The 56,863-nt window shown below is 76.5% G+C and carries 51 protein-coding genes and 2 pseudogenes; 22 read left to right on the top strand and 31 right to left on the bottom strand.

Going from position 1 to position 56,863, the window contains the following annotated elements; all coding sequences use genetic code 11:
- Positions 1-38 precede the first annotated feature (38 nt).
- Entirely contained in the window at positions 39-947 is a 909-nt protein-coding gene (locus tag Q0848_RS16630; protein WP_299039534.1) for an SDR family oxidoreductase, read from the top strand.
- Positions 948-1,025: 78 nt separating this feature from the next.
- Here the strand turns inward: Q0848_RS16630 and Q0848_RS16625 are convergent, their stop codons facing one another.
- A complete protein-coding gene (locus Q0848_RS16625) occupies positions 1,026-4,196 on the bottom strand; it encodes a fibronectin type III domain-containing protein (RefSeq protein WP_299039532.1) in 3,171 nt (1,056 codons plus the stop codon).
- Between the two features lie 195 nt (positions 4,197-4,391).
- Positions 4,392-5,213 carry an HAD family hydrolase gene (locus tag Q0848_RS16620; RefSeq protein ID WP_299039530.1) on the bottom strand — a complete coding sequence of 274 codons (822 nt, stop codon included), beginning with the start codon at positions 5,211-5,213 and terminating at the stop codon, positions 4,392-4,394.
- 239 nt (positions 5,214-5,452) lie between these two features.
- Here Q0848_RS16620 and Q0848_RS16615 point away from each other — a divergent pair, with 239 nt between their 5' ends.
- Complete coding sequence (locus Q0848_RS16615) at positions 5,453-6,049, top strand: biotin transporter BioY (RefSeq protein ID WP_299039528.1); 597 nt, start codon at positions 5,453-5,455, stop codon at positions 6,047-6,049.
- A 286-nt stretch (positions 6,050-6,335) separates the two neighbouring features.
- Here the strand turns inward: Q0848_RS16615 and Q0848_RS16610 are convergent, their stop codons facing one another.
- The 4 genes and pseudogenes from Q0848_RS16610 to Q0848_RS16590 all read right to left on the bottom strand — a co-directional run bounded on the left by Q0848_RS16610 (position 6,336) and on the right by Q0848_RS16590 (position 10,781).
- Entirely contained in the window at positions 6,336-6,593 is a 258-nt protein-coding gene (locus Q0848_RS16610) for an HPr family phosphocarrier protein (protein WP_299039527.1), read from the bottom strand.
- Positions 6,594-6,697: 104 nt separating this feature from the next.
- A pseudogene (locus tag Q0848_RS16600) lies at positions 6,698-8,851 on the bottom strand (fructose-specific PTS transporter subunit EIIC).
- A 68-nt stretch (positions 8,852-8,919) separates the two neighbouring features.
- Complete coding sequence (locus Q0848_RS16595) at positions 8,920-9,942, bottom strand: 1-phosphofructokinase family hexose kinase (protein ID WP_299039521.1); 1,023 nt, start codon at positions 9,940-9,942, stop codon at positions 8,920-8,922.
- A complete protein-coding gene (locus Q0848_RS16590; protein WP_299039519.1) occupies positions 9,939-10,781 on the bottom strand; it encodes a DeoR/GlpR family DNA-binding transcription regulator in 843 nt (280 codons plus the stop codon). Before Q0848_RS16590 ends, Q0848_RS16595 begins: the two co-directional genes overlap by 4 nt.
- A 286-nt stretch (positions 10,782-11,067) precedes the next feature.
- Here Q0848_RS16590 and Q0848_RS16585 point away from each other — a divergent pair, with 286 nt between their 5' ends.
- Positions 11,068-12,888, top strand: a complete 1,821-nt coding sequence (locus tag Q0848_RS16585) for a putative PEP-binding protein (RefSeq protein ID WP_299039517.1) — start codon at positions 11,068-11,070, stop codon at positions 12,886-12,888.
- Between the two features lie 27 nt (positions 12,889-12,915).
- On the opposite strand, the gene Q0848_RS16580 is transcribed toward Q0848_RS16585, so the two are convergent.
- Positions 12,916-13,905 carry an endonuclease/exonuclease/phosphatase family protein gene (locus Q0848_RS16580; protein ID WP_299039515.1) on the bottom strand — a complete coding sequence of 330 codons (990 nt, stop codon included), beginning with the start codon at positions 13,903-13,905 and terminating at the stop codon, positions 12,916-12,918.
- A gap of 300 nt (positions 13,906-14,205) precedes the next feature.
- Positions 14,206-15,549 (bottom strand): PP2C family protein-serine/threonine phosphatase, encoded by a 1,344-nt coding sequence (locus tag Q0848_RS16575; protein WP_299039513.1) that lies wholly within the window; start codon positions 15,547-15,549, stop codon positions 14,206-14,208.
- A gap of 245 nt (positions 15,550-15,794) precedes the next feature.
- Here Q0848_RS16575 and Q0848_RS16570 point away from each other — a divergent pair, with 245 nt between their 5' ends.
- The gene (locus Q0848_RS16570) at positions 15,795-16,196 is read left to right on the top strand and encodes a VOC family protein (RefSeq protein ID WP_299039510.1); all 402 of its coding nucleotides are present in this window, start codon (positions 15,795-15,797) and stop codon (positions 16,194-16,196) included.
- Between the two features lie 73 nt (positions 16,197-16,269).
- A complete protein-coding gene (locus Q0848_RS16565) occupies positions 16,270-17,400 on the top strand; it encodes a sigma-70 family RNA polymerase sigma factor (protein ID WP_299039508.1) in 1,131 nt (376 codons plus the stop codon).
- Positions 17,401-17,424: 24 nt separating this feature from the next.
- Here the strand turns inward: Q0848_RS16565 and Q0848_RS16560 are convergent, their stop codons facing one another.
- Complete coding sequence (locus Q0848_RS16560) at positions 17,425-18,588, bottom strand: hypothetical protein (protein WP_299039506.1); 1,164 nt, start codon at positions 18,586-18,588, stop codon at positions 17,425-17,427.
- Positions 18,589-18,759: 171 nt separating this feature from the next.
- On the opposite strand from Q0848_RS16560, the gene Q0848_RS16555 reads away from it, so the two are divergent.
- Both Q0848_RS16555 and Q0848_RS16550 read left to right on the top strand, forming a co-directional pair.
- Positions 18,760-19,599 (top strand): hypothetical protein, encoded by an 840-nt coding sequence (locus Q0848_RS16555; protein ID WP_299039504.1) that lies wholly within the window; start codon positions 18,760-18,762, stop codon positions 19,597-19,599.
- A gap of 79 nt (positions 19,600-19,678) precedes the next feature.
- On the top strand, positions 19,679-19,969 hold the full coding sequence (locus Q0848_RS16550) for a hypothetical protein (RefSeq protein ID WP_299039502.1): 291 nt from the start codon (positions 19,679-19,681) through the stop codon (positions 19,967-19,969).
- Between the two features lie 67 nt (positions 19,970-20,036).
- On the opposite strand, the gene Q0848_RS16545 is transcribed toward Q0848_RS16550, so the two are convergent.
- Both Q0848_RS16545 and serS read right to left on the bottom strand, forming a co-directional pair.
- On the bottom strand, positions 20,037-20,543 hold the full coding sequence (locus Q0848_RS16545) for a hypothetical protein (RefSeq protein WP_299039500.1): 507 nt from the start codon (positions 20,541-20,543) through the stop codon (positions 20,037-20,039).
- 204 nt (positions 20,544-20,747) lie between these two features.
- Complete coding sequence (gene serS, locus Q0848_RS16540; protein WP_299039498.1) at positions 20,748-22,022, bottom strand: serine--tRNA ligase; 1,275 nt, start codon at positions 22,020-22,022, stop codon at positions 20,748-20,750.
- A gap of 117 nt (positions 22,023-22,139) precedes the next feature.
- Here serS and Q0848_RS16535 point away from each other — a divergent pair, with 117 nt between their 5' ends.
- Positions 22,140-23,318, top strand: coding sequence for a diacylglycerol kinase family protein (locus tag Q0848_RS16535; protein ID WP_299039496.1), 1,179 nt, complete (start codon positions 22,140-22,142; stop codon positions 23,316-23,318).
- Positions 23,319-23,363: 45 nt separating this feature from the next.
- Here Q0848_RS16535 and Q0848_RS16530 read toward each other — a convergent pair whose 3' ends face one another.
- The 4 genes from Q0848_RS16530 to aztD all read right to left on the bottom strand — a co-directional run bounded on the left by Q0848_RS16530 (position 23,364) and on the right by aztD (position 27,582).
- Positions 23,364-23,759 (bottom strand): ATP-binding protein, encoded by a 396-nt coding sequence (locus tag Q0848_RS16530; RefSeq protein ID WP_299039494.1) that lies wholly within the window; start codon positions 23,757-23,759, stop codon positions 23,364-23,366.
- A gap of 106 nt (positions 23,760-23,865) precedes the next feature.
- Positions 23,866-25,218 carry a lycopene cyclase family protein gene (locus Q0848_RS16525; protein WP_299039492.1) on the bottom strand — a complete coding sequence of 451 codons (1,353 nt, stop codon included), beginning with the start codon at positions 25,216-25,218 and terminating at the stop codon, positions 23,866-23,868.
- 37 nt (positions 25,219-25,255) lie between these two features.
- Positions 25,256-26,155 (bottom strand): metal ABC transporter substrate-binding protein, encoded by a 900-nt coding sequence (locus Q0848_RS16520; RefSeq protein WP_299039490.1) that lies wholly within the window; start codon positions 26,153-26,155, stop codon positions 25,256-25,258.
- Positions 26,152-27,582, bottom strand: coding sequence for a zinc metallochaperone AztD (gene aztD / locus Q0848_RS16515; protein ID WP_299039488.1), 1,431 nt, complete (start codon positions 27,580-27,582; stop codon positions 26,152-26,154). Before aztD ends, Q0848_RS16520 begins: the two co-directional genes overlap by 4 nt.
- 49 nt (positions 27,583-27,631) lie before the next feature.
- Here aztD and Q0848_RS16510 point away from each other — a divergent pair, with 49 nt between their 5' ends.
- From Q0848_RS16510 to Q0848_RS16500, 3 genes are all read left to right on the top strand, one after another.
- Positions 27,632-28,027, top strand: coding sequence for a hypothetical protein (locus tag Q0848_RS16510; RefSeq protein WP_299039486.1), 396 nt, complete (start codon positions 27,632-27,634; stop codon positions 28,025-28,027).
- A gap of 130 nt (positions 28,028-28,157) precedes the next feature.
- Entirely contained in the window at positions 28,158-28,943 is a 786-nt protein-coding gene (locus Q0848_RS16505; RefSeq protein WP_366146653.1) for a DUF2071 domain-containing protein, read from the top strand.
- Positions 28,930-30,348, top strand: coding sequence for an MFS transporter (locus Q0848_RS16500; RefSeq protein ID WP_299039482.1), 1,419 nt, complete (start codon positions 28,930-28,932; stop codon positions 30,346-30,348). Before Q0848_RS16505 ends, Q0848_RS16500 begins: the two co-directional genes overlap by 14 nt.
- Before the next feature lie 33 nt (positions 30,349-30,381).
- On the opposite strand, the gene Q0848_RS16495 is transcribed toward Q0848_RS16500, so the two are convergent.
- Entirely contained in the window at positions 30,382-31,305 is a 924-nt protein-coding gene (locus Q0848_RS16495; RefSeq protein WP_299039480.1) for a LysR family transcriptional regulator, read from the bottom strand.
- Positions 31,306-31,376: 71 nt separating this feature from the next.
- Here Q0848_RS16495 and Q0848_RS16490 point away from each other — a divergent pair, with 71 nt between their 5' ends.
- The gene (locus Q0848_RS16490; protein ID WP_299039478.1) at positions 31,377-31,850 is read left to right on the top strand and encodes a hypothetical protein; all 474 of its coding nucleotides are present in this window, start codon (positions 31,377-31,379) and stop codon (positions 31,848-31,850) included.
- 16 nt (positions 31,851-31,866) lie between these two features.
- On the opposite strand, the gene ald is transcribed toward Q0848_RS16490, so the two are convergent.
- Complete coding sequence (gene ald / locus Q0848_RS16485; protein WP_299039476.1) at positions 31,867-32,979, bottom strand: alanine dehydrogenase; 1,113 nt, start codon at positions 32,977-32,979, stop codon at positions 31,867-31,869.
- 185 nt (positions 32,980-33,164) lie between these two features.
- Positions 33,165-34,196, bottom strand: coding sequence for a LacI family DNA-binding transcriptional regulator (locus Q0848_RS16480; protein WP_299039474.1), 1,032 nt, complete (start codon positions 34,194-34,196; stop codon positions 33,165-33,167).
- Between the two features lie 205 nt (positions 34,197-34,401).
- Between Q0848_RS16480 and Q0848_RS16475 the strand changes: the two genes are divergently transcribed.
- From Q0848_RS16475 to Q0848_RS16445, 8 genes and pseudogenes are all read left to right on the top strand, one after another.
- The gene (locus tag Q0848_RS16475) at positions 34,402-35,664 is read left to right on the top strand and encodes an extracellular solute-binding protein (RefSeq protein WP_299039472.1); all 1,263 of its coding nucleotides are present in this window, start codon (positions 34,402-34,404) and stop codon (positions 35,662-35,664) included.
- An 89-nt stretch (positions 35,665-35,753) separates the two neighbouring features.
- Positions 35,754-36,623, top strand: a complete 870-nt coding sequence (locus Q0848_RS16470) for a sugar ABC transporter permease (RefSeq protein ID WP_366146652.1) — start codon at positions 35,754-35,756, stop codon at positions 36,621-36,623.
- Positions 36,623-37,543, top strand: coding sequence for a carbohydrate ABC transporter permease (locus Q0848_RS16465; protein ID WP_299039469.1), 921 nt, complete (start codon positions 36,623-36,625; stop codon positions 37,541-37,543). The genes Q0848_RS16470 and Q0848_RS16465 overlap by 1 nt, the downstream gene beginning before the upstream one ends.
- A gap of 67 nt (positions 37,544-37,610) precedes the next feature.
- Positions 37,611-39,176: an alpha-N-arabinofuranosidase gene (locus tag Q0848_RS16460; RefSeq protein ID WP_299039468.1), complete on the top strand. Its 1,566-nt coding sequence runs from the start codon at positions 37,611-37,613 to the stop codon at positions 39,174-39,176.
- Between the two features lie 133 nt (positions 39,177-39,309).
- Entirely contained in the window at positions 39,310-40,350 is a 1,041-nt protein-coding gene (locus Q0848_RS16455; RefSeq protein WP_299039467.1) for a LacI family DNA-binding transcriptional regulator, read from the top strand.
- Between the two features lie 145 nt (positions 40,351-40,495).
- The gene (locus tag Q0848_RS16450) at positions 40,496-41,686 is read left to right on the top strand and encodes an ATP-binding protein (protein WP_299039466.1); all 1,191 of its coding nucleotides are present in this window, start codon (positions 40,496-40,498) and stop codon (positions 41,684-41,686) included.
- Between the two features lie 236 nt (positions 41,687-41,922).
- A pseudogene (locus Q0848_RS19095) lies at positions 41,923-42,248 on the top strand (hypothetical protein); the annotation flags it as partial.
- A gap of 62 nt (positions 42,249-42,310) precedes the next feature.
- Positions 42,311-43,921, top strand: a complete 1,611-nt coding sequence (locus Q0848_RS16445; protein WP_299039465.1) for a xylulokinase — start codon at positions 42,311-42,313, stop codon at positions 43,919-43,921.
- A 79-nt stretch (positions 43,922-44,000) separates the two neighbouring features.
- Here the strand turns inward: Q0848_RS16445 and Q0848_RS16440 are convergent, their stop codons facing one another.
- From Q0848_RS16440 to Q0848_RS16425, 4 genes are all read right to left on the bottom strand, one after another.
- A complete protein-coding gene (locus Q0848_RS16440) occupies positions 44,001-44,675 on the bottom strand; it encodes a superoxide dismutase family protein (RefSeq protein ID WP_299039463.1) in 675 nt (224 codons plus the stop codon).
- 226 nt (positions 44,676-44,901) lie between these two features.
- Positions 44,902-45,075, bottom strand: a complete 174-nt coding sequence (locus Q0848_RS16435) for a CsbD family protein (RefSeq protein WP_299039462.1) — start codon at positions 45,073-45,075, stop codon at positions 44,902-44,904.
- Between the two features lie 509 nt (positions 45,076-45,584).
- Positions 45,585-47,093 carry an L-arabinose isomerase gene (araA, locus tag Q0848_RS16430; RefSeq protein ID WP_299039461.1) on the bottom strand — a complete coding sequence of 503 codons (1,509 nt, stop codon included), beginning with the start codon at positions 47,091-47,093 and terminating at the stop codon, positions 45,585-45,587.
- A complete protein-coding gene (locus tag Q0848_RS16425; protein WP_299039460.1) occupies positions 47,090-47,812 on the bottom strand; it encodes an L-ribulose-5-phosphate 4-epimerase in 723 nt (240 codons plus the stop codon). The genes araA and Q0848_RS16425 overlap by 4 nt, the downstream gene beginning before the upstream one ends.
- 151 nt (positions 47,813-47,963) lie before the next feature.
- Between Q0848_RS16425 and Q0848_RS16420 the strand changes: the two genes are divergently transcribed.
- Positions 47,964-48,245 carry a hypothetical protein gene (locus Q0848_RS16420; RefSeq protein WP_299039459.1) on the top strand — a complete coding sequence of 94 codons (282 nt, stop codon included), beginning with the start codon at positions 47,964-47,966 and terminating at the stop codon, positions 48,243-48,245.
- A gap of 27 nt (positions 48,246-48,272) precedes the next feature.
- Here Q0848_RS16420 and Q0848_RS16415 read toward each other — a convergent pair whose 3' ends face one another.
- Positions 48,273-49,703 carry a GntP family permease gene (locus Q0848_RS16415; protein WP_299039458.1) on the bottom strand — a complete coding sequence of 477 codons (1,431 nt, stop codon included), beginning with the start codon at positions 49,701-49,703 and terminating at the stop codon, positions 48,273-48,275.
- Positions 49,704-49,899: 196 nt separating this feature from the next.
- Here Q0848_RS16415 and Q0848_RS16410 point away from each other — a divergent pair, with 196 nt between their 5' ends.
- Positions 49,900-50,412, top strand: a complete 513-nt coding sequence (locus tag Q0848_RS16410) for a hypothetical protein (protein ID WP_299039457.1) — start codon at positions 49,900-49,902, stop codon at positions 50,410-50,412.
- Between the two features lie 78 nt (positions 50,413-50,490).
- Here Q0848_RS16410 and Q0848_RS16405 read toward each other — a convergent pair whose 3' ends face one another.
- From Q0848_RS16405 to Q0848_RS16370, 8 genes are all read right to left on the bottom strand, one after another.
- The gene (locus Q0848_RS16405) at positions 50,491-50,691 is read right to left on the bottom strand and encodes a hypothetical protein (protein WP_299039456.1); all 201 of its coding nucleotides are present in this window, start codon (positions 50,689-50,691) and stop codon (positions 50,491-50,493) included.
- Between the two features lie 86 nt (positions 50,692-50,777).
- Positions 50,778-51,167 carry a DUF2382 domain-containing protein gene (locus tag Q0848_RS16400; RefSeq protein ID WP_299039572.1) on the bottom strand — a complete coding sequence of 130 codons (390 nt, stop codon included), beginning with the start codon at positions 51,165-51,167 and terminating at the stop codon, positions 50,778-50,780.
- Positions 51,168-51,220: 53 nt separating this feature from the next.
- Positions 51,221-52,051 carry a PRC and DUF2382 domain-containing protein gene (locus Q0848_RS16395; RefSeq protein ID WP_366146651.1) on the bottom strand — a complete coding sequence of 277 codons (831 nt, stop codon included), beginning with the start codon at positions 52,049-52,051 and terminating at the stop codon, positions 51,221-51,223.
- Between the two features lie 246 nt (positions 52,052-52,297).
- Positions 52,298-52,987 (bottom strand): NTP transferase domain-containing protein, encoded by a 690-nt coding sequence (locus Q0848_RS16390; RefSeq protein WP_299039453.1) that lies wholly within the window; start codon positions 52,985-52,987, stop codon positions 52,298-52,300.
- 191 nt (positions 52,988-53,178) lie between these two features.
- The gene (locus tag Q0848_RS16385) at positions 53,179-53,985 is read right to left on the bottom strand and encodes an anti-sigma factor (protein WP_299039451.1); all 807 of its coding nucleotides are present in this window, start codon (positions 53,983-53,985) and stop codon (positions 53,179-53,181) included.
- Complete coding sequence (locus Q0848_RS16380) at positions 53,975-54,751, bottom strand: RNA polymerase sigma factor (protein ID WP_299039449.1); 777 nt, start codon at positions 54,749-54,751, stop codon at positions 53,975-53,977. Before Q0848_RS16380 ends, Q0848_RS16385 begins: the two co-directional genes overlap by 11 nt.
- 105 nt (positions 54,752-54,856) lie before the next feature.
- Complete coding sequence (locus Q0848_RS16375) at positions 54,857-55,564, bottom strand: class F sortase (RefSeq protein ID WP_299039447.1); 708 nt, start codon at positions 55,562-55,564, stop codon at positions 54,857-54,859.
- Positions 55,565-55,816: 252 nt separating this feature from the next.
- A complete protein-coding gene (locus Q0848_RS16370; RefSeq protein ID WP_299039445.1) occupies positions 55,817-56,668 on the bottom strand; it encodes a DUF4397 domain-containing protein in 852 nt (283 codons plus the stop codon).
- Positions 56,669-56,863: the final 195 nt, after the last annotated feature.

The following is a 56,863-nucleotide window of genomic DNA, read 5'->3' as shown; positions in this document are numbered from 1 at the left end:
CGGTCGCCGGGCGGCGCCCGCGCCCCCAGGGTGGAGGCATGGCACAGGACACCCAGACCACCCAGAACACGTTCCGGGACCCGACCACGGCCTACCCGCAGCCCGAGCAGCCGCAGCAGGACCAGAGCGCGCCCGGGCTCGCGACGGAGATGACCCCGAAGCCCGACCACGGCGAGGACACCTACGTCGGCTACGGCCGCCTCACCGACCGCGTCGCCGTCGTGACCGGCGCCGACTCCGGCATCGGCCGCGCCGCCGCCATCGCCTACGCCCGCGAGGGCGCCGACGTCGTGCTCGCCTACCTCCCCGCCGAGGAGGCGGACGCGCAGGAGGTCGTGGGGCTCGTCGAGGCCGCCGGCCGCCGCGCCGTCGCCGTGCCGGGCGACCTGTCGCACGAGCAGGCCAACATCGACCTCGTCGAGCGCGCGATGTCCGAGCTCGGGCGCATCGACGTCCTCACCGTCGTCGCCGGCAAGCAGACGGCCGTCGACGACATCGCCGACCTGACCACCGAGCAGTTCGACGAGACGTTCCGCACGAACGTCCACGCGCTGTTCTGGGTCACCAAGGCCGCCGTCCCCCACATGGAGCCGGGCAGCAGCATCATCACGACGACCTCGGTGCAGGCCTACCAGCCCTCGCCGAACCTGCTCGACTACGCCTCGACGAAGTCGGCCATCAACGCCTACACGAAGGCGCTCGCCGGCCAGCTGGCGCCCAAGGGCATCCGCGTCAACGCCGTGGCGCCGGGCCCGTTCTGGACCCCGCTGCAGGTCTCCGGCGGTCAGCCGCCGGAGGCGCGCCCGGAGTTCGGCGCGCAGACGCCGCTCGCCCGCGCGGGCCAGCCGGCCGAGCTCGCGGCCGCGTACGTGCACCTCGCGTGCCCGGAGTCGAGCTACACGACCGGCTCGACGTACTCCAGCACCGGTGGCATGCCCACCCCCTGATCTCCCCCGCTCGACGCACGAGGACGCCGGCACCCGCTCGGGGGCCGGCGTCCTCGTGCGTCCGGGGTCGGCCCGGTCTCAGGGGAGGACGGACCCCGCCTGACCGCGGGCGAGGTCGCGGCCGTAGACGTCGAGCGCGGAGTTGGCGTCGCCGTCCACGAGGGGCAGGACGGTGCCGACGAGCACGCGGTCGGCGTCGAGCACGAGGACGCGCCCGTACTCGGCCGGGGTGATCGAGCCCGGCGCTGACGGCGCGACCGACCCGTCCGCCCGCGCGGTGACGAGGTCCAGGGCCCCGGTGCCCAGGTCGCGCCGGTAGTGGTCGGTGCGCCGGTTGTCGTCGTGGGCCAGCAGCGGCGCGGCCGTCGCCACGAAGCCGTAGCGCCCCGTCGCGTCGAGCCCGAGCTGGTGCTCCCACGCGGCCGTCTGCCCCGTGCCGAGGGGCTCGAGGTCCCCCGTCACCAGGTCCTTGCGGTAGGCGAGACCGGTGGACCAGGAGGTGCTCGGCGCGGACGGCTTGGCGGCGCTGCTGAAGGCGACGTAGCGGCCGTCGTCGCTCACCGCGACGTCTCCGGTGTCGCGGAAGACGCCCACCTCCACCGGCGTCGAGCCGGTCCCCGGCATCGTCGAGGCGACGACGAGCGCGCCCGTGAGCAGGTCCTTGCGCACGAGGACGACCGGGCGGCCCGAGGCCTGGGCGGGGAAGACGGCGTACCGCCCGTCCGGGGTCGCCTCGAGCGCGGGCCCGGTGGCCCGCAGCGACGTCTCCCCGCCCGTGGACGACGTCGAGACGCGCCGCACCGCCCCGGTGACGAGGTCCTTGGCGAAGACGTCGGCGACGCCGTTGCGGTCCCCCGGGACGAGGTCGGCGCGGGCGGACAGGAAGAAGACGGTCCCGCCGTCGGCGGTCGTCGCGAGGCCGGGGCTGCGGGCGGAGACGGAGGCGCCGGTCGGGAGCACCGCCCCGGCGGTGCTCGCGGACACGGCCCCGGAGGCGGGGACGCTCACCAGCGCCGCCTCCCCCGTGGTCAGGTCGAGGCGGTAGACGTCGAGCAGGCTGTTCGTGTCGGCCGGCACCAGCCGCGCCGTCGTCGACAGGGCCAGGTAGCGCCCGTCCTCGCTGAGGGCGACGGCGCTGGCGTTGGTGCTGTCGGTCGACGTCGAGCGCCAGCCCGCGGGCAGCGGGGCGACCCGGCGGCTGGTGCCCGCGACCCGGTCGACCAGGTGCAGCTCCGGGGCGCTGTTGGTGTCCGAGTCCTCGAGGCGGGCGGCGGTGCTCACGACGACCCACCGGCCGTCGCGCGTCGCCGCCAGGCCCGCGCCGGTGGCCGTGCCCGAGCCCTCGACCGGGGGCACGAGCGGCGCGAACGGCGGGAAGAGCGGCAGCGGGAGGAGCGGGACGACGCGGACGGCGGCGCTGACCGCGGAGAGACCGCCCCCGGCGTCCACGGCGACGACCACGACCACCACCTCGACGCCGGGGGCCAGGCCCTCGAGCACGACGGAGGTGCTGCCCCGGGGCACGACCGCGGCGACGACGCCGTCGACGAGGACGTGGTGCTCCACGACGTCGTCCTCGGCCGCGTCCGCCCAGGACACCTCGGCGCTGCCGACGCCCGGGACGGCGCTCACCCCGGTCGGCGCGGCGGGCAGGAGGTCGAGGGGGACGGCGAGCACCGGCGCGTGCCCCGCCGAGACGTTGCCGGCGGCGTCGACGGCGAGGACGACGACCTGGTGCGAGCGGCCCCCCTGGAGCCCCTCCAGCAGCAGCTCCGGCGGAGCGCCCACCGCCACCTGGCCCACGACGACCCCCTCGAGCAGGACCCGGTAGACCGCGATGTCCAGGTCCGCGCCCGGCGACCAGGTGACGCGCAGCGCCCGGTCGAGCTCCGCCACGGCGGTGCCCGAGACGGGAGCGGGCGGCGTGCGGTCCCTCAGCGAGACGACGACGGGCGCGCTGGGCGCCGACCGGTTGCCCGCGAGGTCCACCGCGACGACGCGGTAGGCCTCCTGGTGGTCCCTTGCCAGACCGGTCAGCTGGACCGAGGTCGCCGGGGCGGCGACGCGCGCGACGACCGCGCCGCTCGCGTCCAGGAGCTCGTAGGCCGCCAGGTCGTCAGCGGCGACGGGGTCCCAGGACAGGACGGCGGAGCGGTTGCCCGGGACGGCGACCAGCCCCGTCGGGGTGCTGGGAGCGGTGAGGTCGACCGGCACCACCTCGACCGGCGGCGAGGAGGCGGCGGAGACGTTGCCGTGGCCGTCGACCGCGACGAGCGAGAAGCCGTAGGGGCGCCCGATCACCAGGCCGGTGGCGGTCCACGACGTCGTCCCGGCGGGCAGCTCGGCGACCACCGCGCCGTCCTGCAGCACGCGGACGCTCGCGAGGTCGGGGTCGACGCCCGGGTCCCAGGTGAGGGCCGCGCTCGCGTCGCCCGCGACGGCCCGCAGACCGGTGGGCACGGCCGGAGCCGTGAGGTCGGTCGGCGTCGCCGTCACCGGCGGGGAGGAGGCTTGCGAGGGGTTGCCGCGGGCGTCGACGGCGACCAGCGCGTAGGAGTACGTGCGGTCGTTGACGAGCCCGGTGTCCGTCCAGCTCGTCGTGGCGGCCGGCAGCGACGTCACCTGGGCGCCGTCGCGCAGCACGCGCACGGCCGTGCGGTCGGTGTCCGAGGCGGCGTGCCACGACAGCGCCGCCGTGGCGTCGCCGGGCACCGCCACGAGCCCGGTGGGGACCGGCGGCGGCGTCATGTCGCGCGGGGTGCCCAGGACCGCCGCCGACTGCCGCGACTCGTTGTCGACGGTGTCCCGCGCGCTGACGGTGATCGAGTAGGTCTGGTCGTTGACGAGCCCGGTGAGGGTGGTGGTGGTCGTGCCCTTCAGCACCGTCGCGACGAGCGTCCCGTCGCGGTAGACGCGGTAGTCCTTGAGGTCGTTGTCGCCCACCGCATTCCACCGGACGGCGAGGGAGCCCTCGAGGGCGGTGACGGTCAGCCCCGTGGGCACCGCCGGGGGGAACTGGTCGAGGATCGGGCGCAGCACCGGCTCGGTCCGCCCGAGCGAGACGGGGGCGTCGGCGGCGGTCAGCGCCGACCCGCCCCCGAGCACGGCGGGCACGAGCGCCCCGAGGGCCGTGAGCACCGCGACGAAGGCCGCGGCGACGAGGGGGCGCACGGCGGCGCCGGCTGCGCGGGGCGGGAGGGCTGCGGCTCCCGGGCGCCCGGGGACCGAGGGAGACGAGGAGCTGCTCACCGGGGGGTGATCGGCGCGGCGCACCGTTGCCCCGAGCACCTCGCCGACCGTCACCCGCCCGGCGCAGGACCGAGCGGGGGTCGTCGCGGTCCGCGCCGTCGGAGCTGAGCCTCTGCACGGGCGGCGGGATGCATCCCGCCGCCCGTGCAGGGACTCAGGCCCGGCCCCGGCTCCGCGGGCGGCCCGCGCGGCGTCTCAGCGCGGCAGCGTCGCGAGCACCGCGGCGGCGCCGTCGTCGAGCACCGTGCCGGTGACCTCGTCGGCGGCCTCGCGCACCTCGGCCGGCGCCTGGCCCATGGCCACCCCGCGGGCGGCCCAGCGGAGCATCTCGAGGTCGTTGCGCCCGTCGCCCATGGCGAGGGTGCGCGCCGGGTCCACGCCCAGGCGCTGGCGCACGACCTCGAGGGCGCTGGCCTTGCTGACCCCCTCGGGCGCCAGGTCGAGCCAGGCCGTCCAGCCCACCGAGTAGTTGACGCCCTTCATCCCGAGCCGGGAGGTGATCTCGAGGAAGTCCTGCGGCGTGTGCTCGGGGCTGCGGACGACGACGCGGCTGGCGGGCCCCGCGAGCAGCTCGTCGAAGGCGACGTGCGTGATCCGGCCGGTCAGCTCGTCCTCCGGGAACTTCCCCGCGACCTTGAAGCCGACGCCGACGTCCTCGACGGCGAACGCCGCGGTCGGCAGGTCCTGCACGAGCAGCCGCAGCACCGGGGCGGGGTCGAACGTCACGACGTCGCTGACCTGGTGGCCGTCCGGCAGCGCGGGGTCGACCTGCACCGTCACGGCGCCGTTGCTGCAGACCATCGGGGAGACGTAGGGCTTGGCGTCCGCGTCCTCCGAGGGGGCCAGGCCGAGCCACCCGAGCACCGGGTAGGCGCTGTCGAGGGAGCGACCGGTGGCCACGACCACGTGGTGGCCGGCGGCGACGACGTCGCGCACGGCCTCGCGGACGACGGGTGACATGACCTCGTCGTGGTCGATGAGCGTGCCGTCCACGTCGAGAGCCACGAGCCAGCGCATGCCCGTGACACTACGTGCGCCCCTCCCCGCGCGCGGGTGCCGTCCGGGTGACGGCCGGGCGACGTGACGGCGTCGCGCCCGCAGCAGCCGGGCCGGACGCCGTCGTCGCGACGACGAAGCGGCGAGCCCGGACGACCGCACCGGGCCGCGACGGAGAGCCGCCGCCGGCGCCTCTGCCAGGATCGGCGGCGACCCGTCCCCCGCCGGCCGAGCGAGCCGGCCTCCCGCAGGAGCCGCCCGTGTCCTCCGCCGCCCTCCCCGCACCCCGCGCCGGGCTCGTCCTCGCCGACCTGCTGCCGGGCAGTCGCACCCGCGACGTCGCGCTCGTCGCCGGGGGCGTCCTCGGCATGGCGCTGATGGCGCAGGTGTCGGTGCCCGTGCCCGGGTCCCCGGTGCCCATCACCGGCCAGACCCTCGGCCTCGTGCTGGTGGCCTCGGCGCTCGGGCCGGTGCGCGCCGTCTCCGTCATGGGGTTCTACATCCTCGCGGCGCTGGTCGGCCTGCCCTTCTACTCCGAGGCGAGCGGCGGCTACGAGGCCGTCGTCGGGGCGACGGGCGGCTACGTCCTCGGGTTCGTGCCGGCCGCCTACCTCATGGGTCTGGCCGCCCGCCACGGCGCCGACCGCCGGTTCCTGCGCGCGCTGCCGCTGTTCGTCGCCGGCCAGCTCGTCGTCTTCGCCGTCGGCGTCCCGTGGCTGGCCGTGACCGCCGGCCTGAGCGCCTCGGCGGCGCTGGCGGCGGGCTTCTTCCCGTTCCTCCTCGGCGGCGTCGTCAAGGCCGCGGTCGCCGCGGCCCTGGTGCCGGCCGTGTGGCGCCGGGTCGGACGCCGGGGCTGACCCCGCTCCGACGCACGACGACGGCCCCCGCCCGATGGGCGGGGGCCGTCGTCGTCGCGAGCAGCTGAGGTCGTCGCACCGGTCCGCGCTCGACGCCGTCGGCGAGGCGGACCGGACGGCCACCTGTCTACCCGCCGCCGCGCGCGGCGAGAAGCCCCCGGACCGTGACGTCCGTCACAGATCACCGGGACGGCGCCCTGCTCGACGGACGGCTCGCTCGACGGACGGCCCCCGCCCTCTCGGGCGGGGGCCGTCCACGTGCTGCGCGGTGCGCGGGTGCGGTGGGTCAGGCGTCGAGGTCCTGGGCCACCAGCGCGGCGATCTCGGCGACGTGGGCTTCGTCCTCGCCCTCGACGGTCACCTCGGTGCCGCGCTCGGCGCCGAGCGTCATGATCATGAGGGCGGACCCGGCGTCCACCGGCTCCTCGTCCGGCACGGACAGCGTGATCTCGCTGCCGAGCTCGGCGGCGCGGGCGGCGATGACGGCGGCCGGACGGGCGTGCAGGCCGACCGAGGAGCCGACGGTCACGGTGGTGCTGGGCACGGGGCCCTCCTTCGCTGGTGGGGTCGAGCGGGCAGGTGCTGCGGGTGATGCTCCCGGCCCGGACGGCGCAGCGCGCGTCCGGGCCGGGGCGTGCGGGGAGCCGCTCAGGCGGCGGCGAGGTCGGCCTTCGAGCGGCCGAGGCTCTTGGCGGCGATGACGGCGACGGCGCTGACGACCATGCCGGCGAGGACCGCGAGGACGAACGCGAGGACGCCGTCGATGGCGAAGAAGACGAAGATCCCGCCGTGGGGGGCCCGCAGCTCCACGCCCGTGGCCATGACGATCGCCCCGGTCGTGGCCGAGCCGAGCATGATCTAGGGGATCACGCGCAGCGGGTCGGCCGCGGCGAAGGGGATGGCCCCCTCGGTGATGAAGGCCGAGCCGAGCAGCCACGCCGCCTTGCCGTTCTCCCGCTCCGGCTCCGTGAAGAGCTTCTTGCGGACCACGGTGGCCAGGGCGAGCGCCAGCGGCGGCACCATGCCCGCGGCCATGACGGCCGCCATGATCGTCAGCGGCGCGGTGTCGGTGGCGGTCGCCGCCCCGAGGCCCGCGGCGGCGAAGGCGTAGGCGGTCTTGTTGAGCGGGCCGCCCATGTCGAAGGCCATCATCAGGCCGAGGATGACGCCGAGCAGGACGGCGGAGCCGCCCGAGAGCCCGTTGAGGAAGTCGGCGAGGCCCGTCGTCACCGCGGCCAGCGGGCGCGCCAGCAGCGCGAACATCAGGAAGCCCGTGATGAGCGTCGCGAACAGCGGGATGATCACGACCGGCATCAGCCCGCGGCCCCACTGGGGCACCCGGATCTTGCTGATCGCGAGGGCCACCGCGCCGGCGAGCAGGCCGCCGACGAGGCCGCCGATGAAGCCGGCGCCCGTGGCGCCGGCCACCAGGCCGGCGACGAAGCCCGGCGCGATGCCGGGGCGGTCGGCCATGGCGTAGGCGATGTACCCGGCCAGCGCCGGCACGAGCAGGCCGAAGGCCAGCTGGCCGAGGGTCGAGAGCACGGCGCCGATGTACTGCGTCAGCCCGCCGTCGGGGAGGTCCGTCAGCGAGCTGTTCGCGAGGATCAGCGTGTTCAGCGCCGTGCCGTCCGGGTCGCCCGGGGCCTCGGACACGATCTGGTACCCGCCGAAGAGGAAGCCCAGCGCCAGCAGCAGACCGCCGGCCGCGACGAACGGGATCATGTAGCTGACGCCGGTGAGCAGCCAGCGGCGCAGCTCGCTGCCGAAGCCGGGGCGGGCCCCGCTGCCCGCGCCGGCCGCGGCGCCCGCGCCCGCGCCGTCGCCGGGCACGCGCTGGGCGGAGGGGTCGTCGACCGCGCGCAGCGCCTCGCCGACCATGACGTCGGGCTCGTTGATGGCGCGCTTGACGCCGGACTGCACGAGCGGCTTGCCCGCGAAGCGGCCGCGCTCCTTGACGCCCACGTCGACCGCGAAGATCACGGCGCTGGCGCCGGCGATGACCTCGGGGGCCAGCGGCGTCGAGCCGGAGGAGCCCTGGGTCTCGACGACGACCTCGACGCCGGCGCGCTCGCCGGCGGCCACGAGGGAGTCGGCGGCCATGTAGGTGTGCGCGATGCCCGTGGGGCAGGCGGTGACGGCGACGATCCGGCGCACGCCGGTCGCGGTGGCGGCGGGCTTCTCCTGGTCGACCGTCGCCGCGGCGTCCGCCGCGACGGCGCCGGAGGCGGCGGCCGGGGCCGCCGAGCCCGCAGCCGTGGCGCCGTGCGCGCCCGCCGCCGGCGCCGCGGGCGCCTTCGGCTGCGCCGGGGCGATGACCTCCTCGACCAGGCGCACGACCTCGTCGGCCGAGGTGGCCTCGCGCAGCGACGCGGTGAACGCGGGCCGCACCAGCGCGCGGGCCAGCTTGCTCAGCAGCTTCAGGTGCGCGCTGCCGGCGCCCTCGGGAGCGGCGATGAGGAAGACGAGGTCGGCGGGACCGTCGGGGGCGCCGAAGTCGACCTTCCGCGCCAGGCGCGCGAAGGCCAGCGACGCCTGCGAGACGTGCGAGGTCCGCGCGTGCGGGATGGCGATGCCGTTCGGCAGGCCGGTGGGCGAGCTGGCCTCGCGGGCCAGGGCCGCCTTGGCGAGGCCGTCGGTGCCGTCGGCGCGGCCGGCCTCGGAGACCATCGCCGACAGGCGGCGGACGACGTCCTCGCTGCTGCCGCCGAGGTCGGCGTCGAGCGCGACGAGGCGCGGGAGGAGGAGGTCCTCGCCCCCGGGCGCGCTCGCGGCGCCGGGCTGTGCGGTGCTGTGGCTCATGGGTGCCTCTCGGGTCGTCGTCGGTGACGCGGGGGTGCGTGCGGAGCGGGGCGTGCGGAGGGTGCTGGTCAGGAGGAGAGGGGCGCGGGCGCCGGGTCGAGGGACAGGGGAGTGATCTCGACGAGGTCGGGGCGCACCTGGTCGGGCCCGGGCAGCGCCGAGCCGGGCAGCGCCGCCGCCGCGGAGCCGTGGGCGACGGCCTCGCGGAGCCGGCCGGGGGCGTCGTCGCCGCGCAGGGTCGCGAGGACGTAGCCGGCGAGCGCGGAGTCCCCGGCGCCCACGGTGCTGCGCGGCACGACGGGCGGCGGCAGGGCGCTCCAGGCGCCCTGCGCCGTCACCAGCACCGCGCCGCGCGCACCGAGCGTCACGAGCACCGCGCCGACGCCGCGCTCGACGAGCGACCGGGCCGCGCGGGCGGCGGCCACCGGGTCGGCCTCGAGGGCGTCGCCGTCCTCCCCCGTCAGCTCGCCGAGCTCCTCGCCGTTGGGCTTGACGACGTCGGGCGCCGCCGCCGGGTCGGCGTCCGGGCCGAGCAGCGCCGCGAGCGCCGCGCCGGAGGTGTCCACGCCCACGGCGCACCCGGCCGCGCGCAGCGGCGCGACGAGGTCGGCGTACAGAGAGGCGGGGGCCCCGGGGGGCAGCGAGCCGGAGAGCACGGCCCAGCGCGCGCCCGTCGCGGCGTCGAGGACGGCGCCGCGCAGGGCGTCGTGACCGCCGGGGGTCAGGAGCGGCCCGGCCTCGTTGACCTTCGTCGTCGTGCCGTCGGGCTCGGTCACCGCCGTGTTGGTGCGCACGGGCCCCCCGGCCGGCGTCGGCCGGGCCGCGAGCCCCGCCTCGGCGAGCGCGGCGAGCAGCGGGTCGCCGGCGTCGGCGGGCAGCACGGCGACGACGTCGCGCCCCGCCGCCGCGAGCACGCGCGCCACGTTGACGCCCTTGCCGCCGGGCTCGACCACCGAGGCGGTGGCGCGCTGGACGGCGCCGCGGCGCAGCGGCCCGGCGAGGTCCACCGTGCGGTCGAGGCTCGGGTTGGCCGTGAGCGTGACCACCTCCGGCGCGGTGCCGGCCCCGGTCACGGGCGCAGCGGCGCTCACGCGAGCACCAGGTCGACGCCGGCGGCCCGCAGGGCCTCGAGCTCGGCCGTGGACGCCGGGCCACCGGGTGCGTCGTCCACGGGGGCGCCGCCAGCGGCGGGGCCGTCCAGGGCCGTGTCGGTCACGAGCACGTCGACCTCCTCGAGTCGGGCGAAGCGGTGCAGGTCCTGGCGGCCGGCCTTGCGGGCGTCCGCGACGACGACGACGAGGCCCGCGGAGCGCACGAGCGCGCGCTTCACCGCGGCCTCCTCGGCGTCGGGGGTCGTGAAGCCCGCCTCGGCGGAGAAGCCGTTGGCGCCGAGGACGGCGACGTCGACGCGCAGGTCGTCCAGCGCGCGGACGGCCTCCGCGCCGACGGCGGCCTGGGTCGTGGGGCGGACCCGCCCGCCGACCAGCTGGAGCTCGACGCCCGGCACGCCCACGAGGCGGGCCGCCAGGTGCACCGCATGGGTGACGACGACGAGCGCCGCCCCCTCCGCGAGGGCGGCCGGCGACGTCGCGAGCAGCCCGGCCAGGCGCCCGGTGGTGCTCCCGGCGTCCAGGGCCACGCTCGTCGTCCCCGGAGGCAGCTGCCCGAGGGCCGCGGCGGCGATGCGGTCCTTGGCGTCGGAGGCGATGCGGTCGCGCTCCTCCACCCGGGTCTCGGGCACGGCGAGCGCGGCGGGGGAGACGGCGCCGCCGTGCACGCGGCGCAGGGCGCCGGCGCGCTCGAGGACGGCGAGGTCCCGGCGGACGGTCTCGGTCGTGACGGCGTGCTCCGCCGCGAGGTCGCTGACCGAGACCCGGGCCTGCCGGCCCACGCGTGCGGCGATGGCCGCCTGGCGCTCGGGTGCGTACACGGCTCACTCCCTCGTGAGTCGGGCCCCGGGTGCGTCCGGCGTGCGCCGGCCGTGCCGAAGGCCCTCGGCCTGCTGTGACTTCATGTGGTTCTGATGTTGCGTTGGTTGGTTCTACGCCCGGTTGCCTTGACATGTCAAGCGACCGTTCGTAGCGTCGCCCCGAGCGCCCCAGGCCGCCGGTCTGGTCGGACGCCCCGCGCGACGCCGCGGCCCGTGTCTGGTGCGATGACCCCCCCGCGGCGCGGGTGCCGACCCGCTCCGTCGACGACGACGGGATGCCCTCCGCATGACCTCCTCGACCTCCTCCGCCGCCAGCTCCGCCGCGGGGCACGGCTCACCCGGCGGCCGCGCCACGGGCGCCGAGCCGCTGGGCGCCGCCTCCGCCCCTCGGCCGCCGGCCGCGGCGCTGCGGGGCACGCCCGTCGTGCCGGGCGTCGCCGTGGGCCCCGTGGTGCGGCCGGCGCCGCGACCGCAGCTGCCCCCGGTGCCCGCCGACGGCGGCGCGGGCGTGGTGCCCGAGGACGACCGCGACGCCGAGCTGGAGCGGGCCCGGGCGGCGGCGGCCGCCGTCGCCGAGCGGCTGACGGCCCGGGCGGGGTCGGCCGAGGGCGACGCCGCCGAGGTCCTGCGCGCCACGGCCCAGCTGGCCGCCGACCGCGGCCTGCTGGGCGAGGTGCGCAAGCGCACGCGCGCCGGCGCGCCCGCCGACGTCGCCGTCGTGGGGGCCGCGGAGAAGTTCGCGGGGATGTTCGCGGCGATGGGCGGCCTGATGGCCGACCGCGTCACCGACCTGCACGACGTGCGCGACCGCGTCGTCGCCGAGCTCACCGGCCAGGAGGAGCCGGGCATCCCGAACCCGGAGCAGCCCAGCGTGCTCGTCGCCGAGGACCTCGCCCCGGCGGACACCGCAGGCCTGGACCCGGCGCAGGTGCTGGCGCTCGTCACCCGCGGCGGCGGCCCCACCGGGCACACCGCGATCATCGCCCGCCAGCTAGGCATCCCCTGCGTCGTCGCGACCGCCGGGGCGCAGGACCTGGCCGTCGGCGAGGTCGTCCTCGTCGACGGGACCACGGGCGCCGTCGAGCGGGAGCCCGACCTCGAGCGCGCCGCCCAGCGCGTGCACCGCGACCGCGGGGACCGCGCGGCCGCAGCCTCCTGGGTCGGCCCCGGGCGCCTGGCCGACGGCACGCCCGTCGCCGTCCTCGCCAACGTGGCCGACGGGCCGGCGGCCCGCGCCGCCGCCGGCGGGCCCGCCGCGGGCGTGGGCCTCTTCCGCACCGAGCTGTGCTTCCTCGGCACGACCGTCGAGCCCGACGTCGAGGCCCAGGCAGCCGTCTACGCCGAGGTGCTGCGCCCCTTCGCCGAGCGCGCCCGCGCGGCCGGCGGCCCGGGGGACGGCTCCGACGTCAAGGTCGTCCTGCGCACCCTCGACGCCGGCTCGGACAAGCCGATCGCCTACGCCACCCCCGCGCACGAGGAGAACCCGGCCCTCGGCGTCCGGGGCCTGCGCGTGGTGCGACGCGACCCGGGCCTGCTCGAGCGCCAGCTCGACGCCGTCGCCCTGGCGGCGGAGCAGACCGGCCTGCGGCCGCAGGTGATGGCGCCGATGGTCGCCACCGAGGCCGAGGCGCGCGACTTCGGCGTCGCGGTGCGCGCCCGGGGCCTCGTGCCCGGCGTCATGGTCGAGGTGCCCTCCGTGGCGCTGCTGGCCGCCCGGGTGCTGGCGCACGTGGACTTCCTGTCCATCGGCACCAACGACCTCACGCAGTACGCGATGGCGGCCGACCGGCTCTCCGGCGACCTCGCCGACCTCAACGACCCGTGGCAGCCGGCTGTGCTCGCCCTCGTGGCGATGACGGCGGCGGCCGGCCGGCGCGCCGGCAAGCCCGTCGGCGTCTGCGGGGAGGCCGCGGCCGACCCGCTCCTCGCCTGCGTGCTCGTGGGCCTCGGCGTCACCTCGCTGTCCGCCGCGCCGGCCGCGCTCCCGGCCGTGGGCGCGCGCCTGGCGAGCGCGACGCCGGAGCAGTGCCGCGCCGCGGCCGAGGCCGCCGTCGCCGCTGCCGACCCAGCCGCCGCCCGCGAGGCCGCGCTCACCGCGCTGCTCTGACCCGGCCCCGCGCGCTAGGCAGCGGCCTCAGCGGGCGGCGAGGCCGACGACGAGCGCGCGGTGGTCGGTGTCGCCGACGCGCACCGCCTGCGTGGTCAGCGGCTCCCACGCCCGGGCGTCGACGAGCACGTGGTCGATCGGGCTGCCCAGCAGCGCGGGCGCGGACGCCGGCCAGGTGCCCAGCCCCGCGGCGCCCGTGCTCGCGGCGGCGTCCGCGCACGGGCCGAGGTCGCGCAGCGGGGCGTGGTCGAGGGTCGCGTTGAGGTCCCCCGCGACCACGGCGCCCGGCACGGCGGCGCACACCGAGGCGGCCGTGGCGGCCTGCGCCGCCCAGCGGTCCATCGAGAACGAGCCCGGGATCGGCGGGGGCGGGTGGACGGCCACGAGGAGCGGCCCGTCGCCGTCGACGGGCCGGGCGGCGACGGCGGAGAGGTCCAGCTCGGGCGCCGGCACGCGCTCGTGCTCGCCCCGGCGGGCCGAGACCAGCAGGCTCGTCGCCGCGATGGGCCGCTCGTCCACGGCCTCGCCGAAGACGGCGAAGGCCACCCCGGTGCGCTCCTCGACCTCGCGGGCCATGGCCGTGGCGAGCTCGAGAGACGTCTCCGGCAGCGCCACGACGTCGGCGCCGGAGGACTCGACGAGGTCAGCCAGCTGGGCGGGCGTGACGCCGTCGACCTCGGCGTTGAGCGTGACGACGACGAGGTCGGCGCCCGCGCCGGGCGGCTGGTCCTCCAGGCCCCGGGCCAGCACGACGCCGACGTGCACGGCCGCGCAGGCGAGGAGGACGACGGCGAGGCCGCCGGCGACCACGGCCGCTGGTCGGTCGCGGCCCCGGCGCCGGAGCGCTGCGACCGCCGCCATCGCGGCGAGGACGAGCAGGCCCAGCGCGCTCGCCCCGCGCAGCGCCACCGCGTGGGCGACCACCGCCGTCGTCGACAGCCCCACGAGGGCCGGCGCCGTCGTGACCAGCGCGGCGAGCGCGAGCACCACCGCCGCGGTGGCCAGCAGCGGCCTCATGGCCGCCACCCTGGCACGGCTCCCTGGCCTCTCCCGCAGCCCGCGGCGGAGCGGCGGCTGGGCGTCACCCCAGCCCCACCACCACCACCACCGCAGACTGCCGACGAAGTGCCACCCCAGCCCCACCCCCACCGCAGACTGCCGACGAAGTGCCACCGGAGCCCCACCCCACCCGGGCACGTCGCCGCCGAGGTGCCCGGGTGAGCGCACCCGTCACGGCGGACGGGCACCGAGGTGCCCCTCGGGGACGAGCCGCTCAGCCGTGGTGCGGGCGCGGGCCCAGCCGTGGCGCGCGCGGGCTCAGGGGAGCACGCGGACGGCGAGCAGGGCGACGTCGTCCCGGGTGTCGTCGACGCCGACGTCCCCCAGCATCTCGCGCACGACGCCGTCGACGAGCTCGGCCAGCGGCCGGCCAGCCCACCGGCCCGCCGCCTCGGCGAGCAGATGCAGCGACTCGGTGATGCAGCGGCCGCGGCGCTCCACGAGGCCGTCGGAGTAGAGCAGCGCGACCGACCCGGCGGGCAGGTCGACGACGGAGTCGACGCGCTGGACCTCGGGCATGACGCCCAGCGGCACGCCCGGGCGCTGGGGGAGCACCTCGGCGGTGCCGTCGGGGAGGACGACCACCGGCGGCGGGTGGCCGGCGCTCGTCCAGCGCAGGCGCCGGCCGCCCCGCTCCCCCTCCTCGACGCGGGCGACGACGCACGTGGCCATGCTGGTCACGCCGAGGCCGGCCATGGCGCGGTCCACGCGCCCCAGGACGTCGGCGGGCCCCTCGGCGGGGAACGACCAGGCCGTCGTCCGGGTCATGGCGCGGAGCTGGCCCATGACGGCGGACGCCCGGGCGTCGTGGCCCATCACGTCGCCGAGCACGAGCACGAGACCCTCCGGCCCGGCGCCCCGCGGCCCGGCGCACGGGGCGGTGAGGGCGGGCAGGCAGCCGACGCGGCCGAAGCGGCCGGCCACCTCGTCGCCACCGACGACGACGTCGTACCAGTCCCCGCCCACCCGCTCGCCGTCCAGGCCCGGCACGGAGCGCACGCGCACCTCGAGCCCGGGCGGGCTGGGGACGCGGTCGACCATCCCCTCTTGCAGCGTCGCCACGACCGACCGCCGCTCCTGGAGCAGCTGCCGCAGGGCGAGCTCGGAGGACGCGGCGGTCGCCAGCTCCTCGAGCAGCTCGACCTCGTCGGCGCTCCACGGGTGGACGCGGGTGTCGATGGCGCAGAGCGCGCCCACGGGGCGACCGCTCGCGTCGCGCAGGGGGGCTCCGAGGTAGGCCACGAGGCCCAGCCCCGGGGCGGGCACGCCGTCCAGCTCGGGGACGACGCGCACGTCGGCGTGGGCCACGGTGCGCCCGGCGCGCACCACGGTCTGGCAGACCGAGTGGCGCAGGTCGTGGCGGCGGACGTGCGCCTGCTCCTCGGGCAGCCCGGCGGCGCCCGGCACCACCTGGCCGTCCTGCGACACGAGCGACACCAGCGAGAGGGGCACGCCCAGGCCCGTGCGGGCGAGCCTGGCGAAGCGGTCGAAGGCCGGGTCCGGGAGTGCGGGGAGGGGACAGCTCTCCGGCAGCTCGCCGTCGTGGACCGGCGGGCGCAGGACGGGCGGGGCGGGCGCGGGCAGGACCTGCGTGCGGGTCATCTCGTCCAGCTCCCTCCGGGACTCGGGATCTCCAGGTCCCCCGGGAGGTCGCCGCCGATCGCGGGCGCCCCTCCTGGTGGACCGACAGTGCCATCCCGGGGTGGGGAGACTCCAGGTCAGGTTCGTCCCCCTCCCCCGTTCGGAGCAGCGCACCCGACCGATGAGCCGCCGGTCCCGAAGGGGTCTCCCCCCGCGGGAGGACGCCGGTCCGCCAGCAGGGCGGGGCCCCACCACGAGGAGCAGCCGTGAGCACCCAGGTCTGCGTCGACCTGCCCGTCACCGACCTGGACCGGTCGGTCGCCTCCTACGAGGCCGTGGGCCTCCGCGTCGACGAGCGCGTGCGCGACGACGCCGCGGCCGGCGTGGTCGTGGACGAGGGCGTCCACGTGATGCTGCTCACGACGGCCCTCGACGAGCGCTTCACGACCCGACGGGTCGCCGACGCCCACGAGACGAGCCAGGTCGTCGTCGCGGTCTCCGCGGAGAGCCCCGCGGCGGTGGACGCCCTCGCCGACCGCGCCGTCGCCGCCGGCGCGGAGCCCGGGACGTGCGCGGTGGAGGTGCCCGGGATGCACGGGCGCGCCTTCGCCGACCCGGACGGCCACCAGTGGGGGGTCGTCCACACCGATCCGGACCTCTTCGGCTGAGCGCCCTCGCGACGGGCCGACGGCAGGACGGAGGTCTACCGCCGCCGCCCGCGCGGGACTAGCGTCCGGCGCCGTGGGGGACGCCCGAGCGATGACCCAGACGACGACTCCGGCGACGAGCACCGCGCCGGCTCCGGCCGCGCACCTCGGGGGCGCCGCACCGCCGCCGAGCAGCCCCGAGCGGCTCGAGGCCCACGAACCCGGGACGCAGGGACGAGGCGTGCACGGGCGGGGGCCTCACCACCTCGGGGCGGAGCACCTCGAGGCGCACCGGCGCGAGCTCACCGGCTACTGCTACCGCCTGCTGGGCTCGGCGGTGGACGCCGAGGACGCGGTGCAGCTGACGATGCTGCGCGCGTGGAGGGCCCTCGAGCGCTTCGACGGCCGCTCCAGCCTGCGCACCTGGCTGTACCGCATCGCCACGAACGTCTGCTTCGACGAGCTGGCCGGCGCGAAGCGGCGGGCGATGCCCGTGGACCTGTCCCCCGCGCCGTCGGAGCCGGTCGCCTCCTCCCTCGGCGCGCCGCTCGAGGATTCGGTGTGGCTCACGCCCGCCCCGGACGCGCGCGTCCTGCCCGAGGGCGACCCCGCCGACGTCGCGGTGGCGCGCGAGTCGGTGCGCCTGGCCCTCGTCGCCGCCCTGCAGCACCTCCCACCGCGCCAGCGCGCCGTCCTGCTGCTGCGGGAGGTGCTGCGCTGGCCGGCCGAGGAGGTCGCCGACCTGCTCGGCTCCACGACGGCCTCGGTCAACAGCGCGCTGCAGCGGGCGCGCGCCACCCTGGCCGCGAAGGAGCCGCGCCCGGGCAGCCCCCTGGACGCGCTCGACGCCGAGCACGCGGCGCTGCTGCGCGGCTACGTCGCGGCGTTCGAGGCGTACGACATGGACGCGCTCGCCCGGCTGCTGCACGCCGAGGTCGTGCAGTCGATGCCTCCGTTCGCCCTCTGGCTGCGCGGCGTCGACGACGTCGTCGCGTGGCACGTCGGCCCCGGGGCCGGCTGCCGCGGGTCGCGGGTGCTGCCCGTGGCCGCGAACGGGTCCCCGGCGCTCGCCCAGTACAAGCCCTCGCCCGACGAGCCGGGGGTGCTGAGGTTCTGGGCCCTCCACGTCCTGCGGGCCGCCGAGGGCCGGGTCGTCGAGATCACCAACTTCGTCGACCCCCGCCTGCCCGCCCTCTTCGGGCTGCCGGACCGGCTGGAGGCCTGACCCGGCCCCATCGGAGGCCGGTGGTCAGGAGGCCGGCCGGACGGCCTCCTCCTCCTCGCGCGCGCGCTCGTCCTCGTCCTCCAGACCGCTCGCGAGGGCGCCCAGCAGGCGGCGCAGCGCGGTGACCACGGCGCCGGCCATCTCCCGGGAGAGGGCGTCGGGCATCTCCAGCGCCGCCACCGCCTGCGACAGGTTCCGGACCTCCTGGCGCAGCATCCCGACCTCCGGGGCCCGCGGCGCGGACTCCTCCCCGAGCGGGCGCACGGCGTCCGCGGCGGTGCACAGCGCCCGCGCGATCGGCTCCTTCAGCCGGTCCTCGATGTCCGCGTGGGTCTGCCCGGCGACGTGGACGTCGATGAGCATGTCCGTCAGGTCGGCCGTCCGGGTGGCCACCGAGTCCAGGACGATCGCCTCGCTGCGCTGGCGCTCGATGTTGCCGCGCTCTCGCCGGGCGCGGGCGTTGACCCGCAGGGACTGGTGGACGTCGGCGCCGCTGGTGCGCACCGACTGGAGCACCGGGTCGATGGCGCGCAAGCGCTCGCGCCACTGCTCGGCCGAGGGCGGGTCGTCCGAGCGCAGGCCGGCCGCGAGGTCGTCGAGCTGGTCCGCGAGGATCGAGGCCAGGCTGGTCATCGCCCAGCTGCTCTGCACGAGCGGGACGGTGGGGAACAGCAGGTTGATGACGACGGCGACGGCCGCCCCGAGCAGCGTCAGGCCGGCGTACGCCGCCGCGTAGGACAGGGGGTCCTGCGCCCCGATGACGAGGACGAAGAGCGCCGCGATGGGGACCCAGCTGCGCGCGGACCCGAAGATCGGCAGTCCGGCGATCAGGACGCCCACGCCGACGACGAGGGGCACGAGGACGCCTTCGTTGGGCAGGATCCACTCCGCGAGCAGCGCCAGCGCGGCTCCCGCGATGATCGCGGCCACGCTGTGCACCGACTCGGAGGCCGACGCGCGCACCGAGGGGTAGGCGGCGACGACCGCGCCCAGCGGTGCGTAGTAGGGGTACTGCTCGGCCACCGCGAGGGGCAGCCAGTGCGCCAGCTGCCAGGCGATCAGCGCCGCGAGGGCCGCCTTGAGCGCCATCTCGAGCCGCGGCCAGCGCCCGGTGCCGGCCAGCCGGAGGGCGCTCCGGAGGTGCCGCGCCATCCACCCCATGCGCTGCGCGCCACCTGCCAGGTCCACGGCCCCAGAGTGGCAGCGCGGCAGCCGGTCAGCGCGCTGGCACGGGCCCCGCCGCCCGGCCGAGGCGCCGGGCCGGGTGGTCGGACGGGTGGTCGGACGGGGTGTCGGTGGTCGCGCCTAGCGTCCGGCGACGGAGCACGGCGGGCGTGCGGCGGGGGACGAGGAGGACGGGTGCCGAGCAGGTCGCCGCTGCGCCCGCCCGCCATGGGCCACCTCGCCTGCCGGCGGGAGGGCGCCGAGCACGTCCTCGACCTGTCCGGGTGCCGGTGGGTCGACCCGGCGCACCTCGTGGGCGTCGCCGCCGTGGCCGCCCGGCACGCCGGCGCGGGGGCGCGGCTGCGCGTGGTCGGCCCGTCGCAGGCCGACCAGCGGCGCTACGCGGCGCGGATGCACCTGGGGCGCGTCCTCGACGACCTCGGGGTCGCGCACGACCTCGTCGACGTCGTCCCCGAGGTCGACCGCGTCCTCGACCTGCTGGAGGTCCGCCGCGTGAGCACCGAGGCCGACGCCCTCGCGCTCGCCCGGCTGGTGCACGGCCGCACCGCGGCGGGCGACCCGGTGGCCGCGGAGGCGCTGTTCACCGGCGTCGCCGAGCTGGCGGCCAACGTGGCCGACCACGCGCAGGCGCCCGGCTACGTCGCGGCCCAGGTGCTGCCGGCCGCGGGGTGCGTGCGCTTCGCCGTCGCCGACGGCGGGCTGGGGCTGCGCAGCACGCTGGCGGGCCGGGGGGCCCGGGGCTCGCGGCACGCCCTCCACCTGGCGCTGGACGGCACGAGCCGGCTCGCCGACCCGACCCGCGGGGTGGGCCTGGTCACCGTCGTGGACCAGGTGAGCCGCCTCCGGGGCTCGCTCTTCCTCGCGTCCGGGACGGCCGCCGTGCGCGCCGAGGGGCCCGCGGCCGCCGGGCGCGCCGTCCGGACCGACAGCGCCCTGCGCTCCCCGTTCGGCGGCACGCTCGTCGAGGCCGTCGTCGGCGTGCGGGGCGCGCGGCAGCGGGAGCGCGTACCGTGATCACGACGTCAGAGGCCACGGCTCCGCGGCGCGCCCGCGACGCGCCGACCCGGGGCCCCGCGCGGCGGGAGGACCAGCGGTGATCATCGAGCTGCCCAGCATGGTGGCCGGCCGGGGCATGGCCGACGCCCTCGTCGACAGCCTGGCGGGCGACCTCGCCGGCGCGGTCGTCGTCCTCGACTGCCGGCACCTGGTGACGGGCAGCCCCTCCTTCGCCGGGCAGGTCGCCAGCCGCGTGCTCGGCGCCGGGGCGGCCGAGCTGCGCGTCGAGGGGGCGCCCGAGGCGTTCGCCGCCCACCTGCGCGAGGCCGCCGGCCGCCTCGGCGCCGCGGAGCGCCTCGTCATCACCGCGCCGGCGACGCTCGCCTGAGCCCGTCGGGGGCGGGTCGCAGCAGACCGAGCACGGGCGCGGACGGGGCAGCCGGTGCCGGTCGGCGTCAGTCGCCCGCGGGGCCCCGCCCCCGCCGCCGCTCCCACCAGGCGCGGTCGTCGAGGGCCGCCGCCACGGAGCGGTTGAGCGCCGACCAGGCCGCCTGCTCGTCACGCGTGGTGACGTCCTCGTCGCCGAGGAAGGCGTAGCGCGCGCTCAGCTGCCACGAGCGGACCGCCGCGACGACCTCCGTCGTCGCGACGCGCGCCAGCCGGACGTCGAGGCGCCCCTCGGCCTCGGCCTGCGCCTCCTCCTGCTCCGCCGGCGCGGCGACGACGACGTGGGTCGAGCGGGCCGCGGCCCGCGCGGCCTCCTCGAGCGCCCGGCCGGCCGCCCGCAGGGCCGAGCGCACGAGCAGAGCGGCGTCCTGGACGTCGAGCAGCGCCTGGCGCTCGCGCGCGTACGCGCGGTGCCGGCGCTCGCGCGCGGCCGTCGCCAGCTGCGCCAGGACGACGCCCAGCACGGCCGCCGACGCCGTGATGACCGCCCCCAGCACCGCCGCGCCGTCCTGCACGCGCCCATCGTGGCCCCGACCGCCGACAGCGCGGGGCCGACGACGGACCTGCTCCACGGACGTGACCGTGCGCGGTCACCGGCGTGGAGCAGGACACCGACGTCGCGCCCGCGAACGGCGAACAGGCGACGACTCGCCCCCACGCACCCCCCACCGAGCGCGAACAGGCGACGACTCGCCCCCGGGGCGGGAGGGCGGAGGGCGTCAGCGGCGGACGGGCTCCAGGACGTCGAGGCCGACGTAGGGCCGCAGCGCGGCGGGCACGACGACGGAGCCGTCGGCCTGCTGGTGGTTCTCCAGGATCGCGACGAGCCAGCGCGTCGTCGCGAGCGTGCCGTTCAGCGTGGCGACGGGCGTCGTGCTGCCCTCGCCGGTGCGCTCGCGGATGGCCAGGCGCCGCGCCTGGAAGGTGGTGCAGCTCGACGTCGAGGTGAGCTCGCGGTAGCGGCCCTGCGTCGGCACCCAGGCCTCGCAGTCGTACTTGCGGGCCGCGCTCGTCCCGAGGTCGCCGGCGGCGACGTCGATGACCCGGTAGGGCACCTCGACGGCGTCCAGGACCTCGCGCTCCCAGGCCAGCAGCCGCTGGTGCTCGGCCGCGGCGTCCTGCGCGGAGACGTAGCTGAACATCTCCACCTTGGTGAACTGGTGGACGCGGATGATGCCGCGGGTGTCCTTGCCGTGGCTGCCCGCCTCGCGGCGGTAGCAGGTGGACCAGCCGGCGTAGCGCAGCGGGCCGCCGGAGAGGTCGAGGATCTCGTCGGCGTGGAAGCCCGCCAGCGGCACCTCGGAGGTGCCCACCAGGTACAGGTCGTCGGCGTCGAGCTTGTAGACCTCCTCGGCGTGCGCGCCGAGGAAGCCGGTGCCGCCCATCATCTGCGGCGTCACGAGCGTCGGCGGGACGACGGGGACGAAGCCCCACTCCACCGCCCGCGCCATGGCGTACTGCATGAGCCCCAGCTCGAGGCGCGCCCCCGGGCCGGTGAGGAACGAGAAGCGCGCCCCGGAGACCTTGGCGCCGCGGCCCATGTCGATCGCCCCGAGCAGCTCGCCGAGCTCCAGGTGGTCGCGGGGCTCGAAGCCGTCGGCCGCGAAGTCGCGCGGCGCCCCGACCTCCTCGAGCACGACGAAGTCGTCCTCCCCGCCGGGCGGGACGCCCTCCGCGACGAGGTTGGGCACCGACCCCAGCAGCCGGTCGACCTCGGCCTCGGCCTCGGCGGCCTGGGCCTGCAGCGAGCGGACCTGCTCGGCCATGCCCTTGGCGGCCGCGACGAGCGCCTGCTTCTCCTCGCCGGAGGCCTTCGCCACCGTCTTCCCGTGCGTCTTCTGCTGCGCCCGCACCCGCTCGAAGTCGGACAGGGCGGTGCGCCGGCGCTCGTCGGCGGCGAGCACGGCGTCGACGACGCCCTCGTCCTCCCCGCGCAGGCGCTGGCTCGCGCGGACGGCGTCGGGCGAGTCGCGGAGGGCGCGCAGGTCGATCACGACGGCGAGGCTACCGGCGGCGCGGCGACCGGCCGATCGGGCGACGACGACCGCGCCGCCACCTCCGCCCGCCCTCCGCCCCTGCCGACACCGACCTGCGCCACTACGGTCCTCCCCATGATCTCCGGTGTCTCACCCGTAGCCGTCGGGACCGGGAGGCTGCCCCTCGACAGCGCGCAGCTGGGCCTGGTCGGCCTCGCGCTCCTCGTCGTCGTGGCCCTCCTCACCCTCGTCGCGCGCCCGAAGGGACGACAGCCGATCCCCTCGGCGCGCCGCGACGCCGCGCTGGGCCGGCGCGAGGCGGACGAGGACTACCGCCACGTGCCCGGGGAGCTGGACTCGCGCGGACCGCGCGCCGTGGTCGTCGTGCAGCCGGTCAAGTTCCCGCCGGGGTCGGCGGCCCGCCGCGCCGTGGAGCAGGTGGTCTCCGAGCACGGGTGGCCGGCGCCGCGGTGGCTCGAGACCTCCGAGGACGACCCGGGCCAGGGGCAGGCGCGCCGCGCCGCGCAGCTGGACCCCGAGGTGGTCCTCGTCCTGGGCGGCGACGGGACCGTCCGCGCCGTGGCCGAGGGGCTGGCCGGCACGGGCGTCCCGATGGGGCTGGTGCCCGGCGGCACGGGCAACCTCTTCGCCCGGCAGCTGAAGTTCGACCTCAACGACCCGGCCGCCGCGACGCGGGCGGCCCTGACCGGCCGGGACAAGCGGGTCGACGTCGGTCGCGTGAGCCTCGACGGCGGCGAGGAGCAGGTCTTCCTCGTGATGGCCGGCGTCGGCTTCGACGCGCAGATGATGGCCGGCGCCCCGGCCGCCATCAAGGACCGCGTGGGCCCCCTCGCCTACGTCGTGTCGGGGCTGCGGCGGCTCAAGGGCGAGAGCCTGCGCGTGTCCCTCTCCGTCGACGGCGAGCCGCCCGTCACGAACCGCGTGCGCATGGCCGTGGTCGGCAACTGCGGCACGCTCATCGGCGGCATCGTGCTGATCCCGGACGCCGAGGTGGACGACGGGCACCTCGACGTCCTCACCCTCTCCCCCCGCGGGCTCGTGGACTGGCTCCGCGTGGGCGTGCGACTGGTCACGCGGCACCGCGCGAAGGACGAGCAGATCTCCGAGCGGCAGGTCAAGGAGGTCGTCATGCGCTGCGAGCAGCCCGAGGCGGCGCAGATGGACGGCGACGTCGTCGGCGAGTTCACCGAGCTGCGGATGCGCGTGGACCCGGGCGCGCTGGTGATCCGCACCCCCGAGGGCCGCGTCCCCCGCCGGGCCGAGCGCCTGGCGGACGCCCTGCGCCGCGGCTGAGGCCGGGCGGGCCCCGCAGCGCGGCGGAGCGGGTCGGGGGCGGGCTCAGCCCGCCAGCCGGCACCACACGGTCTTGCCGGGGCCGGCCGGGTCGGGGGCGACGCCCCACTCCGCGGTCAGGCTCTCCACGAGCGCCATGCCGCGCCCGCCCAGCGCCTCGTCGTCGAACTCCTTGACGACGGGCGAGCCGGGACCGCTGTCGGTGACGCCGATCACCAGCCGGAGGGCCCCCTCGACGGCGGCGACGGCCTCGGCGCGCTCCACCGCCACGGAGACGGGGGGCCGGCCGTGCTGGTAGGCGTTCGCCACGAGCTCGCTCGTCACCAGCTCCACGGCGAAGCGGGCGTCCTCCGCCAGGCCCCCCTCGACGCAGCGGCTCAGCACCCAGTGCCGCGCCTGCGGCACGTCGGCGGGGTCGTCTCCCAGCACGAGGACGGGCAACCGGACCTCCGGGCGTCAGCGCCGCGCGGCCGCGGCGGCAGAGCGGCGCGGGAGCTCCCCCACCGCGGTCAGTCAGTCACGCAGCGCGACAGTAACGGACAGATCGTCACAACTGTGACCTGAGGCGACGACCCACCCGAACGGCCGCGTCCTGCAGCGCCAGCCCGGTCATGAGCGCACGCGGCGCCGACGCCATGAGCGCCAGCTCCTCGGCGCGCGTGGTCGAGCCGTCGAGGAAGCGCAGCACGCGGTCGGGGGGGTTGCCGGCGAAGAGCCGGGTGAAGAAGTCCGGCCCGTCGAGGGCACCCGAGGCGAGCCCGCGCAGCACGAGGGAGTCCATCCACCGGTGCCGCGGCGGGTAGGCGCGGGGCGGCACCGGGTCGCGCCCCGCCAGCAGCGCCTGCGCGACGGCGGCCCCCTGCCGCTGCAGCGCGGAGAACGTGTAGCCGGTCGAGGGGCGGGTGGCCCCGCCCGCCGTGCCCAGGCGGCGGACGCGGGCGCCCGCGCGGGACGTGCGGACGTCGTCCGCCATGGGGATGACGCCCTGCTCGGCGTGCTCGACGGCGACGACCTCCACGAGCCCGGCGCCGTCCGGCCCGCGGCCGTCCGGCCGGGCGTCCCCGCCGTCGGGGCGCAGGCCCAGGAGGCCGCGGTAGGCGGCCAGGCCGCGGGCGTACCCGGCGTCGTCGAGGACGGCGGGCGAGAACTCCGTGTACTCCACGAGCGCCGTGCGCCCGTCCAGGGGCAGGCAGTACCCGAAGGAGAGGCCGACCGCGGGCTGCGGGGTCCGGAAGTCCATGAGCACCGGCAGCCTCGGGTCGAAGACCGGGGGCGCCGCGGGGTCCGTGCGCACCACCTCCCCGCGGAAGTGCTGGAGCAGGGCCGTCCTCGCCGGGCGCAGCGGGGGTGACGGACGGCTGTCGAGCACCCAGGACGCCGAGAGGTCGCCGCCCGGCGTCCGCACGAGGGCCCGCCGCGGCCCGTCCTCGACCGCCGTGGCGGCCGGCCGGCGCACCAGGTGCAGCCGCCCGGCCGCGGACGCCTCCTGGACGGCGCCGTCGACGAGCGCGTAGAGGTCCTCGCCGCGCAGCATGCGGTAGCGCAGCGGCGTGACGTCCAGGGCGAGGCGCCCGCCGTCGGAGACGACCTCGACGGCGCCCCAGCTGCGCGCCACCGCGGGGGCGGCAGCGGGCGCCGCCTCCCAGAAGCACCAGGTCCGGTCCCGCGGCCGCGTCCCGTCCGGGCCGGGGGCGAGCCGCTCGACGTCGTCCACGAGCGCGACGCGCAGCGGCGCCGCGCGGGGCCGGCCGCGCAGCAGCCCGAGCGCCAGGTGGTGCAGCGCCACGAGCCCCGCGCCGCCGACCCCCACGAGCGCCGCGTCGACCCGCTCCGCGGCGCGGCCCGGGGCGGGGCCCCCGGCCGTTCCCCCGGCGGAGGGGGCGCCCGCGGTCGTCGTCACGGGCGCATCGTCGCGCACCGGCGGCGACGCGCCGGCGTCAGCCCTCGCAGACGAGCCCGTCGCGCAGGGCCTCGCCGTTCGCCCGCATCGCGGTGGCGTAGTCGGGGTCGACCGAGGTCTCGAGGGGCGAGAGCACGGCCGTGGTGACGCCGACCTCGTCCGCCAGGGTCCGGGCGACGCCGGTGGAGGTGACCTGGTCGAAGAAGACCGTCCGCACCCCCGCCGCGCGGACCTCCTCGGCGACGGCGCGCATGCGGGCCGGGGTGGGCTCGACGTGGGGGTCGACGCCCGTGATGCCCAGCTGCTCCAGCCCGTACCGGTCGGCGAGGTAGCCGAAGGCCTCGTGCGCCGTCACCAGCACGGCGCCCCGGCACGGGGCCAGCACCTCGGCCAGGTCCGCGTCGAGGGCCTCCATCTCGTCCGCGTACTCCCGAGCGCGCCGGGCGTACCCCTCCGCCCCGCCGGGGTCCGCCGCCGAGAGCTCGTCGGCGACGAGACCGGCGACGTCGGCGACGACCTCCGGGTCGAGCCAGACGTGCGGGTCGCGCTCGCCGCGGGGGTCGACCTGCGCCGCGTCGACCTCGCCGGGGCCCTCGCGCAGGGCCACGGCCTCGTCGACGGACGGGGAGAGGCCGCCGACGTGCACGACGACGTCCGCCTCCACGACCGCGGCGACCTGCTCCCCCGTCAGCTCCACGGCGTGCGCGTCGGCGCCGGCGGGCGCGGGGCCGGACGCGGTGACGTCCTCGCCGCCGACCCGCTCCACGACCTCGAGCATCGCCGGCGGCGTGGCGAGGACCGCCGGGCCGCCGGCCCCGGCCGCGCTGGCGGACGGGTCACCGGCCCCGCAGCCGGCCAGCGCCAGGGGGGTCAGCGCCAGGGCGGCCAGCGCCGCCGCGGTGGCGGGGCCCGCGCCCCGCCGCCGCGCGGCGCTCATCGGGTGCTCTCCTCGGCGGCCTCGTCCTCGTGCTCGTGGTCCTCGTGCTCGCCCTCGTGCGCGTGCTCGCCCTCGGGCGCGCCCTCGGCGGCGGTCCCCGTGGCGACGACGACCTCGTCCGGCACCTGCTCGAGCGCGGCGGTGGCGAAGACCTCGCCGGTCTCGACGTCGACCGCGTGCACCTCGCGGGTGGCGGGCTCGGTCACGTACGCCGTGCCCTCGTGGACGCGCAGCGCGGGGCGCGGCTCCTGCCAGTCCTCCGGCTCGGTCCACGCGGCGACGACCGGGATCGAGCGCTCGAGCTCGCCGGTCTCCTCGTCGACCACGTGCAGCGAGCCGTCGGTGCCGAGGACCAGGGCCTCGCCGTCCTCGCCGCGCCCGAGGGAGCGGAAGGTGTAGGAGGACGGCAGGTCCACCAGCTGCAGCTCGCCCGTCGCCGTGTCCGTCAGCGAGACCGTCTGCGTGGGCTCCGGCACCTCGGCGTCGGCGTCGCGCTTGTAGTCGCCGAGCACGACGGGCGAGGTGTCGCTGCCGGCCTGGTTGCCGATGCGGCCGTAGGCGTCGGGCGCGGCGACCTTGAGGAGCTCCTCGCCGCGGACGATGACGATCCCGTCCTCGCAGCCGACGACGGCCACCTCGTCGGCGGCGGTGGCCTCGCCGTGCATGCCCGGGCAGTCGTCGGTGCGGGCGATCTCGGCGCCGCCGGCGTCGCGCAGGACGATCGTCGAGCGCTCGTCCTCGGTGCCCTCGGTCGTCACCAGGCGGCCGTCGGCCATCTCGACCGCCACGCCGTGGTGGGCGGCGGGAGCCTCGACGACGCGCGCCTGCGCGTCGGGGTCGGCGATCGAGGCCGAGTCGACGACGACGGACGCGCCCGTGCCGTCGTCGAACAGGGCCGTCCGGCCGGCGTGGGTGACGACGTGCGCGGGCTTGACGGCCTCGTGCACGACGTCGGTGAGCACGGGGTCGGACGTGTAGTAGTGGCCGTGGTCGCCGTGCGGCTCCTCCCAGGTCCCGGCGTCGAGGACCTGGAAGCCGCCGGTCGTCGAGACGAGGACGTGGCGCCCGTCACCGGCCGCGTTGACCCGGTTGTACCCGGGCAGCTCCAGGTCCGCGACGGGCTCGAGGGTCGTCGCGTCGAAGACCCCGATGTCGCCGCCCTCGTAGGTGACGACCAGGCGCGGCGTGTCCGTCGCGACCTCGGTGGGCGCCGCGGGCGCGGCGGTCGCCCCGGACGGGCTGGACGACGAGGAGGGCGCGCCGGACGGGGCCGGCCTCGCGGCCGGGGACGCCCCCTCGGTGGCGCCGTCCCCGCAGGCGACGAGCGCGGCGAGCGGCAGGGCCAGGGCGGCGGTGAGGCCCAGGGGGCGGTGGAGGGACCGCTGGAGCGAGCGCCGGGACGGTCGGGCGGAGGTCGGTGTCGACATGCCGCCACCGTAGTCGTCAATGAGAACGGTTACCAACTAGCCTCCCGCCATGACCGCCACCGGACGCTCCTCCACCGCCCCCGCCGTCGCCGTGCACGGACGGGCCGACCTCGCCGACGTCCCGCTGCGCTGGGTGCTGGTGGCGGGCGACGAGGTGGGGGTGCTCCACCGCCTGGCCCGGGTCGTGCGCGGCACGCCGGGCGGGGTCCTCGTGCGCCTGGAGCACCTGCCCCCCGCGGCGCGGGGCGCGCAGGTCGGCGTCTCGCCGTGCGCCTGCTGCGGCGGCGCCCCCGCCGAGCTGGTCTGGCTGGGCGGGCTCAGGGCCGCCGACGTCGGCCTCGTCGCCGCGTGGATCGCCTCCGGTGCTCCGCAGGTGCCCGAGGAGCTGGCGCCGCGCGTCGTGGCCCTGACGGGCGCCACCGCCCGACCGAGCCGCACCTCCTGAGCGGCCCTCCTCGCCGCGCCGGGCGGTCGGCCCCGTCCCGACCTACCGTCGCCGGGTGCCCGAACCCCAGCGCGCCGTCCCCGCGGAGCCCGTGACGCCGACGGCGCCCCCGCTGCACGGCCCTGTCCTCATGGGCCAGTCCTGGTGCGACCTCGCCTTCCTCCACTGGGCGGTGCCGCCGGAGCGCGCGCAGCCGTGGATGCCCCCCGGCGTGCGCCCGGACGTCGTCGTCGGCCCCGACGGCGTCGAGCGCACCTACGTCGCGCTCGTCCCCTTCCGCCTCGTCGGCGCGGCCCCGGGGCGCGGCCCGGGGGTCCCGTGGCTGGGCACCTTCTGGGAGACCAACGTCCGGCTGTACTCGGTGGACGCCACCGGCCGCCGCGGCGTCGTCTTCGCCAGCCTCGACGCGAGCCGGCTCGGGGTCGTGCTCGGCGCCCGGGCGGCGTTCGGCCTCCCCTACCGCTGGGCCCGCATGCGCGGCGCCGAGCGGGTCCGCGACGGCGCGCGCGAGCTGGCCTGGACGGCCCGCACCCGCTGGCCCGGCCCCCGCGGGCTGCGCAGCAGCGTGGCCGTGCGCGTCGGCGACCCCCTGGCCGATGACGCCGACGACGCCGGTCTCGCCACCTTCCTCACCGCGCGCTGGGGCCTGCACACCGCCCACCTCGGCCGCACCTGGCACGTGCCCAACACCCACGGCACGTGGTCGCTGCGCCGGGCCGAGGTGCTGTCCCTCGACGACGAGCTGCTCGGCGCCGCCGGGTTCGGCGACCTGGCGCGGCGACCGCCCGACCACGTGGCCTTCGCCGAGCGGGTCGGCGTCCGCTTCGGCCTGCCCGGGAGCGCCCGCACCCCGCGCCCACCAGCCGCAGCGGCTCCGGGCGCCCCTGCCACACTCCCCGGACATGACCAGCCCTGAGCCGCTGCCGGACGGCGCCGCGCCCCTCACGCGCTCCCAGCGCCTCGACCGGCTGCCCTTCACGCGCCAGCACGGCAAGCTCCTCGTCGGCTCCGGCGTCGGCTGGGCGCTGGACGCCATGGACATCGGCCTCATCAGCTTCGTCATGGCCGCGCTGGCCGTGCAGTGGAGCCTGACGCCCGGGGAGCTCTCCGTCGTCGGGTCCATCGGCTTCGTCGGGATGGCCCTGGGCGCGACGCTCGGCGGCCTGCTCGCCGACCGCGTCGGCCGGCGCCAGGTCTTCGCCCTCACGCTCCTCGTCTACGGGCTCGCCACCGGCGCCGCGGCGCTGTCGACCGGCCTGGCGATGCTGCTCGTCCTGCGCTTCGTCATCGGCCTGGGCCTCGGCGCCGAGCTTCCCGTGGCCTCCACGCTCGTCAGCGAGTACGCGCCCGCCCGCCTGCGCGGGCGGGTCGTCGTCGCGCTCGAGGCCTTCTGGGCCGTGGGGTGGACGGCCGCCGCCGTCATCGGGTTCTTCGTCGTCGGCGCCTCCGACGACGGGTGGCGCTGGGCCTTCGCCATCGGCGCCGTCCCGGCCCTCTACGCCGTCGTGGTCCGCGCGGGCCTGCCCGAGTCGGTGCGCTTCCTCGAGCGGCGCGGCCGCACCGACGAGGCCGAGGCCGCCGTCCGCCGCTTCGAGCGCTCCGCGGGGGTCGACACGCCGTCGACGCCGGCGGCCCGCACCGGGGTGGACACCGCGCAGGGCGCCGTCGCGCGCAGCGGCGGGTCGGCGGCGGCGGAGGACGGCACGGGCTGGACGGCCCTGTGGTCGCGTCCGCTGCGCCGGCGCACCGCGGCCCTCTGGGCGGTGTGGTTCGGGATCAACTTCTCCTACTACGGCGCCTTCATCTGGCTGCCGTCGCTGCTGGTCGCCTCCGGCTACTCCCTGGTGCAGTCCTTCGGGTACACCCTGGTCATCACCCTCGCCCAGCTGCCCGGCTACGCCGCCGCGGGGGTGCTCGTGGAGACGTGGGGCCGCCGGCCCACGCTGGCGACCTTCCTCGTCGGGTCGACCGTGGCCGCCGTGCTGCTGGGCCAGGCCGACTCCCCGGCGACCATCATCGCCAGCGGCATGCTGCTGTCCTTCTTCAACCTCGGGGCCTGGGGAGCGCTCTACGCCATCACCCCGGAGGTCTACGGCACGGCCGTGCGCAGCACCGGTGCCGGCGCGGCCGCCGGCTTCGGCCGCATCGCCGCGATCCTCGCCCCCCTGTCGGTGCCGTTCCTCACCCGCCTCGGCGGCGACCCGGCCGTCTTCACCGTCTTCGGCGTCTTCTTCCTCCTCGCCGCGCTGGCGTGCTGGGGCCTGCCCGAGCTGCGCGGCCGCGCCCTCGAGGAGACCGCGCGCGAGCGCGTCGACGCCTGACCGGGAGGCGGGTCGCTGCGCCGGCACGGGCCCTCAGCCCGGCTCGACCTCCTCGCCCGCCTGGAGGCGCAGCGCCTCCAGCACGGCCACCACCACCGGCGAGGGGTCGGCCCGGCCTGAGCGGTGCACCACCGAGAGCCCGCGGGACCCGGCGTCGATGGAGCCCGCCGTCGCGCGGGCGCCCGGGTGCGGCAGGTGCGCGAGCGCCAGCTCGGTGACGACGGCGGCGCCGAGCCCCGCGCCGACGAGCGCGAGCATCGCCGAGGCCTCGGTGCAGGTGTGCCGCACGACGGGCTGCCGCCCGCCGGCCGCCGCCAGGCGGTCGAGCACCACGCGCGCCGCCTGGCCGGGGGGCGCCGCGACCCACGGCCGGGCGAGGAGCTCGCCCAGCTCGTCCGGGCGGGGCCAGGCCGCCGGGACGACGACCCGGTAGGCGTCGTGCATGAGGTCCTCTCCCGCGAGGCCGGGCACCGCGCGGGCGGCGTCCCCGAGGGCGCGCTCGACGAGCAGGAGGTCCAGGCGCCCCGCGCGCAGCGCGCGCAGGCCCGACGCCTCGTCGACCTCGACCACCTCCGGCTCGACGGCCGAGCCCGCGAGCGCGAGGGCGCCGACCGCCGGGGCGACGAGCCGGCGCAGCACCGTGGCGAACCCCCCGACCCGCACGGGCCCCGCGGCGGCGCCGCGCAGGGACGCCGTCTCCCGCTCGGCGAGCGCCAGCGCGTCGGCCACCTCCTCCGCGCGGTCGGCGAGGGCGTGGCCGGCCGCCGTCAGCTCGAGGGTGCGGCCGCCCCCGCGGCGGGACCGGTCGACGAGCGCGAGGCCCGCCTCCTGCTCCAGGCGGGAGACCGCCTGGGACACGGCCGAGGGCGTCAGGTGCAGCGCGCGGGCGGCCGGCAGCACCCCGCCCGCACGGCGGACGGCCCTCAGCACGAGCAGCCGCCGGGGGTCCAGGCTCATGAAGCGCTACTGAACCACAGCGCCTCTTCTCGTGACTCTCGTCGATCTCCGGCCGTGCCGACAACCTGCCTGTGGCACAGCACCTCGACCTCGCGCTCACCCTCGGCGGCTACCTCGGCGGCCTCCTCGTCCTCGCCGGCTACGCCCTCACCAGCAGCGGCCGGCTCGCCTCCACCTCGCCGGCCGCCCAGGCCGTGAGCACGACGGGGGCGCTCCTCCTGCTGGCCAACGGCGTCGCCCTCGCCGCCTGGGCGTCCGTCGGCGTCAACGCGGCCTGGATCGCCATCGGCGCGGTGGCGGTCTGGCGCGGCCGCGCCGGTCACGGGGCCCACGCGGACGCCGGCGCAGCCGGCAGCGCGCGTGTGCCCGTACAGCGCTTCTGCGACTGCGCCGACGGAGCCCCCGAGGTGTGGCCCGGCGACTGGGACGCCGCGGCGGAGCACCTCGCGACCGCCGCCGAGCCCCTCGCGGCGGCGTCGCCCGCGGCCGCCACCGCCTGCCCCCCGACCGCGCCGATGCCGGTCCTGGACCGGCCCCGCCCCTGAGGGCCGCCCGGCCGGCTCAGGCCAGGACGTCCTCGACCGGGGTCAGCGGGAGCCCGTGGGACTCGGCGACGCCGGCGCTCGTGACGGCGCCGGCCGCCGTCGTCAGCCCTCGCGCGAGGGCCGCGTCGCGGCGCAGGGCCTCGCGCCAGCCGCGCTCGGCGACCTCGACGACGTAGGGCAGCGTCACGTTGGTCAGGGCGTGGGTCGAGGTGTGCGGCACGGCGCCCGGCATGTTCGCCACGCAGTAGAAGACCGACCCGTGCACCGCGAAGGTCGGGTCGTCGTGCGTCGTCGGGCGGGTGCCCTCGAAGCAGCCGCCCTGGTCGACGGCGATGTCGACGAGCACGCTGCCCGGGAGCATGCGGGCGACGAGGTCGTCGGACACCAGCTTGGGCGCCCGCGCCCCCGGCACGAGGACCGCGCCGACGACGAGGTCGGCCCCCAGCACCGCGCGCTCGAGCTCCAGGGCGCTGGACGCCACCGTGCGCAGGCGCCCGGCGTAGAGCTCGTCGAGGTGGCGCATCTTCGCGATGTCGCGGTCCAGCAGGGTGACGTCGGCCCCCATGCCGACGGCGACCCGCGCGGCCGCGGCGCCCGAGACGCCGCCGCCGATGACGACGACGCTCGCCGGCCGCACCCCCGGCACACCGCCCATGAGCACGCCGCGACCCCCCTGGCTGCTCATCAGCGTGTGCGCCCCGACCTGCGGCGCGAGCCGCCCGGCCACCTCGCTCATGGGCGCGAGCAGGGGCAGGGAGCGGTCGGGCAGCTGCACCGTCTCGTAGGCGACCGCCGTCGTCCCGGCGGCCAGCAGCGCGTCGGTCAGCGGTCGGTCGGCCGCCAGGTGCAGGTAGGTGAGCAGCAGCAGGTCCTCGCGCAGGAAGCCGTGCTCGGACTCGACCGGCTCCTTCACCTTCAGCACCAGCTCGGCGCCCCACGCGTCCGCGGCGGCGGGCACGACCCGGGCCCCGGCGTCGGCGTAGGCGGCGTCGGGGATCGAGGAGCCCTCCCCCGCCCCCGACTCGACGAGCACCTCGTGGCCGCGGCCGACCAGCTCGTGGACGCCGCTGGGCGTGGCGGCCACGCGCAGCTCGCGGTTCTTGACCTCGCGGGGGATGCCGACCTGCATGGCGCTGCTCCTTCGCTCGCGGGCGCCGAGCTCCGGGTCAGGGCTCCGGCTCCCGAGGTCGCGGCCCGGGGTCCGGACCCTGCCGAGGGCCACGGCGGCCGACGGGGCCTCATGGTGGCACCCGGCTCGGCGCTGCGGCACCGACGGCCCGGCTCCTCGGCGACGCTCGACGGCCGCCCGCGGCCTCAGGCGGGGGCGGCGCCGACGGTGCTCTCCCGCACCACGAGCCGGTGCGGCGCCTCGACGGCGCGCGGCGGCAGGTCCGGGTCGGCCATCCGGGAGACGAGCAGGCGCAGGGCCGCCTCGGCCATGACGGAGCGGTCGATCGCCACGGTCGTCAGCGTCGGCGTGCTGTAGGCGCTCTCCGCGACGTCGTCGACCCCCACGACGGCGACGTCCTCGGGCACCCGCACGCCGTGGCGCCGCAGCGCGCGCATCAGGCCGAGGGCGAGCACGTCGTTCATCGCGAGGACGCCGTCGACCTCCAGCCCGGCCCGGCGGGCCGCCACGAGGCGCTCACCGGCCGCCTCGCCGTCCTCGCGCGTCCAGTCCTCGACCCCGAGCAGGAGGTCGCCGCCGTGGGGCAGCCCGGCCGCCGCGAGCGCGGAGCGGTAGCCCTGCAGGCGCTGGCTGGCCGTGTCGTGCAGCGTGGCCTTGACGCCGAGCGCGGCGACGCGGCGCCGGCCCACCTCGACCAGGTGGCGGGTGCCCAGCGCGGCGACGGCGACGCTGTCGATGCCGACGCAGTCCACCGGGACGCCGGCCGCGTGCTCCCCCAGCAGGACCACGGGCGTGCCGGGGACGGCCACCAGCTCGTCGGCCGACATCTCGAGCGGGGAGAAGACGAGGCCGTCGGCGAAGCGCGTCGGCAGCCCGGCGGCCACCTCGCGCTCGCGCTCGACGTCGCCGTCGGTCTGCTCGACGGCGACGGCGAGGCCGTGCGCGCGAGCGGTGCGGACCAGCCGGCTCGCCAGGTCGGCGAAGAACGGCATGTCGATGCCGGGGACGGCCACGGCGACCATCCCGGTGCGGCCCTGCCGCAGCTGGCGCCCGGCGGCCTGGGGCCGGTAGCCCAGCGCGTCGATGTGCTCCTGGACCCGCTGGCGCATCCCGGGGCTGACGTGCGCGTAGCCGTTGACGACGTTGGAGACCGTCTTGGGCGACACGCCGGCGGCCAGCGCCACGTCGCGCACGGTCGTCGGTCGTCGGGCAGCCACGCCGCGATGATGCCGGACGACGCCACCCGCCACCGACGACCGCGCCATCTGGACCGGTCGAGCGCGCCTTGACAGGCGCCGTCGGCGCGGAGCACTCTTCGCCAACCTTTTACATCGTTGTAGAGGCAAGGGAGACCGACCGATGACGCTGGACCCCGTCCGCGACCGAGCGCTGAGCCGCCGGTCATTCCTCAGAGCCTCGGCCGTGGGGGCCGGTGCGCTGGGCGCCACGTCGCTCGCCGGGTGCGGATCCGTCGCACCCGGAGGCACGACACCGCTCGCCTACTGGAACTTCTTCACCGGCGGCGACGGCGCCCGCATGGTCGACCTGATCAACTCCTACCGCGCCGAGGCGCCCGACGTGGACGTCACGGCGACCACGCTGGAGTGGGGCTCGCCCTACTACACGAAGCTGGCGATGGCGGTCGAGGGCGGCCGCGGGCCCGACCTCGCGACCCTGCACGCCTCGCGGCTGGAGACCTTCGGCCTCAACCTCGTCGACTCCTGGGACTTGGCCGAGCTCGAGGCCCGCGGCATCACCCTCGACCAGTTCCCCGAGCCGGTCGTGGAGCGCGTGACCCTCGACGGCGAGCTCAAGGCGCTGCCGCTCGACACCCACCCGCTCGTGCTCTTCTACAACACGCGCATCTGCGAGGAGGCCGGCCTGCTCGCCCCCGACGGCTCGCTGGCGCCGATCCAGGGCGCCGAGGCGTTCCTGGACGCCGGCCGACGGGCCGCCGAGGTGACCGGCGCCAACGGCATCGCCTACGGCACCAACGACGCCCTGGCCTCCTTCATGCTCTTCTGGTCGGTCTTCAACCAGCTCGGCGGGGAGATGTCGTTCCCCGAGGGCGGTCCCGCCGTGGTCGACCGGGAGGCGATGGTCGGGGCGATGGACTTCATCGCCACCATGTGCGACGGCACCATCGCCTCCAAGACGCAGGACGGCGCCGGCGCCCCCGCGGCGTTCGCCAGCGAGCAGGCGGGCTTCCTGCTCATCGGCCCGTGGGAGGTCGCGACCGCGCAGACGGCCGGCATCCCGTTCTCGATGACGCAGTTCCCGGCGCTCTTCGGCGACACCGCCTACTGCCGCGCCGACAGCCACAGCCTCGTCCTGCCCACGCAGCGGAGCACCGAGCCCGAGGTCCGCGCGAAGGCCTACGACATGGCGGTCTCGCTGCTCCGGAACAGCCTGTCCTGGGCGGAGGGCGGTCACATCCCGGCCCTGTCCGAGGTGGCCGAGAGCCCCGAGTACCTCGCCCTCGACCCGCAGTCCAACTACCGCGGCGCCGCCCAGGTGGCCGCCTTCGACCCGGCCGTCTACTTCGCCGGCTCCGGGTCGACCTTCATGTCGCGCGCCGGCCAGTCGCTGCAGGGCGTCGGCACGGGGGCGCTCACGCCCGACCAGGGCGCGGACGACCTCATCGCCTGGATGGACGACCAGCTCGCCCTCGGGAGCCCGCTGTGAGCGCCGTCGGCAGCAGCGTGCAGACGACCGTCCCCACCCCGGCCGCCGAGGTCGACGGCCGCGCGGCCGGTCGCCGCCGCGGGCCCACCCTGACGGCGGGCCGGGGCGGCTTCTGGTTCGTCCTGCCCTTCCTCGTCGTCTACGCCCTCTTCACGCTCGTCCCGATCGTCTACGGGCTGTTCCTCAGCTTCTTCGACACGAGCCTCGTCGGCACGACGTCGAACTTCGTCGGCCTCGAGAACTACGCCCGCCTGATCGGCGACGGCGAGGTGTGGCGGACCCTCGGCATCACGCTCCTGTTCACCGTGCTGAGCACCATCCCGCTCGTGCTGCTCTCGCTCGTCATGGCGCTGCTCGTGCACACGGGCACCCGCGGCCAGTGGTTCTGGCGCTTCGCCTACTTCGCGCCGTTCCTGCTGCCCGTCGCGACCGTCACGCTCATCTGGCAGTGGCTCTTCCAGGGCGACTTCGGCCTGCTCAACGGGCTGCTCGGGCTGGTCGGCCTGCCCGACGTCGGGTGGCTCTCCGACCCCGACTGGGGCCTGTGGTCCGTGGTCATCCTCACCGTCTGGTGGACGGTCGGCTTCAACTTCCTGCTGTACCTCGCCGCGCTGCAGGGCATCCCGCAGAACGTGTACGAGGCCGCGGCGATCGACGGCGCGGGCGGCTGGCGCCGGCTGGTCTCGATCACCCTCCCGCTGCTCAAGGTGACGACCGGGCTCGTGCTCACCCTGCAGGTGCTCGCCTCGCTGAAGCTCTTCGACCAGGCCTACATCCTCTACGTCGGCAGCGGCGGACCGGGCGGCGTCGCGGCGCCGATCCTGCAGTACGTCTACGACACCGGCTTCGTGAACTACCGGCTCGGGTACGCGTCGGCGATCTCCTACATGTTCTTCGCCCTGATCATCATCGTCTCGCTGGCCCAGGCCTGGATCAGCAGCAGGAGGAGGAGGTCCTGATGGCCACCGCCACGACCGGGCGGGACATCGCCCGTCCGGACCGCACGACCCAGCGCGGTCGCAAGAGCCGCGAGGGCGTCTCGCTCGCGCAGCGCGGCTCGCTCGTCAGCAGGACCGCCATCGCCACCGCCCTCACGGTCCTGGCCGCCCTGTGGCTCGCCCCGCTCGCCTGGGCGCTGCTCACCTCGCTCAAGCGCGAGGCGGACACCACCACCGTCCCCCTGGAGGTCGTGCCCGAGGCCGGGTTCACCCTCGAGGCCTACACGCGGGTCCTCGGCAACGACAACATCATCACCTGGTTCATCAACAGCACGGTGGTGACGGTCGTCGTCACGGTCCTCACGCTGGCGCTCGCGACGACGGCGGCCTACGGCTTCTCCCGCACCCGCTTCCGCGGGCGGAACTTCCTCTTCGCGCTCACCATCGCGGGGATCATGGTCCCGCCCCAGATCCTCATCGTCCCGCTGTACCGCCAGGTGACGGCCATGGGGCTCGCGGACACCTACGCGGGGATCATCCTCCCGCAGCTCGTCGTGCCCGCCATGGTCTTCATCCTCAAGAAGTTCTTCGACGGGATCCCCGCCGAGCTCGAGGAGGCGGCCCGCGTCGACGGCGCCGGCCCCTTCCGCATCTTCTGGCAGATCGTCATGCCGCTGTCGCGCTCGATCGTCGCGGCCGTCGGGATCTTCGTGTTCATCGGCGCCTGGAACAACTTCCTGTGGCCGTTCATCATCATCAGCGACCCCGACCTGATGACCCTGCCCGTCGGCCTCGTCCAGGTCCGCTCCAGCTTCGGCGTCCAGTACGCGCAGGTGATGGCGTCCGCGCTGCTCGCCGGCCTCCCGCTGATCATCATCTTCATGCTGTTCCAGCGGCAGATCGTGCGCGGCGTCGCCACGACCGGCCTCGGCGGCACCTGAGCCGCCCCGCCCGCGCCCCGCGCGGAGCCACCCGACCAGCACCACGCCCCCTCCCGGAAGGACCCCCGTGCCGCACGCACGCCTGACCCTCGGGCCCGACTTCGTCGTCGGTCCCGTCCCGCGCCGCCTGTTCGGCTCCTTCGCCGAGCACATGGGCCGCTGCATCTACACCGGCATCTTCGAGCCGGACCACCCCACCGCCGACGAGAACGGGCTCCGCCAGGACGTCCTGCAGCTCACCCGCGAGGTGGGCCCCACGGTCGTCCGCTACCCCGGCGGCAACTTCGTCTCCGGCTACGACTGGGAGGACGGCGTCGGGCCCCGCGAGGAGCGCCCCCGCCGCCTGGACCGCGCGTGGCGGACGATCGAGACCAACCAGTTCGGCCTCGACGAGTTCGCCACCTGGGCCGAGAAGGTCGGCACCGAGGTGATGATGGCCGTCAACCTCGGCACCCGCGGCATGCAGGAGGCCTGCGACCTCCTCGAGTACGCCAACCACGCCTCCGGCACGCGGCTGTCGGACCTGCGGCGGGCGCACGGGCGCCAGGACCCGTACGACTTCAAGCTCTGGTGCCTCGGCAACGAGATGGACGGCCCCTGGCAGACCGGCCACAAGACGGCCCACGAGTACGGGCGCCTCGCGGCGGAGACGGCGCGCGCCATGCGCACCGTCGACCCGACCATCGAGCTCGTCGCGTGCGGCAGCTCCAGCCGCGCGATGGCGACCTTCGGCGAGTGGGAGCGCGTCGTCCTCGAGCACACGTACGAGGACGTCGACTACATCTCGGCGCACGCGTACTACGAGGAGAAGGACGAGGGCGAGGACACCTTCGGCGACTTCCTCGCCTCGGCGAAGGACATGGACGCCTTCATCGAGGAGGTCGTCGCGACGGCCGACGCCGTGCGGGCCCACGGCCGGCACAAGAAGCACATCGGCATCAGCTTCGACGAGTGGAACGTCTGGTACCAGACGCGCTGGCAGAACAGCGACCGCGCCAACGCCCGCACCGCGTGGGACGTCGCCCCGCGCGTCATCGAGGACGAGTACACGGTGACCGACGCCGTCGTCGTCGGCACGCTGCTGAACTCGCTGCTGCGCCACGGGGACAGGGTCGCCGTGGGCGCCCAGGCCCAGCTCGTCAACGTCATCGGCCTCCTGCGCAGCGAGGAGGGCGGGCCGGCCTGGAAGCAGACCATCGCCCACCCCTTCGAGCAGATGCGGCACCGGGCGACGGGCGAGATCCTCGACGTCCGCACGACGGGCGACCGGGTCTCCACGTCCCGCTTCGACGACGTCGACCTCGTCGACGCCTCCGCCACCTGGGACGCCGGCGCCCGCGCCGGCGACTCGGGCGAGGGCGTGCTGAGCCTCTTCCTCGCCAACCGCTCCCAGCACGAGGCCGCCGAGGTCGAGGTGCCCCTGGCCGCCTTCCCGGGCGAGCTGCGGGTGGCCGAGGCGCTCGTGCTCAGCGCGGGCGAGGGCCAGGACCGCCACACGGCCAACACCGTCGACGCGCCCGACGCCGTCGGCCTGCGCCCGCTGCGCGACGTCGCTGTCACCGACGGCAGCGCGCGCATCACCCTGCCGCCGCTGTCCTGGGCGGTCGTGCAGCTGGCGACGGCGCGCGGCTGACCCTCCCGAGGGCCCTCCCGGGACGGGCGCGAACCGCCCGTCCCGGGACGCACCACCCGGACCACCCGACGCCCCCGTGCGGCTCACCGCCGCGCGGGGGCGGCGCCGCGCACAGCGCTGCCACGATGGGCCGGTGACCGAGACGCCCAGCACCGAGACGCCCGGGCGCGCACCGGTCATGACCGACGTCGCCCGCCGCGCCGGCGTCTCCCACCAGACCGTCTCGCGCGTGCTGAACGGGCACCCGAGCATCCGCCCGGAGACCCGCGAGCGCGTGCAGCGCGCCATCGACGACCTCGGCTACCGCCGCAACCGCGCAGCCCGGGCCCTGGTCACCCGGCGCACCCTCACGATCGGTGTCGTCGCCTCGAGCACGCCGCTGTTCGGCCCGTCGAGCACGCTGCACGGCGTGGAGCGCGCCGCGCACGCCGCCGGCTACGCCACGATCCTCTCGACGTCGGACACCACCGGCCGCGACGGCGTCCTCGCGTGCGTCGCCCAACTGGCCGACCGCGGCGTGGACGGGCTCGTGCTGACGGCGCCGCTGCACGAGGTGCCCGACCTGCGCGAGCACCTGCCGGCCGACCTGCCCACGGTGTGCGCCACCGGCGGCCCCGTCGCGGGGCTGCCCTCCGTGCACGTCGACCACCGGGCCGGCGCACGGGCGGCCACCGACCTGCTGGTGGGCCTGGGGCACCGCGAGGTCCGCCACGTCGGCGGCTCGCCCGGCTGGTTCGAGGCCGCCGAGCGCGAGGGCGGCTGGCGCGACGCGCTCGAGGCGGCGGGCGTCGCGCCCTCCCCCGTGCTGACGGGCGGCTGGAGCGCCTCCGAGGGCTACGCCGCGGGGCTCGCGCTGGCCGACGACCCCGCCGCCACGGCCGTCGTCGCCGCGAACGACCAGCTGGCGCTCGGCCTGCTGCGCGCCCTGGGCGAGCGCGGCGTCGACGTCCCGGGCCGGGTGTCGGTCGCCGGCTTCGACGACGTCCCCGAGGCGGGCTACCTCTCCCCGCCGCTGACGACCGTCCGCCAGGACCTCGCCCGCGTGGGTCGCGAGGCCGTGCACCTGCTCCTCGCGCGGCTCCGGGACGCCGACGTCCCGACCGCCGAGTGCTCCGTCGTCGCACCGCGCCTCGTCGTCCGCGCCAGCACCGGGCCCGCGCCCGCGCCCGTCTGAGCCGATCCCTCCGTCACCAGGCTGACCGACGTCCCTGGGCAGTACACCTGGAGGAGAACTTCACCTAGGCGCAGTGCCACCTTGACGAGTTGAGCGTGGTTTAGCAAGGCTCGATAAAGTCTGCTCAACTGGCTAAGGTGTCAGCGTGGACCGAGCTACGAACCCCTACACACCGAACGCAGGAGCACCGCCGCGCTACCTCGCCGGTCGCCGCGCAGAAGTCGAGGACTTCCGTGTCCTGCTGCGCCGTCTCAGCCGCGGGTACACGGAGCAGTCCGTCGTGGTCACTGGCCTGCGGGGCGTCGGGAAGACGGTCCTGCTGGGTCAGTACCAGGCCGTCGCAGCCGACGAGGACTGGGTCGCCATCGACGCCGAGGTCTCCAAGAACACGCCTTTCGGGCCACAGCTCGCCAACCTCGCACGCCGCGCACTCCTCCAGGTCTCGCCGAAGGCTCGATGGGGCTCACGCGCACGGATCGCCGCGGGCGTCATCAAGTCGTTCTCCCTGACGGTCCAGCCGGACGGCTCCCTGACCGGCGGGCTCGACGTCGAGGCGGAACACGGTCGGGCGGACACCGGCAACCTCAACGACGACCTCGCTGACGTCTTCGAGGCGCTCGGCGCCGCGGCTCGCGAGCGGGACCGAGGCGTCGTCTTCCTCTTCGACGAGGTGCAGTTCCTCTCCAAGGCGGAGCTGGAAGCGCTCATCGGAGCGGTGCACCGCACCGTCCAACGCCAGCTCCCGGTGACCTTCGCGGGGGCCGGACTTCCCCAGCTGCCCGGGCTGGCCGGTGACGCCAAGTCGTACGCGGAGCGGCTGTTCAAGTTCCCCGAGATCGGACCGCTCCCCCCGGAGGCTGCCGCGGAAGCCCTCGTCGAGCCCGCGCGCGCCGAGGGCGTCACCTTCGCCGCCGCCGCCGTCGCCGACGTCGTGCGCTACACCGATGGCTACCCATACTTCATCCAGGAGTTCGGCAGGGCCGTGTGGGACGTCGCTGAGGGACCCACCATCACGGCCGACGACGCACGTGCGGCAGAGGCCCTCGTCGAGGCCGAGCTCGACAGCTCCTTCTTCCGGAGTCGGGTCCAGCGGTCGACCCCCGAGGAGCTGCGCTACATGCGCGCGATGGCCGAGCTGGGAGCGGAGGCGCAGAAGGCGTCTGACGTCGCCGAGGTGCTCGGCAAGGCCTCAGAGCAGGTGGCGCCCCTGCGCGCCCGCCTGATCAGCAAGGGCCTGCTCTACACACCCCGGTACGGCTACGCCAAGTTCACCGTCCCGCAGTTCGACCGCTTCATGAACCGCTACATGGCCTTGGACGACGTCCCGCCAGCGTGACGGCAGGTGTCGCGCTCACTTGGTTCGGACCTTTCGGCGCTCCACACGTGCACTAACTCGTCCGGTGCCGAAGACATCCGCAGGCTCGCCGGATCGGGACGACAGACGTCTACCGGTCGACATGCCCATGCCCTCTCCGACGTCCGGCGTGACGTGTCCGGCCGACGCGGCGAGATCGAGCCCATGACCGACACCCGCCGCCTCGTGGACGAGCTCTCGTCGTACTGCGACGTCCCGGTCGCCCGCGGCCGGAGCGCGTCGAGTCCGAGCGGTTCCGCACCTTCCCCCACGACGAGCTCGTCGCCCCCGACAAGGCCGACTCGACATCACCTGGCTGTGCGACGCCTCGCTGGAGGACCTCGACTCGCTGCCGGCGCCGGAGGTCATCGCCCGGGAGATCGTCGAGGACCTCACCACGGCGCTCGCGGAGTTCGAGGCCGTCGCCGCGGCGCTCGAACGTCCGCCGCCGAGAGAGACGACGTCGAAGCGCCTGTCATCGACTGAGACAGGCCCTCTCGGCTCTCCTCGGCCGCGGACCCGGCCCACCGGCGGTGCGCCATGATGGCCGTCCTGCCACGAGACGACGCGGTCCGGCCGGGCCGGCACGAGCGAAGGAGCGCACCCATGGCGACGGAGGCACGAGAGGCGATCACCGAGGGGCGGACCGCGCTCGGCATCGAGCTCGGCTCGACCCGCATCAAGGCGGTCCTCGTCGGCCCCGACCACGAGGTGCTCGCCACCGGCGGCTCCTCGTGGGAGAACCAGCTCGTCGACAAGCGGTGGACCTACTCCGTCGACGACGTCTGGGCGGGCGTGCAGAACTGCGTCGCCGAGGTCGCGGCCGACGTGCGCGAGCGCCACGGCGTGCCGCTGGAGCAGATCGGCGCCCTGGGCGTCTCGGCGATGATGCACGGCTACCTGGCGCTCGACGCCGACGGCGAGCTGCTGGTGCCCTTCCGCACCTGGCGCAACACGAGCACCGGCCAGGCCGTCGAGCGCCTCAGCGAGGCGCTGGACTTCAACGTCCCCCACCGCTGGTCGATCGCGCACCTGTACCAGGCCGTCCTCGACGGCGAGGAGCACCTGGACCGCCTCACCGCCGTCACCACCCTCGCCGGGTACGTGCACCGCCGGCTGACGGGTGAGCACGTGCTCGGGGTCGGCGACGCCAGCGGCGTCTTCCCGATCGAGGCCGGCCCGGACGGCCCGCGCTACGACGCCGCGCGGCTCGAGACGACGCAGCGCCTGGTCGACGAGGCCCTGCCCGACGGCGTCGTGCTGCGCCTCACCGAGCTGCTCCCGCGCGTCGCGGTGGCCGGCGAGCGCGCCGGCGAGCTCACCGCGGACGGCGCCCGCCTGCTCGACCCGAGCGGGACGCTGCAGCCGGGTGCGCTCGTCTGCCCGCCCGAGGGCGACGCCGGCACCGGCATGGTCGCCACGGGCTCGGTGGCCCCCCGCACCGGCAACGTCAGCGCGGGCACGAGCATCTTCGCGATGGCCGTGCTGGAGGGCCCGCTGGCCCAGGTGCACCCCGAGCTGGACCTGGTCACCACGCCCGCCGGCGACCCCGTGGCGATGGTCCACTGCAACAACGGCGCCAGCGAGCTCGACGCCTGGGCGGGGCTCTTCGCGCAGTTCGCCGCGGCGATCGGCGCTCCCGCCGACGACGCCACGGTCTTCGGGGCCCTCTTCCGGGCGTCCCTGGACGGGGCCCCCGACGGCGGCGGGATGCTCGCCTACAACTACCTCTCCGGCGAGCCCATCACCGAGCTCGACGAGGGCCGCCCGCTCTTCCTGCGCGTGCCGGGCAACCCGCTCGACCTCGCCACCTTCATGCGCACGCAGCTGTACTCAGCCTTCGCGACGCTGAAGATCGGCATGGACGTGCTGGCCGGCGAGGGGGTCCGGCTGGACGGGATGTTCGCCCACGGCGGCATGTTCAAGACGCAGGGCGTCGCCCAGCGCCACCTCGCCGCGGCCATCGCCACCCCGGTCTCCGTGGGCGACATCGCCTCCGAGGGCGGCGCCTGGGGCGCCGCGGTGCTGGCCGCCTTCGCCGCCGGTGGGGGCGGGCAGTCCCTCACCGACTACCTCGCCGACCGGGTCCTCGCCGGCGCGCGGATCGACACGGTGGAGCCCGACCCCGACGACGTCGCGGGCTTCGACGCCTTCCTGCAGCGGTACGTCGCCGCCCTGCCGGTGCAGCGGGCAGCGGTCGCCTCGACCGGGCACTGACCTCGACCCGGCGCTGACGGGGCGGCGCGCTGAGGGGGCGGTCCGCCGCGCCCTCAGCGCGCACCTGCGGTGGCGCGGGTCAGTCGACGACGGCGCAGGCGACCCGGGTGCCCGAGTCGCCGGTGTCCAGGGTGTCCTGGTCGGGGCCCTCGGGGGCGTAACGCTCGGGGACGTTCGCGAAGTTGTCCGCGCCCGAGTGCACCATCACGGCGCTGCCGTCGGCGTCGGTGATGTCGTCGACGGTGAAGCCGTCGGTGACGAACATCATCTCCGCTTCCCCGGCCTCCGTGACGTACAGGGACGGCAGGTCTCCGGAGTGCGAGCCGTGGTCGCCCTCGTCGACGCCGAGGTGGCCGCCGGCGGACAGGAAGTCGCCCGTCATGGCGGGGTCGGCCGGGCTCTGGCTGTCCGGCTCGCACAGGCCGACGCCGTGCACGTGCAGCCCGTGGAAGCCGGGCTCGAGGCCGCTCGCGGTCACGGTGACCACCGTCCCCTCGGGGGTGGAGTCCATCTCGACGGTCCCCACCTCCTCCCCGGCCGGGTCCACGAAGGTCGTCGACACGGCGGCCTCGCCGCTCGCACCCGGGTCGGCGCCCGAGCCCCCGGCTGCGCCCTCCATCGACCCGCCCGTCTCGGTCGGCTCGCTGCCGGCGGCGTAGTCCGTCTCCGGCGTCGAGGCCTCGTCCTCACCGCCGCAGGCGGCGACGAGGAGCAGGGACAGGCCGGCCGTGAGGGCCAGGGGTGCGCGACGCATGGGTGCTCCAAGGGGCAGACCGGGATCTTCGGGACCCCTCCGAGTCTGCGGGGCGCAGCCGGACCTGTCCTGGTGGGCCGTCCGCCGTGCCCGGACCGCCCCGGGGCGATCGCGCGACGCGACGCTCCTCGACCGGGCCGGGCCGGACGCCGAGAGGGCCGGCACCCGTGTGCGGGTGCCGGCCCTCCCGGTTGGCGCTGGTGGAGCGCGTCGCGCCCCGCGACCGTCAGTGGTCGGTGGCGTCCTTGGCCTTCTCCGTCTGCTGACGGGCGGCGCCCATCGACTGGTCCTTCTGGCCCTGGCCGGTGAGCTCGGCGTCGTCGGTCTTCTCGCCGACGGCCTCCTCGGCCTTGCCGACCGTCTGCTGCACCACGTTCTTCGCCTTGTCGACTCCGGACATGTCGCCTCCTGCGTCTCGATCTGCGGGTACACCGCCGACGCTACGAGCCGTGCGGCGCTGCCGCGCGTCGAGACGAGCGGGCGACCACGGCGGTGCGGTCGCACCGATCGCGCCGGGACGGCGCGCACCGGTGGCGACAGCCGGGTGTCCCACTGCGTGCTGGCGAGCCGCCGCTCGGTGTGCCCCAGCAGGTCGAAGACCTCGCCGGCGAGGTAGGCCGTGGTGCCCCGGTCGACCCTCCTGCGTCGGAGCACGCCCGCCTCGGCCAGCTCCTCGAGACCGCCCCGGGGCGACGACGTGAGAGGTGTCGAGGAGTCCTCGGACTGCCACCGCCGAGCGCACCAGACCGCCACGACGACCCCCTTGACCGGTTTCCCTCGACGCCCTGCCTGCGGGTGGAGGTTCGACGTCCAGACCTGCACAGAGGCGGTTCCCGTGCGGGCTTCCTCGTGAGAGCACGACGCCCCGCCCACCGCTCGGGTGGACGGGGCGTCGAGGACGGGCGGGGCTCAGAAGCCCATGGCCATCCGGTGGTAGACGGCGTTCCAGCGCAGCTCGTCGCGGAAGCGGCGGGGCCGGGTGTCGGCGTCGATGACGGCGAGCTCGACGCCGAGGGCCTCGGCGAGGTCCGCGACGGCGTCCGTCGTCAGGGCGGACGACATCACCGTGTGGTGCGGCGCGCCGGCGTGCAGCCAGCACTCCGCCGACGTGCGCAGGTCCGGCTTCGGCTCCCAGACGGCGCGGGCGACGGGCAGGTTCGGCAGCGGCTCGTCGGGCTCGACGACGTCGACCTCGTTGAGCGTGAGCCGGAACCGGTCCCCCATGTCGGACATCCCGAGGATGACCGCGGGCCCGGGGACGGAGTCGAAGACGAGCCGCACCGGGTCCTCGCGGTCGCCGATGCCGAGCGGGTGCACCTCGCACGAGGGGGTGTCCGCCGCGATGGACGGGCACACCTCGAGCATGTGCGCGCCGAGGATCTTCTGCTTCCCCGGGCGCAGCTCGTAGGTGTAGTCCTCCATGAAGGACGTCCCGCCCGGCAGCCCCTCGGCCATGGCCTTGAGGGTGCGCAGGAGCGTCGCCGTCTTCCAGTCGCCCTCGCCGGCGAAGCCGTAGCCCTCGGCCATGAGCCGCTGGACGGCGATGCCGGGCAGCTGGCGCAGCGAGCCGAGGTCCTCGAAGTTCGAGGTGAACGCGCGCTGGCCCCCGGCCTCGAGGAAGGTGCGCAGCCCGACCTCGATGCGCGCGGCCTCGCGGAGCGACTCGTGGCGGTCGGCCCCGCGGCGCAGCTCGGGCGCCACGCGGTAGGTCGCCTCGTACTCGTCGGCGAGGGCGTCCACCTGCGCCTCGGTGGCGTCGTCGACCGAGGCCGTGAGCGCGTTGACGCCGTGGGCGTTGACGGTGACTCCGAGGCGGGCCTGCGCGTCGACCTTGTCGCCCTCGGTGACGGCGACGTCGCGCATCGTGTCGCCGAAGCGGGCCACGTGCAGCGAGCGGAGCTCGGCCCGGCCGACGGCCGCCCGGGTCCAGGAGCCGACGCGGGCGGTCACCGACGGGTCGGAGACGTGGCCGACCACGGTGGTGCGCGGGACGCCGAGGCGCGACTGGATGTACCCGAACTCGCGGTCGCCGTGGGCGGCCTGGTTGAGGTTCATGAAGTCCATGTCGAGGCTCGCCCACGGCAGGGCGGCGTCGGCCTGGGTGTGCAGGTGCAGCAGGGGGACGTCGAGCACCTGGAGCCCGGCGATCCACATGCGCGCCGGCGAGAACGTGTGCATCCACGCGACGAGGCCGATGCAGTGGTCGTTCGCGGAGGCGTCCTGGCACATCCGCCGGATCGAGTCCGAGTCGGTGAGCACCGGCTTCCACACGACCTTGACGGGGACGTCGGAGGAGGCGTCGAGCTCCTCGGCGACGCGGCGGGACTGCTCAGCCACCTGCTCGAGCGTCTCGGGGCCGTAGAGGCCCTGGCTGCCGGTGACGAACCAGACCTCCCTCTCGGCGAGCGCGGACCTCATGCCGTGACCTCCTGGTCGGTGGAGCTGCTGGGACGCTGGCCGTACACGTTCTGGTAGCGGTCGTACAGGCTGTCGATCGCCTCCTGCGGGATCGGCACGCACTCGCCGAGCGCCCGGGCCATGTGCACCGAGCGGGCGACGTCCTCGCACATGACCGCGGCCTTGACCGCGCTCTTGGCGTCCTTGCCGATCGTGAAGGTGCCGTGGTTCTGCATGATCACCGCCTTGGAGCGGTGGCCCGTCAGCGTCTCCACGACACCGCGCCCGATGTCCTCGCCGCCGATGAGCGCGAAGGGCCCGAGCGGGATGGGCCCGCCGAACTCGTCGGCCATGGCCGTGAGCACGCAGGGGATCTCCTCGGCGCGCGCGGCCCAGGCGCAGGCGTAGGTGGAGTGCGTGTGCACCTGGCCGGCCACCTCGGGCATGTGCCGGTAGACGTAGGCGTGCGAGCCGGTGTCGGACGACGGCGACCGGGACGGGTCCACGGCCTCGCCGTCGAGCGTGCAGAGCACCATCGACTCGGGGGTCAGGTCGTCGTAGGAGACGCCGGACGGCTTGATGAGGAACAGGTCGGCGCCGGGCACGCGGGCCGAGACGTTGCCCCCGGTCCAGACGACCAGCCCGTAGCGGACCAGCTCGGCGTGCAGGGTGACCAGCTCGCCCCTCAGCCGGTCGATGTGCCCGAGCACCTCGGGGGTGAGCTCGAGTCGTGCGCTCATGCGTCGCTCCTCTTCGTCGCGGTGACGCTCGGCGGGATGGCGGTGATGTTAGCGATCACAGGACGCCGCACGCCAACGCCGCCGTCGCGCTGGCCGAGACGGGACGCGCTCCTCTTGCCGAGCGGCGCGCCCGCCCGCAGAGTTGCCCCAGGTGGCGCACGCGGCGCCCTCGACCAGGGGAGGCGAGATGTACCTCCAGCAGCGCGGTCGGCGCGGTCCGGCGCTCGGGCCCGTGACCACCTGCGCCTCGGTGATGGTCCTCGCCTCGACGGCGACGCTCGTGCTCGCCGCCCTCGCGGCGCCGGCGCTCGCGGTGCAGCTGGTCGCGGCCCTCGCCGTCGCCGGCCTCGTCGGCACCCGCCTCACCGTGGGCCGCGCCCGCGCGTGGTGGTCGCGTCCCGTGCCCGGGGCGCGGCGCCGCACCGCCCGGTAGGGCCGCCCGGCGCGCGTCGCCACCGGCTCAGGAGACGACGGCGTAGAGCGCGAGCACGAGGCCGAAGGCCATGAAGCCCACGGCCGTCGCCTGCACCGTCCACGTCTTCAGCGTCGTCGCCGTGTCCAGGCCGAGGAAGCGGCCCACCAGCCAGAACCCCGAGTCGTTGACGTGGGAGAACGTGATGGCGCCGGCCACGGTGCCGACGACCACGCAGGCCAGCGCGACGCCCGTGAGCGAGGGATCGGCGGCGACGGCGGGCGAGAGCAGGCCCGCCGCCGTGGTGCCCGCGACGGTCGCGGACCCCTGCGCCACGCGCAGCGCCACCGCGATGAGGAAGCCGGCCACGATGACCGGGAGCCCGAGCGCGTCCAGGCTGTCCGCCAGCGCGGCGCCGATGCCGGTGGCGGTCAGCACGCCGCCGAACATCCCGCCGGCCCCGGTGATGAGGATGATCGAGGCGACCGGGGCGAAGGCGCCGTCCACGAGGTCCTCGAGCCGGGCGCCCACCTCCCCGCGGTGGGGCAGCACCACGAGCAGGAGCATCGCCAGGAGCGTCGTGATCAGCAGCGCCACCGGCGTGGCGCCCACCGTGGTCAGCACGTCGACCACCGCCGAGTCGCCGTCGACGACGCCCGCCTCGGCCAGGGTCGACGCCCCCGTGTTGGCGAAGATCAGGACGAGCGGCAGCAGGAGGACCAGCAGGACAACGCCGAACGAGGGCCGGGGCAGGTCGCTGTCGGGGTCCGCCGAGCCGAGCAGGTCGGGGACCGCCACCGCCGGGGTGCGCCGGGCCAGGACGAGGCCCAGGCGGTGGCCGGCCACGTACCAGGTGGGGATGCCGACGAGCAGGGAGATGGCGACGACCAGCCCGACGTCGGCGCCCAGCAGCCCGGAGGCCGCCACCGGCCCCGGGTGCGGCGGCACGAGGGCGTGCATCGTGAGGAAGGCGCCGGCCGCCGGGAGCGCGTACACCAGGAGCGAGCCCCCGAGGCGCCGCGCGACGGAGTAGATGATCGGCAGCATGACGATGAAGGCGGCGTCGAGGAAGATCGGGAACCCGTAGAGCAGGGACGCCACGGACAGCGCCAGGGGCGCGTGGCGCTCCCCGAAGCGGTCGAGCAGCGTGTCGGCCAGCACCTTCGCCCCGCCCGAGACCTCGACGAGGCGGCCGAGCACCGCCCCGAAGCCGATGAGCAGCGCCACCTGCCCGAGCGTGCCCCCGAGGGCGCCCTGCAGGGTGGTCACGAGCTCACCCACGGGGACGCCCGCCACGAGGGCGGTGAGGGCGCTCACGATCGTCAGGGCGAAGAACGCGTGCAGGCGGACCTTGATGATCAGCAGGAGCAGCACGACGATGGCGACGACCGCCACCGTCAGCAGGAAGACCGGCGAGCCGGTCGGCTCGGCGGGTGCTGCGGCCAGAGCGGCCGCGAGGTGTGCTGACGTCGTCGTCATGGTGGTCCCCCGGTGGTGGTGGGCTGCCTCGAGCGCTCGCGGTGGTGGCGGACGTCGCGGCCCCGGCTGCGGCGGGGACGGCGCCGTCGCCACCGCCCCGACGACACCGTAGGCCGCGGACCGCCCGTGGTGGGGCGTGCCGTCGTGGCCGCTGTCCCGAGCGGCGGGCCGCGGGGAGCGTGCCTAGCCTGGAGGTGTGGTCCTGTGGCTGACGGGTGCGCCCGGGCTGGCCGAGGAGGTCGCCGACGAGCTCTGGGCGCTGCTGCCCGGGGCGCGCGTCGTCGACCCCGGCCCCCTGGACGGCGTCACCGGCGCGGGAGCGCTCGCCGAGCTGGAGGGCTCAGCCGGCTGGCGCGCCCTGCTCGCGACGGCGGCGGCCGAGCTCGTGGCCTGGCGCAGCGAGCGCCTGCTCGTCCCCCGGCCCGTGCTCGACCGCCGGGTGTGGGGGGTCGTGGAGGCCGCGCTGCTGCGGGCCGGGCTGGACGCCGCGCTGGTCGAGCTGGACGCGGACGACGAGGAGCAGCGCCGCCGGGTGCGGGAGGCGCGCGTCGCGGTGCCCCGCCGGCTGCGGGAGGTCGAGGAGCACGCGCGCGCCCGTGAGTGGCTGCTCGTGCGCGCCGACGTCGTCGTGGACACCGCGGGCCTCACCGCCGCCCAGGTCGCGCGGCGCGTCGCCGGGCGCCTGGGCATGGACGCCGGCGTCCGCTGAGCCTCCGCCGGCTGGAGCCGGACGCGACGAAGGACCCGGCGCACGAGCGCCGGGTCCTTCGTCAGGTGCTGCGGGGGACTACAGGCCGAGCTTGAGGGCGATGCCGCCGCCGCCGCCTCCACCGAGGAGGTCCTGCGGGTTGACGCCGAACTTCTGGAGGAGCCCGGAGTCGCGGTCGGTGTCGACCTGGTCCGGGAGCTCCTTGTCGGCCTGGTCGGCCTGGTCGCCGCCGACCTTGCTCTTGATGAAGTCGATGACCTGCTGCTTGGGGATCTGCACGTCGTCCTCCTCGTGGTGCTCAGGTGGTGCTCGCAGTGCGGGTGCCACGCGCCCCTCTCGGGGCGCGGCGGCGGTGGTCCTGGTCGTCAGGCCCGGCCGGGAGCCTCGCGGGCTCCCTCGACCTCGACGACCTCGCGCGCGAGGTCGACCTCCACGCGCTGGGTCGCGTCGATGCGGTGGGTGCGCACGGTCACGCGCTCGACCGGCTGCACCTGCACGCCCACGACGGGGACCTCCTCCGACAGCACGAGGACGATCTCGCGGTCGGAGTCGTCGTCGTCGTCGGTGGCGAGGACCGCCATCTGGCGACCCATCTCCTCCGGGACCGGCTCGCTCGTCACGACGAGCTCCTCGCGGCGCACCTCGACGTCCACCTCGACGCGGACGGTCTGGGTGCGCACGCGCTTGGCCACGCGGACGAGCTCCACCGGCACGCGCAGCCGGCGGGCGAACGCCTGCTCCTCCGAGACGGTCAGGACCGCCTCGGAGGAGCGGCCGCCGGGGCTACCGGCGTCAGCGTCCGTGGTGCTCAGCGACGGTCGCCGCGAGTCGTGTCGCCCTCGACGACCTCGATCTCCTCGCGACGCGCGTCCGTGGAGACGGTCTCGGTCTCCTGGACCGTCTGGGTGCCGAGGCTCACGCGCTCGACCGGGACGGTCTCCTTGTTCACGACGGCGCGCTCCTCGTGCAGCGTCACCTCGTGCTCCTCCTCGGTGAGGTCCCCACCGGAGAGGGCGTCGCCGCGGTTGGCGTCCGTGATCGGCTCGCGGTTGACCACGGCCTCCTCGTGGCTGACCGGGACCTCCTGGCTGACGCGCTCGGTCACGATGTGCTTGCGGAGACGGGCGACCCCGGACTCGCGCTGCTGCGTGCCGACGTTGACGCGCTCCTCGGAGCGGGTCATGGCGTCGTCGGTGTTCGGGCCGCTGGTGTCGTGCCCGCGGCCGATGTGGCCGTCGCCGTCCGGGTCGCGGTCGCCGCGCACGCCGGCGGTGCCCGCCGTGCCGGCAGCGGTGCCGGTCGTGCCGGTCTCCGTGCCGGTCGAGGCGCCACGGCCGAGGCCGTAGTAGCGGTACAGCTCGTCCTCCTCGGCGGGGGACAGCTCGCTGTCCGTGTCCATCCGGGGGGCGTCCTTGACCTTGTCCTTGCTGTAGGACACGCGGACCTCGTCGCCCGACAGGTTGGCGGCAGCCAGCGGCACGAAGGACTCGGCGCTGCCGAACAGGCCCGTCTTGACGGTGACCCAGCTGGGCTGCTGCGTGTCGTCGTCGAGGTAGACGGTGCCGACCTTGCCGATCTTGCCGTCGGCCTCGGAGACGACCGTGGCGTCGTAGAGGGCGGAGAGCTGGTTCTCGGTGATGGGCAAAATGCCTCCTCGTGAGTTCGCAGCCGTGCTGCGAGTGTCGTCGGCGGCCCCGTTGCTGGAGGCCTGGCGGCTCTGGTCGAGCCCCGGGAGTTCCCGCGGTCTTCTGCCACCGTCGACGTCGGACTGGTCGTGGGAGGCCTCGACCTCCCGCGACGACGAGCATGGCGGATCTGAGCCCGCGCGCATCTTGAAGCGGCCCCCGGACCGGGTGATGTCCGAAGTGCCCCGTCAGCGCAGCCGTCAGAGCGCGTTGGCGCGCTCCAGGTCGTCGGCGAAGTCCACCTCGACGACGCCGAACTCCGAGATGTCCACGGCGCGCACGCGCATGCCCTCGAGGGCGATGGCGTCCTCGATGCCCTTCTCGAAGTAGTCCTGGTCACCGGCGGCGGCGAGGTGCCGCACGAGCACCTCGCGGTCCTGCGCGCTGACGTGGTTGATGCCCACGGCCTCGCCGAGGCCGCCGACGACCTGCTTCGAGAGGGCGCAGACGTGCCCCGTCTCGTCGAGCAGGTACTTGACCTCCTCGTCGGCGACGCGCTCGGTGTTGACCGCGACGAAGGAGCCCTCGGCCATGCGGGGCACCAGGGCGTCGAGCAGGCCCGGCTGGAACACCACGTCGCCGTTCATCCACAGCACGCCGCCGGGCGGCGCCATCCGCAGCGCCCGCAGCAGGCTCTTCGAGGTGTTGGTGCGCTGGAACTCCTCGTTGTAGACGAAGCTCGCCTCGGAGGCGGCCGCCTCGAGCAGCCGGCGCTTCTTGAAGCCGACGACGATGGACACGCGCGCGTCGTCGGCGAAGGTGCCGCTGATGTGGTCCAGCTGCTGGCGCAGGATCGTCCTGCCGTCGCGCAGCACGGTCAGCGGCTTCGGGTGGGGCCGGCCCAGCCTGGTCCCCATGCCCGCAGCCAGGATCACCACGTTCACGCTCATGTCCACCTCCACGTCGTCGTCTCCGGAGCCGCTCGCAGCGGCGCGGGTGACGGGCGCCCTCGGGCACCCCTCCCCTGCAGTTGTACAGCCCGTCGTCAAAGAGCCGGTGCGCGCGGACCTCCCGCACGGGTCCCGCACGCCGTCCGCCGCGCCCGGCGCCCCGCCGGACGACCCCGGCGGGGGCGGGCTCCTCAGCCCTCGAGCGGGCCGCGGGCGAGGGAGGCGCCGGAGTGGGTCGGCTGCCCGTCGAGCGGCTCCTCGGAGACGTCGACCTGCACCTGACGGCCCTCCCCCAGGGCCCCGGGGGGCACGGTGAACACGCCGTGCCCGTCGGCGAGCGCGCCGAGGGACAGCAGGCCGCCGCTCGCCGCGTCCAGCAGCCAGACCTCCTGGTAGCCGCCCGGCGGGGCGTCGGCCCGGTCGACGTCCACCTCCAGCTCCTGGGTGCCCCCCGCGTCGCGCAGCACCGCGGCGCCGCGGACCCCGGTGCCGTCCACCGGCTCGAGCACCGCCCGCGCCACGACCACGGCCGCGGCAGCGGGCGGCGGGGCTCCCTCCGGGTCCGGTCCGGTGAGCCGCACCGCCCCGGCCCCGGCGCCCAGGCCCAGGACGACGCCGACGAGGGCCGCGAGCAGCGCCGCCCCCCGGCGTCCCGGACCGCCGCGGCGCGCCCCCTCGCCGTCGTGGGCGCCGTCGGCCTGCAGGGGCAGCCCCGCGACCGCGGCACGGCGCCCGCCCTCGGGACCGCGTGCGGCCCTCGCGGGCGGGCCGGTGAGCCCCAGCTCGGCGCGGACCGCCTCGAGCACGCGCGGGTGCGGGCGCAGCGGCAGGTCCGCGGGCGGCGGGCGGCGGGCGGCGTCCAGGACGCGCCGGCGGCCGGCCAGCTCCTCCGTGCACCGCGGGCAGCCGGCCACGTGCGCCCCCGCGGAGGACGAGCCCCGCAGCGGGACGTCCTCCCCCCGCGCCAGCGCCCAGAGGGCGTCGTCGTCAGCGTGCACCGCGCTCGCCCCCCATCTGCTCGCGCATCCGGTGCAGGGCGCGCCGGATGTGGCTCTTGACCGTGCCGAGCGGCATTCGGAGCTGCTCGGCGATCTGGACGTGCGTGAGGTCCGAGAAGAACGCCATCTGGACGATCTGCCGCGACGGCTCGCCGAGCGCGGCCACGTGCTCGGCGACGACCACCCGATCGAGGAGGTCGTCCACCGGGCCGTCCGCCGCGCCGGGCCCCGCCTCGCGCGGCACCACCTGCGCGCTGCGCTCGACGACGCGCCGGCGGCGCTCGCGCACCGCGTGGGCGTCGGCGATCTTGTGGCGGGTGATGCCCACGAGCCACGCCCCGAGCGGGGCGTCGTCCGGGCGGTAGCCGCCACGTCCCCGCCAGGCGGCCACGAAGACCTGCTGGGTCACGTCCTCGGCCTCCTCGGCGTCCCGCAGCGCGCGGGCCGCGAGGCCGTGGACGAGCGGGCCCCAGCGCGCGAAGGCGGCCCGGAGCCCCTCGTCGGAGCCCTCGGCGAAGGCCGCGGCCACCAGGCGGTCCCGCTCGACGTCGTCCGGCTCGGCGTCGTCCTGCTCGACGTCCTGCAGGTCGGTCGTCTCCCCGTCGCGGCGCGCGTCCCCGTCGTGGCCGCCCCCCTGGGGGCGAGCCGCGCCGGGCACGGGGGTCGGCTCAGCCACGGCCGCCTCGGGGCTCGGGGGCCCGCCACCGGACGCGTCGGAGGGCGCACCGGGGCGGGTGCGCCCGCCCTGCTCGCCCTCGACGTCCACGGCAGCGACGGTAGTCACGGGTGCCGCTCCCGCACGCCGGCGCGAGGCGGCCGGCGCGCGAGCCGGCGGGGCGTCGAGGACGAGGACGTGCGACCGCGGTGGCGCTCAGAGCGGCTCCGCGACGACGACGACGTTGTCCCGGTGGGCGCCGACGTCGCGCAGGTAGGGACCGCCGCAGGTGACCAGGACCAGGCGCTCGGGCCCGGCGTCGTCGAACAGCTCGGCGACGGGGAGCGCCTCCTTGACGACGGCCTCGCGCGTCACGACGCGGTACTCGAGCACCGAGCCGTCGGCCGTCACGACCTCGACGGCGTCGCCCAGCCCCAGCTCGGGCAGGTCGGCCAGCACGCCCCTGCCGTCGGTGGCGGAGGCCACGTGCCCGGCGATGACCGCGCTGCCGGCTCCGCTGCCCGGAGCCGCTCCCCACCGGTACCAGGACGTGCGCGCGACGTCGTCGGGCAGGCCCATGGCGCCGTCGGCGTCCACGCCCATGGCGTCGACCGGGGCGACCGCCCCGATCGCGGGGACCCGCACCTCCACCGGCGGGGAGGCCGCCGGGGCTCGCCGCGTGTCGACCGCGGACGGGCTGGCGTCCCGGGCCGCGGCGGCGGGGATGGCGGGGACGGCGGCGGGGGCCCGCTGCGCGTCCTCGCCCGCGGCCTCCGGCGCCGGGGTCGCGGGGGCGGCGTCGAGGTCGGGCGCGGGGTCGGCGAGCGCGGCGCTCACCCCGTCCCCGACCGCCGCAGGGGGCCTGGACGCCGTCCACGCCAGCGGCGTGCCGACGGCCACGGCCAGGCAGGCGAGGAGCGCCACGAGCGCCCGTCGTCGGGACGAGCCGGTGGGCGGTCGACGGCTGGGGTCTGCGCGGCCGGGGTCTCCGCGGCCGGGGTGCCGGCGGGACGACGCGGCTCCCGGGTCGCTGCTGGGCCTCACGACCAGCCCTCCTCTCAGGTCTGCGCGCCCGCCCGGCCGGAGCCGGCGGGTGCCCGGAGCCGTCCGGCCCCGCTCGCGCCGGAGCGGGGCCGGACGGCGCTGCACCGCAGGGCTGCTGCCCTGCGGGGTGGCTCAGGCGCTCTGGTCCGCGCTGCGGCGGCGCACCAGGGTGGTGGACGCGAGCACCGCACCGCCGGCGGCCAGCGCCGTCAGCACGCCGAGGCCCACCGGGAAGCCAGTCGAGGCGTCGCCGAGCCCGCTGGGCACGCCGGCCGGGTCGGACCCCATGCCGTCGACGGTCTGGACCGCCAGCTGCAGGTTCCCGGCATCGGCCGAGCCCCACGCGTAGACGATCGTGCTGGCGCCCTCGGCGACGGTCAGGTCAGCCGGGCCGATGACCGTGGTGTCCGTGCCGGCGAGGTTGACCGACGCGCTCACGGTGCCGGCCTCGGTGGTCAGCGACTCCTCGCCCGGGCTCGCCAGCCCGTCGACGACGACGGCGTCGCCCGCCAGCACGTCCACGGCCGGCGCGGCGGCCACGTGCCGCACCGTGACGCGGCCCTCGCCCGCCGGCACCGCGGAGGTGTCGTTGACGAAGGGCGTCAGGGTCGGGTCGCCGGACTCGGAGAGGTGCGCCACGACGGTCACGTCCAGCCCCGCAGGCACGCCGACGCCCTCGGCGCTGACGACCGGGTCGACGCCCTCGATGCTCTCGGTGTCGGCCGGGTAGACCGCGAGGTCGTACTCGCCGGCGGGCAGCTGCTGCGCGTCGGTGAGGGTGCCGGGCTCGAAGTCGTCGATCAGCAGCTCGCCGTTGGCGTAGACGTCGACGGGGACGTCCGGGACGGCGTGCAGCACGGAGACGGTGGCCGTGGCGTCGTCGGAGGTGGAGGCCGCGGCCGGGAGGGCGCCGAGGGCGACGAGCGCCCCTGCGGCGGTGACGGCGAGGGCGCGGCTGCGGGTGGTGCCGGTGGTGGTGCTCATGTCTGGCTCCTGTCTCGGGGGCTCCGGCGGCTGACCGCCGCGGAGGGTCTGACGGGCTCTGACACCACGCCTTCCGACCGACCCCGCCCCCCGGATGCACGGCTCCGGGCCGCACCGCGCTAGATGTATCCGGCCAGGACGTTGGTAGCAGGCGTGGCGGGTTGAACGAAGGAGAACCTCCGGGTGGGGTGTGGC

This window comes from uncultured Pseudokineococcus sp. (assembly GCF_947495735.1).
In the GTDB taxonomy this organism is placed as follows: domain Bacteria; phylum Actinomycetota; class Actinomycetes; order Actinomycetales; family Quadrisphaeraceae; genus Pseudokineococcus.
Note: the sequence above shows the minus strand (reverse complement) of the source record. Positions and strands in the feature narration are given on the sequence as shown.

What these genes read in the sequence shown, in the direction of transcription:
- Q0848_RS16630 (WP_299039534.1), top strand. Translation starts at nt 39, where the DNA reads ATGGCACAGGACACCCAGACCACCCAGAACACGTTCCGGGACCCGACC.
- Q0848_RS16620 (WP_299039530.1), bottom strand. Translation starts at nt 5,213, where the DNA reads ATGCGCTGGCTCGTGGCTCTCGACGTGGACGGCACGCTCATCGACCAC.
- Q0848_RS16585 (WP_299039517.1), top strand. Translation starts at nt 11,068, where the DNA reads ATGACCTCCTCGACCTCCTCCGCCGCCAGCTCCGCCGCGGGGCACGGC.
- Q0848_RS16580 (WP_299039515.1), bottom strand. Translation starts at nt 13,905, where the DNA reads ATGAGGCCGCTGCTGGCCACCGCGGCGGTGGTGCTCGCGCTCGCCGCG.
- Q0848_RS16575 (WP_299039513.1), bottom strand. Translation starts at nt 15,549, where the DNA reads ATGACCCGCACGCAGGTCCTGCCCGCGCCCGCCCCGCCCGTCCTGCGC.
- Q0848_RS16535 (WP_299039496.1), top strand. Translation starts at nt 22,140, where the DNA reads ATGATCTCCGGTGTCTCACCCGTAGCCGTCGGGACCGGGAGGCTGCCC.
- Q0848_RS16520 (WP_299039490.1), bottom strand. Translation starts at nt 26,155, where the DNA reads ATGAGCGCCGCGCGGCGGCGGGGCGCGGGCCCCGCCACCGCGGCGGCG.
- aztD (WP_299039488.1), bottom strand. Translation starts at nt 27,582, where the DNA reads ATGTCGACACCGACCTCCGCCCGACCGTCCCGGCGCTCGCTCCAGCGG.
- Q0848_RS16510 (WP_299039486.1), top strand. Translation starts at nt 27,632, where the DNA reads ATGACCGCCACCGGACGCTCCTCCACCGCCCCCGCCGTCGCCGTGCAC.
- Q0848_RS16505 (WP_366146653.1), top strand. Translation starts at nt 28,158, where the DNA reads ATGGGCCAGTCCTGGTGCGACCTCGCCTTCCTCCACTGGGCGGTGCCG.
- Q0848_RS16500 (WP_299039482.1), top strand. Translation starts at nt 28,930, where the DNA reads ATGACCAGCCCTGAGCCGCTGCCGGACGGCGCCGCGCCCCTCACGCGC.
- Q0848_RS16495 (WP_299039480.1), bottom strand. Translation starts at nt 31,305, where the DNA reads ATGAGCCTGGACCCCCGGCGGCTGCTCGTGCTGAGGGCCGTCCGCCGT.
- ald (WP_299039476.1), bottom strand. Translation starts at nt 32,979, where the DNA reads ATGCAGGTCGGCATCCCCCGCGAGGTCAAGAACCGCGAGCTGCGCGTG.
- Q0848_RS16465 (WP_299039469.1), top strand. Translation starts at nt 36,623, where the DNA reads ATGGCCACCGCCACGACCGGGCGGGACATCGCCCGTCCGGACCGCACG.
- Q0848_RS16445 (WP_299039465.1), top strand. Translation starts at nt 42,311, where the DNA reads ATGGCGACGGAGGCACGAGAGGCGATCACCGAGGGGCGGACCGCGCTC.
- Q0848_RS16440 (WP_299039463.1), bottom strand. Translation starts at nt 44,675, where the DNA reads ATGCGTCGCGCACCCCTGGCCCTCACGGCCGGCCTGTCCCTGCTCCTC.
- Q0848_RS16435 (WP_299039462.1), bottom strand. Translation starts at nt 45,075, where the DNA reads ATGTCCGGAGTCGACAAGGCGAAGAACGTGGTGCAGCAGACGGTCGGC.
- araA (WP_299039461.1), bottom strand. Translation starts at nt 47,093, where the DNA reads ATGAGGTCCGCGCTCGCCGAGAGGGAGGTCTGGTTCGTCACCGGCAGC.
- Q0848_RS16425 (WP_299039460.1), bottom strand. Translation starts at nt 47,812, where the DNA reads ATGAGCGCACGACTCGAGCTCACCCCCGAGGTGCTCGGGCACATCGAC.
- Q0848_RS16415 (WP_299039458.1), bottom strand. Translation starts at nt 49,703, where the DNA reads ATGACGACGACGTCAGCACACCTCGCGGCCGCTCTGGCCGCAGCACCC.
- Q0848_RS16390 (WP_299039453.1), bottom strand. Translation starts at nt 52,987, where the DNA reads ATGAGCGTGAACGTGGTGATCCTGGCTGCGGGCATGGGGACCAGGCTG.
- Q0848_RS16370 (WP_299039445.1), bottom strand. Translation starts at nt 56,668, where the DNA reads ATGAGCACCACCACCGGCACCACCCGCAGCCGCGCCCTCGCCGTCACC.